Source organism: Acidovorax sp. LjRoot38 (assembly GCF_964252975.1).
In the GTDB taxonomy this organism is placed as follows: domain Bacteria; phylum Pseudomonadota; class Gammaproteobacteria; order Burkholderiales; family Burkholderiaceae_C; genus Acidovorax; species Acidovorax facilis.
The window spans coordinates 56,087-112,509 of the sequence record NZ_CAXUPT020000001.1 but is presented as its reverse complement, the minus strand read 5'-3'; the positions used below and the strand labels follow the sequence as shown (position 1 = coordinate 112,509).

Here is a 56,423-nt window from a genome sequence, read left to right as displayed (position 1 = left end):
TGCCCACGCCCGCCACGCGCACGATGCGGCCCTGCTCCACCAGCTCACGCAGCGCGCGGTTCACCGTCATGCGCGAGATGCCGAACTGGGTGACCAGCTCGTTCTCGGAAGGCAAGCGGTCGCCCGCGCGCCAGATGCCTTCCTGGATCTTACGCGAGATGTGGTCCTTGACCTGCTCGTACAGCGCCATGGCCTGCGCGGGTGCAGCCACGGCGACCACCGCCTTGGCGGGCGTGGCGCTGCGCGGTGCTGTGGCTGCAGTGCGGCGGGAAGGACGGGCGCTCATGTGTGGATGCGGGGCTGGTGCGGGTTCAGATCAGTGCAGGTCCGCCGCCATGGATTCGGCGCGGATCTCTTCGGTGAGGCGCGCCTTGAGGTCCATGAACTCGGGGCTGGTCTTGATCGTGTAATGGCGCGGGTGGGGCAGGTCCACCGCCAGCTCGGTCTTGATGCGGCCGGGCCGGGCGCTGAACACGGCCACGCGGTTGGCCATGAAGATGGCTTCGTCGATGTCGTGGGTGACGAAGAGCACCGTCTTGCGCTCGGCCTCCCAGATGCCCAGCAGCAGCTCTTGCATGAGCACGCGGGTCTGGTTGTCGAGCGCACCGAAGGGCTCGTCCATCAGCAAGATCTTGGGGTCGTTGGCCAGCGCGCGCGCAATGGCGGTGCGCTGCTGCATGCCACCCGACAGCTGCTTGGGAAAGTGCTGCTCGAAGCCACGCAGACCCACCTTGGCGATGAAGTACGCGGCGCGTTCCTTTTGCTGTGCCTCGGGCATGCCGCGTTCGCGCAGACCAAAGCGGATGTTCTGCTCGATGGTGAGCCAGGGGAACAGCGTGTAGCTCTGGAAGACCATGCCGCGCTCGGCGCCGGGGCCTTCGACCGGCGCGCCATCCAGCAGAACGCGGCCGCTGGTGGCATGGTCCAGCCCCGCGACGATCCGCAGCAACGTGGACTTGCCGCAGCCCGAGGGACCGAGGATGGTCACAAAGTCGTTGTCCCGCACTTCAAAGTCCACCGGTTGCAGCGCCTGCGTGCGCTGGCCCTTGGCAGTCTCGAAAACGCGCGAGACGGCTTGAATGGAAACAGAGCTCATCGCACGAAACTCCAGGCAAACAGCCGGTGGTTGAGGGCCTTGAAGGCGAAGTCGGACACCAGCCCGATAAGGCCGATGACGATGATGCCAAAGATGATCTGGCCGGTGTTGAGCAGCGACTGGCTGTCGGTGATCATGTGGCCGATGCCGCTCGACGATCCGATCAACTCGGCCACGATCACATACGTCCAGGCCCAGCCCAGTACCAGGCGCAGGGTTTCCGCAATGTCGGGGGCAGCACCGGGGATGAGCACCCGCGTGACGATGCCCTTGTGGCCCGCACCCAGGGTGTAGGCAGCCTCCACCAGGTCGCGCCGCGCGCCGCCTACGGTCACGGCCACCATCAGCGTGATCTGGAAGACCGAGCCGATGAAGATGACGAGGATCTTCTGCGCCTCGCCAATGCCCGCCCACAGGATCAGCAGCGGGATGAAGGCCGAGGCCGGCAGATAGCGGCAGAACGAAATGAAGGGCTCAAAGAACGCCTCGATGCCCTTGTAAGCACCCATGGCAATGCCCAGCGGCACGGCGATGACTGCGGCCAGGATGAAGCCGCCGAACACACGCCACACCGTCATGCCGATGTCCTTGTGAAAGCCGTACTCTGCAAACAGCAGCCAGCCCTCCTTGGCCATCGTGACGGGGCTGGCCAAAAACGTGGGCGACACGTAGCCGCCCAGCGTGAAAAACGCCCACACCAGCACAAACAACACAAAAAAACCAAAGCCCAGCAACCAACGGGCGCGGGCACTCACAGGCTCCAGTGGAGCCAGTGAACGCCGCCGCACAGGGGCTTTTGGCGCGGTAACGGACAGGGGTTGCACGGCAGACATGGCGCGTTCTTCTTCCAGTTTCTTACTTGATGAAGCTCGCGTCGAAGGTGACCGCCAGGTCTTCATTCGCCTTGCGAATGATGCCGGCCTCCAGCAGGATGGCCGTGGCGTCCTTCATAAAAGCCTGCAGTTCGCCCGCAAAGAACTTCTGGTTGGCAGCCTTGTCCTGCCAGCGCAGGAAGGACGACGACTTGGCGAACTGCTCGCCCGTCTGCTTGACCGCAGCGCCCATGATCTCGTTGGACTTGGTCGGGTCGGCCTTGATCATGTCGAGCGCCTGGAAGTACGAGTTGGCGAGCGCCTGCGCGGCCTTGCCGTTGGCCTTGAGCCAGGTGGGGTCGCAGCCCACGGTGTCCATCACCATGGGGTAGTCGAGCGTGGTGGCCAAAATCTTGCCCGAGGCGGGGTTGTCGCGCACGGTGGACAGGTAGGGCTCATACGTCATGGCGGCGTCGTTCTGGCCCGCCACGAAGGCCTGCGCGGCCGCCTGGGGCGACAGCGTGGTGGTCTTCACGTCCTTGAGGCTCATGCCGTTCTTGCTCAGCATCCAGGCCAGGCCGAAGTAAGGCGCGGTGCCGGGCGCATCCACGCCGATGGTCTTGCCTTTGAGATCTGCAAAGCTCTTGATATCGCCACGCACCGCAATGCCGTCGGCGCCGTAGGACTTGTCCATCTGGAAGATCTGCACGATGGGCACGCCGTTGGCGTTCCAGGCCACATGCGTCTCGACCGTAGTGGCAGCGCACTGGATGGACTTGGAGGCCAGGGCCAGGTGGCGGTCCTTCTGCGGGATCATCTTGATCTCCACATCAAGGCCGTTCTTCTTGAAGATGCCGGCCTTGTCGGCGAGGGTGAGCGGCGCAAAGCCCGTCCAGCCGGACATGCCCAGCACAATCTTGGTGTCCTGCGCCTGGGCCGGTGCGGCCAGTGCCATCACGCATGCCATTGCCGCTGCCAGCGACGTCCATTTCGCAACCGATCGAGTCATCATCTGCTCCTGTGTGAAGAAAGTTCGTTGGCCCACCCAGCCGGGACGCCTGCGTGCCGGTTGCCATGATGACAGCCGGAGCATACCTGTATATACAGGGTAAACGCTAGGCCCTCACCATGTGCGGAGGTAGTGCCAGGGTTTAGCAAGATCGGGGCCAGCTGATCTGGCTTGGCGGCTTGGGTCTCCATGGGCCTGGCAATTTCACTATTAAAATAATAGCTATTAGCGCTTACCCATAAAGCGCTAGCAGCCATTTCAGGCATTATTTTGACACCTACCGCAAAGCACAGGGCTGCCAGGGCGGGTTGGAGCAGCACCCGTTGCGCCATCTCGATGCAGGCCACAAGCGCACCACCCGTGTGCGCCAGATATCGGCGTGGACTGCGCCGCGCTCAGCCTGGCGCGCCAGCAGTTGCCTGTGCCGCACCGTCAGGACACGGCAAGCGCGCCGTGACTCTCAGGCCCGGTTCCGCATTGCGCACCAGCAGGGTGCCGCCGTGGGCCTGCGTGACCAGGCGGCACAGATACAGCCCCAGCCCTACCCCCCCTGTGGTGCGCTGGCGCGCCGTGTCGGGGCGGTAGAACGCCTGGGCCAGATGCGGCAGATGCGCAGGCGGCACGCCGGGGCCGTGGTCCCGCACTTCGATCTCCACCACGCCTTCGTTCATTCGCAGTTCGATCTGCGGCGGCTGGGCTGCGGGGTCGTTGTGGCGCAGGCTGTTGTCCAGCAGATTGCGCATCAGCAGGCGCACACGGGACCGGTCGAGCATGCAGGTGGGCAAAGTGCCGGGCACCAGCAGCGTGATCGCTGTTGCCCCAGGGTGGCGCACTTCCAGTTCCGCCACCACCTCACGCGCCAGCTCGGCCAGGTCAGTGGGCTCGCGGTGCAGGGCCGCATGACGCCCGGCCAGGCGCTCGCTTTCGAGCAAGTCGGTAATGAGCCGTGCCATTTCACCCAGGTCGCGCATCAGGGCTGCGCGCTGGGCAAGCACATCGGGCGATTCGGGCAACAGCTCGGTGTTCAAGCGCGCCCGTGTGAGGGGGCTGCGCAGCTCGTGGCTCATGGCCAGCAGCAGCGCCCGCTTGGCCTCCAGCATCTGGTGGATGTCTTCGCCCATGGTGTTGATGGTGCCCGCCAGCTGTCCCAGCTCATCGGGCCGGTGCGCGTGGCGCACCGGAATAGGTTCGCCAAAGTCGCCATTGCCAAAGCGCCGCGCACCATGCCGGATGTCGTCCAGGGGCCGCAACAGGTGGCGCACATACACAAAGGCCAGCGCTGTGAGCAACAGCAACACCGTGAGCGTGCCCCAGGCGATGCGCGGGCGCTTGTCCCACGACAGCGCGTTCAGCCCGAATTCGATGTGGTGGCCATCGGCCGTGGTGCGCTGCAGAAGGCGGTAGCCGGTGTCATCGCGGCTCCAGTGGTCCTGGCGCTGGACCTTGTCACTCATCCAGTCCGGGCGCGGCCGATCGGGGTGCGAATCCCAGTGGATCTGCGGCCCGTCGATGCGCAGCGTCACCGGAAGCCGGTCGGCAATGGCCTGTGCCCGCTCGATGCTGGGCGGGCTGCCAATCTCAGCCGTGAGGCGGTCCACATAGTCCATCAGCAGCGGACGTGCGGCCTCCTTCCAGCCCAGGGCGACCACCTTCTGCATGCCACCCATGAAGACCACGGCCACGGTCACGGCCAGTGCCATGAACACCAGCACCAGGCGGATGCGCAGCGAATACCCGACGGCATCGCGCGCACGTCGGTGCCATGGGCAGGCGGGATCGTGCCCGAGCTGTGAATCGGAGTGCTTCATGGCCAGGTCGATGCCGAAGAAGGGGCGCCAGGCGGAGCACTGGTCACCCTGCGCAGTGCCAGCGAATAGCCTGCGTTGCGCAGCGTCTTGATGCAGTCCAGCGGCTCCAGCTTCTTGCGCAGGCGGCTGACCACAATATCGACCGCGCGCGTGTACAGCTCGGCCTCATGCCCGCGCAGCTGGTTGAGGATGTCGTCGCGGCTGAACACCTTGCCAGGCTCCCGGGCCAACAGGTGCAGCAGGTCGAATTCGGTGCCCGTCAGCTCCAACGCCACCCCCTGGCGCAATACGCTGCGGCGGGCTGCATCAATGCTCAGGCCTTCAAACTCCAACGTGGCACCCGCCCCGTTCCCGGGCGCGCTGGCCCGGCGGCGGCGCAGCACGGTCTGCAGCCGAGCCACCAATTCACGCGGCTCAAAGGGCTTGGGCAGGTAGTCATCGGCTCCCAGCTCCAGCCCCACCACCCGGTCCATCACCTCGCCCCGGGCGGTCAGCATCACGATGGGCAGATCGCCCTGCTTGCGAATGGTGCGGCACAGCTCAAACCCGTCCATTTCGGGCAGCATTACATCCAGGATGGCGGCATCAAATCCGCCTGTCGCCAGCTGGGCGAGCCCGTCGCTCGGTTTGAGGGCATGGATCAACTCCAGCTCGAACCGTTGGAAGTAGGTGGCCAGTGGCGGGCCCAGCTGTGCGTCGTCGTCAATAAGCAGGATGCGGTGCATGCGCAATTCTCACACCGTCAGGCATCCGCTCCGTGGGCGGGCCCCCGAGCGCTGTCCACCACACGCAATGCGCGGTGTCGCACGATGAGTTTGCGCAGGCGGCCCTGGGCGCCGGAATGCAGCGTGTCAAAGTGGTCGGCGGCGGCCAGCAGCGCCGGCAGGGTCTGCGCTGCGGCTGCAGGCTGGCGAGCGACCAAGCCCAGCGCATGTTCGCGGTCAAAACGCGGCCCCCAGACCAGCGACATCAACTCGTCGTGGGGGTCGGGCATGCCCGCCAGCAGCGCAGGCCCATGTTTGCGCACGCCCTGTGCCAGGCGGTGGATGGGTTCCAGCGTAGGAGACATGTGAACGCCCCCCGCCATCAGCCGCGCGCCATCCAGCCCTTGCGCCTCTGCATCATCTCGCGCACTTTCTGCTGCTGGTCGGGGTTCAGGCTGTCGTAGAAATCGGCCAGTGCGCTGATGACTTCGGGGCTGTTGGCCTGGACCGCGCGGGTTTTCTCATCCAGCAAGGTCTGCGCCCGCGCGCGGTCAAACTTGGCGCCCGCCACAATGGCCTGCATTTCGGTGCGCGGGTCCGCAGTCTTGCCGATGAAAGCTGCCCGCTGGGCTTCCATCTTGTCGGCCAGCACATTGAGCTTGAGCTTTTGCGCCTCGTTCAGGTCCAGCTTGCTGCTGACGCGCTCCACCACTTTGCCACGCACCTCGGTCATCTTCTCGGGGCTCATCGGGCCGCGGTGATGGTGGCTGCTGGAGCAGGCCGTCAAGCCGCCCACGGCAATGGAGGCGCCGAAGATGCCCATCAGGGTTTTCTTGATCCAGGGTTTCATGGTGCAGTCCTTTCATGGACGGTGTTGAACATGACCCTGATGGTGCCGACAGACCCAGTCGATGGGGTCTCGACGCAGTTTCGGTTTATTTCATTTTGTTTCACCCCCGTGCTATGCCACCCACCAGCCTGCAACATAGCTGCGAGTGCCCTTAACGGACCACGGCGGAAAGCACAACAAGGCGATTTGCCAACTCGGCAGCCTCAGTCCGCATCCGGTCGAGTGGTATGGTGCCGACGCTCCAGCCGCCATACCAGATATGGAAGGAAATCACCCCCGCGAAGCCTTGGCCCAAGCCATACGCCTCTATCGCCTCCTTGATGCCGGGGTGCAAGGTCGGAACACCGACCAGAATTTTTCCGTCGAACACCCTTGCCAGATACTGCTGGGCACCTTCCGGGCGGATGTGCAGTGTCAGCACCGACATCGCTTTGCTCCGCAACCACCCATTTGCAGGCGAAAAGTCATCAGCCCATCGCCTGCGGCTCTTGACAGTCCAGATCTGCAAACTGCAACTCCCGCTCCAGGCCGTGACTATCGCTGCGGCACAGAGGCAGGTTGTCGGTTTGCTGGCGTTGCAAGAGCCTGTCTGCGGGCTGGCCCATCTGCAGAGAGGGAGCCTCTGGGCAAGCTTCCAGGTGGTGAGAAAGCGTGGGATCGTAGGACAACATACTTACTCCTCAGGCCGCTCCGATGAAGGCCGGTAAAAAGATTGGCACATGCCCATGCACGAGCGCATGTCAGAGCCCAGAGAACACGGATGTGGGACAGCGCATACACGTCAAGTGCGGAATACCAAGAGGCCGGCTTTGCAAGTGCCCTTGTCCGGAAGAGGACTACGCCGCCTTTTTCAGCAAAGGAGACTCCCCCATTCCGAGCGCATCGCCTTCACCGGCCAGCAGACCAATGCAGTCCAGTGCTGTCGGGGAATCACACGGCTGTGCATACACACGCAATGCGATGTCCTGCGCTGCCGGGGAAAAGTACAGCCAGAGGTTGTCGTTCGCCTTGTCGTAGCAAGAAAAAAGTGCCCTGCCAGAACCAGGAGGACACATCAAGAACTTCGACATGAACATCTGCTGGATTCGCAAGGCAGGCTCAAAGGCCTCATCGTCGTTGCCAAGCGCCAATTTGTACCAACTGCTCATATGCACCTTTCGTCTGGCCGTGCCAGCAATACAGATGCTTCATCGTATTTTTGGCCTGCGACTATGGCCCTTCTGGTGCAGCGCAACACTCTGTAGGACGATTTCTCCCGGTGCCCAGAGCTTTTCCAGGAATCCCCCCACCAGGGCCCTCAGTCGTAGGAAGACTCAAGATCGCAATGCGATTCCCGGTGGTGTGTCTTGACGCTGGCTCCACAGGCTCGCAGGGTCGCACAACCGAGGCCAGTGACATACAGCACCTGCGCTTTCTGATGGGGTGAATCGACGGGCGGAAGCTGCACCTCCACCATTCCAGCCGCTCGCAGGATGCGCAGCTTGTCGATGTTGACGACATCCGATTCAATCAGGGGAAGCGCGTCGCGCTCCAGCGCCCTCAAGTACTCCATTGGCATGGTGGCCTCCGGCGTGAACGAGCGTGCATTGTGCGGCGTGAGCCCCTGAGGCTCAAGAATTGATACACGAAGCTACAACCTCGCGATCTAATCAAGCTGCGTCGTCCAGTGACAACCTGCGCCGCTTGGCGATACGGTCCGTAGACCCAAAACCCATCTTCACAACGCTGCGATTGCGATGCATGGAACAAGGGGCACTGCAGCCAAGAGCGGCGAACAAAACCTAGCGCAGCGGCCCGGGCTAAGCGTTCCTTCGCAGGCAGTACAAGCCGTACAACAAGACGGGCGGCCGCCAGGGGAGTTTTGTTCGTCGCGCTAAAACCTTCAAACCCTGCTGACACGTCGGAGGCCCGTGTAAACCGGACATATTTCACGATTTACTGACCCGCCCATCGCACACCAATCGGAACCGGACTTAGGATGCACCTACCGTCAAATCTGGCGGTTCGCCCCTCCCCTGTGCGAGTGATGCAATGATTTAGCCCGCCTCGTGCGGGCTATTTTTTTCGAACCTCGCGGCTCTCGCCGCAGGCAAACAGCCCCTGCCGACCAATCTATCGCACTCAATTGCCAATATTTCCCAGGGCATCGACGGTCAGCACACCAACCCCTGGGAGGCAAACAAGGATCTTTCGGTGCAGCAGTTTCTGGAAAGAGTCTTGGAATGCATGGATGCAATAGCCCCCGAAGGAAACGCGGGAACAACTAGGCGCAGTCGGTGATTTTTCAGGTTTGTTCCCCCATCCGTTCCCCGGTTTAGCTGTGGCTACCAGCGAACTACGGCGCATGTCCATGCACCGTAAGTACCTGTTTTACCAATGAAAAAGGGCGTTCGCTGGAAATCAGCGAACGCCCTTGGACGTTATGGTGGTGGAGCTGGCGGGAATTGAACCCGCGTCCGCAAGCCTTCATCGGGCAGATCTACATGTTTAGCGATCTGATTTGAGTCTCGCCGCCTGTGTCGCGCAGTCGCACGCTACACAGGCCGCCAGCACCCTATTTTCTCGCTCCAACCCAAGGTACCCGGATCAGAGCCAGCCCATGTAATTATCCTTGCAGCCGGGAGGCACTGATTGCTCAGAACCCCCTTGCCCAGCCCATCGGCCAACTGTTGCAAGGCTCACTGGCAATTAAGCAGCGAGTGCGAAACGTTCGTCGTTTGCAGTTAGTTTTTTAAATCGAGATTTACGAGCGTGACTCAAGCTCGACATGCACCACACCGATTCCGAACCCACGTCGAAACCAGGACAGCCCCAGACCCTCTATTTTAGGTGCGTACAAGCAATTGCAAGAGCTCGACCGGAGATTTAATTGCAGCATGGGCGCCCCACTCCGCCGGATTGGTCTTGGCCCCCAGGTATCCGTAGGTTGCTGCGACAGTTCCCATGCCCGCAGCGAGGCCTGCAAGAATGTCGCGCTCATCGTCCCCCACATAGATGCACTGCCCCGGCTCCAGTTTCAAGCGCGACGCCGCTTCGAGCAAAGGGGCTGGATGGGGTTTTGCATGGGGAGTGGTATCTCCGCTGATCACCGCTCCTGCGGTCGCAAACAGTGGAATGGCACGGGTCAGAGGGTCCGTAAAGCGGGTCGCCTTGTTGGTCACCACGCCCCATGCCAAATTGCGGCGGAGGATCTGGGATACCAGCTCCGGCACCCCCTCAAAAATGCTGGTGCGTTCTGTCATGCACGACTCATAGTTCACGAAGAACTCCTCGCGCATGGTCAGAAAGTCGGGATGGTCAGGCGCCATGCCAAATGCCTCGCCCAACATGCCACGGGCGCCAGCACCGGCCATCGGACGATAGCGCTCCAGCGGCAGGGAGGGCAAACCACGGTCCGTGCGCATCTTGTCGGCAGCAGCGCCTAAGTCAGGGGCACTGTCAATCAGTGTTCCATCCAGGTCAAACAGCACCGCGCGGATATTCTGAAACATTGGCTGGGCCTCAGGCTGCGCGCCGCGTGGCAAACAGGTAGTTCACACTGGTGTCGCTGCTCAACCAGTAACGTTGCGTAAGGGGGTTGTACTCCAGGCCTCGGGTGGTCTGCACGTCAAGGCCCGCACTGCGGCAGCTGGCGGCCAGTTCGCTGGGTCGAATCATCTTGGCGTATTCATGCGTTCCACGGGGCAGCATGTTTAATACATATTCAGCGCCCACAATGGCCAGCATGAAAGCCTTGGCACTTCGGTGTATGGTCGAAAAGAACACCCATCCGCCCGGTTTCACGAGCTCAGAGCAGGCTCGCACAACCGATGCAGGATCAGGCACATGCTCAAGCATTTCCATGCAGGTCACCACGTCAAAGCTGGCGGGTTGCTCTTTGGCGAGCGCCTCCACACTGACTTCCCGATACTGGATGTTGGTGGTCTCGGCCTCCAGCGCGTGCAACTGGGCCACACGCAGCGCCTTGGAAGCCAGGTCAATACCCAACACGTCCGCGCCTCTCCGGGCCATGGAATCGGCCAAAATACCGCCGCCACAGCCAACATCCAGTACACGCTTGCCTGACAGGCTGCACTGCGCATTGATCCAGTCGAGCCGCAAAGGATTAATCTGGTGCAAGGGGCGAAATTCACTTTCGGGATCCCACCAGCGATGGGCCAATTCCGAAAACTTGGCCAGTTCGGCCGGATCTGCATTGACGATTTCACTCATGCACTGATTCTCCACGACGAAAGGCAATGGACAAAAAACCCCAGACGCAAAAAAGCCCCGATAACGGGGCTTTTTTGGGAAGCAATCCGAGGATTACTTGGAAGCGCGGGTACCGACCACTTCGATTTCCACGCGACGGTTCTTCGCACGGCCTTCGGCAGTCTTGTTGTCAGCCACGGGTTGCTTTTCGCCCTTGCCTTCGGTGTAGACGCGGTTCTTTTCGATGCCCTTGGACACCAAGTAAGCCTTCACGGCTTCGGAACGACGCACCGACAGCTTCTGGTTGTAAGCATCGGAGCCCACGGAGTCGGTATGACCCACGGCAATGATCACTTCCAGGTTGATGCCCTTGACCTTGGAGACCAGGTCATCCAGCTTGGCCTTGCCTTCTGGCTTCAGCACCGACTTGTCGAAGTCGAAGAATGCGTCAGCAGCGTAGGTCACCTTGGTGGCCACAGCAGGAGCTGGAGCGGCAGGAGCTGGAGCGGCGGCAGCAGGAGCTGGGGCAGCAGCAGGAGCGGCAGCAGCAGGAGCTGGAGCGGCGATAGCGCCATCGCAGCCAGGAGCAGCCGTTGCAGGCGTCCAGTTGGCATTGCGCCAGCAGTATTCATTGGTGCCGTTCTTCCAGACGATGCCAGAAGCGTTTCTCCAGTTGTCAACGGTTTGTGCGCCAGCGGCGGTTGCGAGCGCTGCAGAGGCAAACAACATCGCCACTTTGTTCAGTTTCTTCATGGTTCTCCTCTTGGGGAAAAAGCCGCAGCCGCGCTGCGAATCAGGACGCTTGGAGTGACCATCACCCAAAGCGTTCAAACGATTGTGCCATACGTAACAGGGCAAAAGCGGGGGCACCCGCCTGGGGCCCGTAGGACAAAACCGGAATTGCTTCGATATGTTGCGCGGTCGCTACACGGTCTTACCTCTAAAATGGTTCTCCTTCGCCGCCACCGCAGTCCCCAATGACCCAGTTTGCCAAAGAAACCCTGCCGATCAGCCTCGAAGAAGAGATGCGGCGCAGTTACCTTGATTACGCGATGAGCGTGATCGTGGGCCGGGCCCTGCCCGACGCGCGCGACGGCTTGAAGCCAGTGCACCGCCGCGTGCTTTTTGCGATGCACGAGCTCAACAACGATTGGAACAGGCCTTATAAAAAGTCGGCCCGTATCGTAGGCGACGTGATTGGTAAATACCACCCGCACGGTGATTCCGCTGTATACGACACCATCGTGCGGATGGCACAGGATTTTTCGCTGCGCCATATGCTGGTGGACGGCCAAGGAAATTTCGGATCGGTGGATGGCGATAACGCCGCAGCGATGCGGTATACCGAAATCCGCCTGGCCAAAATCGCGCATGAAATGCTGGGCGATATCGATAAGGAAACCGTCGATTTCGGCCCCAACTACGACGGCAGCGAAAAGGAACCGCTGGTATTGCCCAGCAAGCTCCCGAATCTGCTGGTCAACGGTTCGGCCGGTATTGCCGTGGGCATGGCCACCAATATCCCGCCCCACAACCTCAATGAAGTGGTCGATGGCTGCCTGCACATGCTGCGCAACCCCGATGCCACAGTTGATGAGCTGATGGAGATCATTCCCGCGCCCGACTTCCCCACGGCCGGCATCATCTATGGCATCAACGGCGTCAAAGACGGTTACCGCACGGGGCGCGGGCGTGTGATCATGCGCGCCAAGTGCCATTTTGAGGACATCGACCGGGGCCAGCGCCAGGCCATCATCGTCGATGAGCTGCCCTACCAGGTCAATAAAAAGACGCTGCAGGAGCGCATGGCCGAGCTGGTGCACGAGAAGAAGATCGAAGGCATCAGCCACATCCAGGACGAGTCTGACAAGTCGGGCATGCGCTTGGTGATTGAACTCAAGCGCGGCGAAGTGCCCGAGGTAGTGCTCAACAACCTGTACAAGCAGACGCAGCTGCAGGACACGTTCGGCATGAACATGGTGGCGTTGATCGACGGCCAGCCCCGCCTGTGCAACCTGCGCGACCTGATCAGCGTCTTTTTGCAGCACCGCCGTGAAGTGGTCACCCGCCGCACAGTGTTCGAGCTGCGCAAGGCGCGCGACCGTGGCCACGTGCTCGAAGGCCTGGCCGTGGCGCTGGCCAACATCGACGACTTCATCGCCATCATCCGCAACGCACCCACCCCGCCGGTGGCCAAGGCCGAGCTGATGGCCCGCCCCTGGGACAGCAAGCTGGTGCGCGAGATGCTCACCCGCACGCGTGCCGACGGTGGCGTGATCAATGCTGACGACTATCGCCCCGACGGCCTCGAAAAAGAATTCGGCATGGGCCAGGACGGCCTGTACCGCCTGTCGGAAACGCAGGCCCAGGAAATCCTGCAGATGCGCCTGCAGCGCTTGACCGGCCTGGAGCAAGACAAGATCGTGGCCGAGTACAAGGAGGTCATGGCGGTCATCGAAGACCTGCTGGACATCCTGGCCAAGCCCGAGCGCGTCTCCACCATCATTGGCGACGAACTCACCTCCATCAAGACCGAGTTCGGCCAGCACAAGCTGGGTGCTCGCCGCAGCATCGTCGAGTACAGCGCGCAGGACCTCTCCACCGAGGACCTGATCACCCCCACCGACATGGTGGTGACGCTCAGCCACACTGGCTACATCAAGAGCCAGCCCCTGTCCGAATACCGTGCCCAGAAGCGCGGCGGACGCGGCAAGCAGGCCACGGCGACCAAGGAAGACGACTGGATCGACCAGCTCTTCATCGCCAACACGCACGACTACATCCTGTGCTTCTCCAACCGAGGCCGCCTGTACTGGCTCAAGGTCTGGGAAGTGCCCGCCGGCTCGCGCGGATCGCGTGGCCGCCCCATCGTGAACATGTTCCCGCTGCAAGACGGCGAAAAAATCAACGTCGTGTTGCCACTGACCGGCGACATGCGCACTTTCCCGGCCGACCGCTATGTGTTCATGGGCACCAGCATGGGTACCGTGAAGAAAACGGCGCTGGATGAATTCAGCAACCCGCGCAAGGGCGGCATCATCGCCGTCAACCTGGATGATGGCGACTACCTGATCGGCGCCGCCCTCACCGATGGCAAACACGACGTGATGCTGTTCAGTGATGGCGGCAAGGCCGTGCGTTTCGACGAAAACGACGTGCGCCCACTGGGCCGTGCGGCACGTGGCGTACGCGGCATGATGCTGGAAGACGGCCAGAGCGTGATCGCCATGCTGGTCGCCGAGGACGAAACCCAGAGCGTGCTCACCGCCACCGAAAACGGCTATGGCAAGCGCACCAGCATCACCGAATACACCCGCCACGGCCGGGGCACCAAGGGCATGATCGCCATCCAGCAAAGCGAGCGCAATGGCAAGGTGGTGGCCGCCACGCTGGTGCATGCTGACGACGAGATCATGCTGATCACCGACAAGGGCGTGCTGGTGCGCACCCGCGTCTCCGAGATCCGCGAACTGGGCCGCGCCACGCAGGGTGTCACGCTGATCGCATTGGACGAAGGCTCCAAGCTCAGCGGGCTGCAACGTATTGTTGAAAACGATGCCAATGTGGCTGAGGGCGAAATCGAAGGCAACGCCAACGACGGAAACCCGCCAGCCGCCGAAACCCCGGAACCACCAGACGCTTGAGTCAGACCAGCGGGTGCTGCCCCGACGGCGCAGCACCCATTGCGCTATTAAAACTGAAGCTGCTAGCGCTTATTTGATAAGCGCCAGCAGCCTTTTTGACCAAAAAAATGAAACGCCCATATAACTTCTCGGCCGGCCCAGCCGCCATACCCACCGAAGTCCTGGAGCAGGCCGCCGCCGAGATGCTGGACTGGCATGGCAGCGGCATGGGCGTGATGGAAATGAGCCATCGGGGCAAAGAGTTCCTGTCCATCTACGAACAGGCGGAAGCCGATCTGCGCGAGCTTCTGGCCGTGCCCGCCAACTTCAAGATCCTGTTCATGCAAGGCGGTGGCCTGGCCGAGAACGCGATCGTCCCGCTCAATCTCTCACGGGCCGGTGTGGTTGATTTTGTGGTGACTGGCAGCTGGAGCCAAAAGTCGCAGAAGGAAGCGCGCAAATACGCATCCGAAGTGAACATCGTGGCCTCCTCCGAAGACACCGGCTTCACCACCGTGCCCGACCCGGCCTCCTGGACGGTGAGCCGGGGCGCGAGCTATTTGCACATCTGCAGCAACGAAACCATCAATGGCACCGAGTTCCACGAGTTGCCCGACCTGAAGGCGCTGGGCAGCGATGCACCGCTGATCATTGACTTCTCTTCCCATGTCGCATCGCGGCCGGTGGACTGGTCACGTGTCGGACTTGCCTTTGGCGGTGCGCAGAAGAACCTCGGGCCTGCGGGCCTCACGCTGGTGATCGTGCGCGAGGACCTGCTGGGCCACGCCCTGCCCGCCTGCCCCAGCGCGTTTGACTACCGCGTGGTGGCAGAAAACCAATCCATGTTCAACACCCCCCCCACCTGGGGCATCTACGTTGCAGGCCTGACCTTCCAGTGGCTCAAGCGCCAGACCGAAGGGGCCTTGAGCGGTGTGGCAGCCATGGAGCAGCGCAACATGGCCAAGGCGGATCTTCTCTACAAAGCCATCGACAGCTCGCAGTTGTATGTAAACAAGGTGGCTGCCAACTGCCGCTCGCGCATGAACATCCCGTTCTTCCTGCGCGACGAAAGCCGCAACGAAGCCTTCCTGGTCGGCGCCAAGGAGCGCGGACTGCTGCAGCTCAAGGGCCACAAGTCCGTGGGCGGCATGCGCGCCAGCATCTACAACGCCATGCCCCTGGCGGGCGTGCAGGCGCTGGTGGACTACATGCGAGAATTTGAACAAAAACACGCCTGAGCGGACTACGGCCCACCCACGTTTTCGCGACAGCGCACCGAAATTTTCCCATCCATGAACACTCCGCAAGCCTCACCCGACCTCGCCAGCCTGCGCGTGCAGATCGACAGCATCGACCAGCAACTGCTCACGCTGCTGAACCAACGGGCGCTCGTGGCCGAACAGGTGGGTGAAGTCAAGAAGCGCGAAGGCACGCCCTTTTTCCGACCCGACCGTGTAGCCCAGGTCATCGACAAGATCACCCATGCCAACCCTGGGCCGCTCAAGGGTGCGCACGTCGCTGCCATCTGGCGCGAGATCATGTCCGCCTGCCTTGCGCTCGAATCGCCCCAGCGTGTGGCCGTGCTCGGCCCCGAGGGCACGTTCTGCGAGCAGGCAGCGATCGAGTTCTTTGGCGGCGCGGCCGACCTGATGTACTGCGCCAACTTCGACGAAGTGTTCCACGCCACAGCCGCTGGCAGCGCGCAGTACGGCGTCGTGGGCGTGGAGAACTCTACCGAAGGCGTGGTCACCCGCTCGCTCGACCTCTTCCTGCACACCCCCACCCACGTGGTGGGCGAAGTCAGCCTGCTCGTGCGCCACAACCTGCTGCGCACCAGCAACTCACTGGATGGCATTGAGGTGGTACTGGCCCATCCGCAAGCGCTCGCACAATGCCAGGCATGGCTGTCCAAGCACCTGCCGCATGCCGAGCGCCGCCCGGTGTCCAGCAATGCCGAAGGCGCACGCCTGGCCACCACCAACCCTGCCTGGGCGGCACTCTCCAGCGAACGCGCAGCCACTCAGTTCGGCTTGCACATCGTCTCCCACGCCATTCAGGACGACGCCTACAACCGCACCCGCTTCGCCATCATCTGCCTGCCGCACACGCTGCAGACGCCACCGCCCTCGGGCAAGGACTGCACCAGCCTTGTGGTGTCGGTGCCCAACCGCCCTGGCGCCGTGCACGACCTGCTGGTGCCACTCAAGACGCACGGTGTGTCCATGACGCGATTCGAATCGCGCCCCGCCCGCACCGGCCAGTGGGAGTATTACTTCTACATCGATCTCGACGGCCATCCTGCCCAGCCCCATGTGGCCAGGGCGCTGGAAGAACTGCGCAGCCTGTGCGCGTTCTACAAGGTCCTGGGCACCTACCCTGTCTCGTCATAAGGAGCCGTCGCCATGTTCGAACAACTGGGACTGATCGGCTGCGGGCTCATGGGAGGCTCATTCGCCCTGGCCATGAAGAAGGCCGGCCTGGTCAAACGCGTGGTGGGTTACAGCAAATCACCTTCCACCACCGACCGCGCCCGTCAGCTGGGTGTGATCGATGTCGAGGCGCCGTCCGCCTTGCTGGCCGTTGCTGGCGCTGACATTGTGCTGGTGGCCGTGCCCGTGGCCGCCACCGAAGCCACGCTCAAGGCCATCAAGCACCTGGTCACCCCCCAGATGCTGATCATGGACGTGGGCTCGACCAAGGCCGATGTGGTGCAGGCCGCACGCCGCGCCTTGCGCGATCAGGTGGGCTCGTTTGTGCCCGCACATCCCATCACCGGGCGCGAAGTGTCGGGCGTGGAACACGCCGAGGCCGACCTCTACAGCGGGCGCCAGGTGATCCTGACGCCCACCGAACGCACCTTCACCGCGCAGCTGCAAAAAGCCCAGGACATCTGGACGGCCCTGGGCAGCCGTGTGACCAGCATGTCGCCCGAGTCGCACGATGCGGCGTTTGCAGCTGTCAGTCACCTGCCCCATGTGCTCGCCTTTGCGATGATGAACAGCATCACGGGCCAGGACACCGGAGACGACTTCCTATCGCTGGCGGGCCCGGGGTTCCGGGACTTCACGCGCATCGCGGCCAGTGATCCCAAGGTGTGGCGCGACATCCTGCTGTCCAACCGCGACGAGCTGATCGCCCAGTCCAAGCTGTTCCAGCAGGCACTGCACACCATCGAGCAGGCCATGCAAAAGGGCGATGCCCAGGCGCTGGAAGACATGCTGACGCTGGCCAGCGAGACCCGGGCGCATTGGCGCATGGGTGCGAAGAGAAAATAACCCCCTGAGTCGCCTGCGGCGCCTTCCCCCAAGGGGGACGCACCCAGTGGCCTGGCAAAGCCAGTTCCACGGGTGCACTGGGATGGGCCTGCGCCAGTAATGACGGGCGCTTGGACCAATGGACGAAAGATACCGATGTACAGCACCGCATTTATTGACCTGCCCCCCTTGCAAGCCGCTGCAGGTGAAGTCCACCTGCCGGGCTCCAAGAGCATCTCCAACCGGGTGCTGCTGCTGGCGGCGCTGAGCAATGGCACCACCACCGTGCACGACCTGCTGGCGTCCGACGACACCCGCGTCATGCTCGACGGGCTGCGCCAGATTGGCTGCACCGTGGACGAGGCGGGCAGCACCGTGCACATCACGGGCCTGGGCGGCCGCGCACCGCAGTCGCCGGCCAAGCTCTTCATGGGCAATGCTGGCACTGCCATGCGCCCGCTGACGGCCGCACTGGCCTTGCTGGGCGGTGAATTCGAGCTGTCGGGCGTCCCGCGCATGCACGAGCGCCCTATTGGCGACCTGGTGGATGCACTGCGCCAGCTGGGTTGCCAGATCGACTACCTGGGGAACGACGGCTACCCGCCGCTGCGCATCGCCCACGCCAATGGCGTCCCTGCGCTGGCACTGGCAGAGCCAATCCGCGTGCGCGGCGATGTGTCCAGCCAGTTCCTGACCGCTCTGCTCATGGCATTGCCACTGGCGGCTGGCACCCAGAACATCGTGATCGATGTGGTGGGGGAATTGATCTCCAAGCCCTACATCGCCATCACCCTCCAGCTTCTGGCGCGCTTCGGCATCGTGGTCGAGCACCAGAACTGGCAGCGGTTCACGATTGCGGCGGGCAGCCGCTACCAGTCGCCCGACACCATCCACGTCGAGGCCGACGCATCATCTGCTAGCTATTTCATAGCGCTTGGCGCAATCACATCAAGCGCTGGCGGCCAGAATGGCATCAAAATTCAAGGCGTGGGCCTCGATTCGATCCAGGGCGACATCCGCTTTGTCGATGCCGCCCGCGCCATGGGTGCCGTGGTCACCGGTGGCCCCAACTGGCTGCACATCCAGCGGGGTGAACCGGGCCAGGGCTGGCCGCTCAAGGCCATTGACCTGGACTGCAACCACATCCCCGATGCCGCCATGACGCTGGCCGTGATGGCGCTGTATGCCGAGGGCACCACCACGCTGCGCAACATCGCCAGCTGGCGCGTGAAGGAAACCGACCGCATCGCCGCCATGGCCAACGAACTGCGCAAGCTCGGCGCCACGGTGGAAGAAGGGGCGGACTTCATCCGCGTCACGCCACCTGCCCAAGCCCAAGACTGGAAAGCGGCCAGCATTCACACCTACGACGACCACCGCGTGGCGATGTGCTTCTCGCTGGCGGCGTTCAACCCAGCGGGCCTGCCCGTGCGCATTGAAGACCCCAAATGCGTGGCGAAGACCTTCCCGGATTACTTTGAAGCCCTGTTCTCGGTGGCAAGCACTGCCACTGGCCACATCCCGGTGATCTGCATCGACGGCCCCACCGCCTCGGGCAAGGGCACCGTGGCGGCTGCGGTCGCGCAGCGCCTGGGCTACCGGTTCCTGGACTCTGGGGCGATGTACCGCATCACGGCCCTCGCCGCCCTGCGCGCTGGCCTGGCCATCAGCCCCGAGCACGAGGCCCGCATTGCCGCCTTGGCGCAGACGCTGCCCGTGCGTTTCGAAGGGGGCCGGGTGTGGCTGGGCAGCGACGATGTAACGGAAGCCATCCGCACCGAAGAGGCCGGCATGAACGCATCCCGCGTCTCTGCCCTGCCCGCCGTGCGGGGGTCGCTCGTGGATCTGCAACACAGCTTCCAGCGTCTGCCGGGGCTGGTCGCCGACGGCCGGGACATGGGCACGGTGATCTTCCCCGAGGCCCCTTTGAAGGTCTATTTGACGGCCAGCGCTGCCTGCCGCGCCGAGCGCCGTTATAAACAGTTGATTTCAAAGGGTTTTTCGGCTAGTATCGCAGACCTCCGCGCAGATCTGGAAGCGCGCGACGCCCGGGACAGCACCCGCAGCGTTGCACCTCTCAAGCCCGCGCAGGACGCTCTGGTCCTGGACAACTCCGATTTGACGATTGAACAAGCCGTTGAAAAGGTGCTGGCCTGGTGGCAAGAGCGTCAACCTTTCGCAGGGTCTGCGCAGGGTTGAAACGTGTGGCGCCTTTTTTAGAACGGGCTCCACAGGCAATGCTGAAAGGCCTTGCCACAGGCCCACGCAACTCCTCTCGCGCGCCAGCGCACAGGTTGTGTGGATCGATAACCTAACCCGCGGTTCTACCGCAAAAAACCACCGCAAGCAGCTATAAAAACAGTAGCAATGGTGCTACTGGAATCCTGTTTGTGGCAAGGAAACACATGTCCGAATCTTTTGCCGCCCTTTTTGAAGAATCTCTGCAGCGCACGGAAATGCGCCCAGGCGAAGTCATCACCGCTGAAGTCGTGCGCGTTGAGCACAACTTCGTGGTCGTGAACGCTGGCCTCAAGTCCGAAGCCTACGTACCGCTGGAAGAGTTCAAGAACGACAAGGGCGAAGTCGAAGTCCAAGTGGGTGACTTCGTGTCGGTGGCCATTGGCTCCATCGAAAACGGCTACGGCGACACCATCCTGTCGCGCGACACCGCCAAGCGTCTCGCTTCGTGGATGAGCCTGGAAAAGGCCCTCGAATCCGGCGAATTCGTCACTGGCACGACCAGCGGCAAGGTCAAGGGCGGTCTGACCGTTCTGGTCAACGGCATCCGCGCATTCCTGCCCGGTTCGCTGATCGATACCCGTCCGATCAAGGATCTGACGCCGTACGAAAACAAGACCATGGAATTCAAGGTCATCAAGCTGGACCGCAAGCGCAACAACGTGGTGCTGAGCCGCCGCGCTGTGGTGGAAGCCTCCATGGGCGAAGAGCGCGCAAAGCTGATGGAAACCCTGAAGGAAGGCTCCATCGTTCAAGGCGTGGTCAAGAACATCACCGAATACGGTGCGTTCGTGGACCTGGGCGGCATCGACGGCCTGCTGCACATCACCGACATGGCATGGCGCCGCGTGCGTCACCCCTCCGAAGTGGTGACGGCTGGCCAGGAAATCACGGCCAAGATCCTGAAGTTCGACACCGAAAAGAACCGCGTGTCCCTGGGTCTGAAGCAAATGGGCGACGACCCATGGATGGGCGTGAACCGCCGCTACCCACAAGGTACCCGCCTGTTCGGCAAGATCACGAACATTGCCGACTACGGCGCGTTCGTCGAACTCGAACCCGGCATCGAAGGCCTGGTGCACGTGTCTGAAATGGACTGGACCAACAAGAACATCGCTCCCGCCAAGCTGGTTTCGCTGGGCGACGAAGTCGAAGTCATGGTCCTCGAAATCGACGAAGACAAGCGCCGTATCAGCCTGGGCATGAAGCAGTGCAAGGCCAACCCATGGCAAGAATTCGCACAGGACACGAAGCGCGGCGACCGCGTGAAGGGTCCTATCAAGTCGATCACCGACTTCGGCGTGTTCGTGGGCCTGGCTGCCGGCATCGACGGCCTGGTTCACCTGTCTGACCTGTCGTGGAACGAAGCTGGCGAAGCCGCAGTTCGTAACTACAAGAAGGGCCAGGAAGTGGAAGCCATCGTGCTGGCCGTGGACGTGGACCGCGAACGCATCTCGCTGGGCATCAAGCAGCTCGACGGCGACCCATTCACGACCTTCGTGACGGTGAACGACAAGGGCCAGACGGTGACCGGCAAGGTCAAGACCGTGGACGCCCGTGGCGCTGAAATCGACCTCGGCGAAGACATCGTGGGTTACCTGCGCGCTTCGGAAATCTCCCGCGACCGCGTGGAAGATGCCCGCAACGTGCTCAAGGAAGGCGACGAAGTCACGGCCGTGGTGGTCAACGTGGATCGCAAGACCCGCAACATTCAGCTGTCGATCAAGCAAAAGGACATGGCTGACGAACAAGGCGCCATGGCCAACCTGAGCCAACAGTCCAGCCGCGAAAGCGCCGGCACGACCAGCCTGGGCGCCCTGCTGCGCGCCAAGCTGGACAACTCGGAAAAGTAAAGCGCTGACCCGTTGAGGAGCCTCAGCGCACATTGCGCGGTAAGCTCCTTGTACGGTCAGACAGCGGGCGCCTCGGCGCCCGCTCTTTTTTCAGCAAAGACCTGCCCACCCGCAGCCTGCCCATGCCCCAAGATTCCATGACCCGCTCAGACCTCGTTGAAGAACTGGCCGCGCGCTTTGGTCAGCTCACCCATCGAGATGCCGAATACGCCGTCAAGACCATCCTGGACGCCGTGGGCGAGGCCCTGGTGCGTGGGCACCGCATCGAGATCCGGGGCTTTGGCAGCTTCTCGGTAAACCACCGCCCACCCCGCATGGGACGCAATCCGCGCAGCGGCGAGGCCGTGGCCATCCCTGAAAAACGGGTGCCCCATTTCAAGCCTGGCAAGGCCCTGCGTGAAGCCGTGGACAAGCGCACCGCCGAGATGGAAGAAAACTCGGGTGCCGCCAGCAGCACAACCGTTCAAAAATAATAGCTGCTCGCGCTTTACAGATAAGCGCTAGAGGCCTATTTGACTTGAATTCTTATCCTGCAAGGGCCATACGGCCCAGCAGGCACAAGCTCTTAGAATCGCCCCACCACTGGGGAGACCGATGAAATACCTCCTGTGGCTGCTCAAGGCAGCCATTTTTTTTACGCTGTTTGCCTTCGCGCTGAACAACCAGCAGGACGCCACCGTGCACTTCTTCTTTGGCACGCAATGGCGCGCGCCGTTGGTGCTGGTGGTGTTGACCGCATTTTCAGCGGGCCTGGCCGTGGGAGTGCTGGGCATGGTGCCGCGCTGGTGGAGGCACCGCACCGCAGCGCGACGCGCCCATGCAGCGGTGGCAGCGCCTACGCCCGTGGCATCCTCCGCAGCAGCGGGCTCCATGCCCCCTGCCCCGCCACCACCGCCCGACCTGCCTTCAGCCCATGGAATTTGACCTGACCTGGATCCTGCTGGGTCTGCCCGTGGCCTTTGTGCTGGGTTGGCTGGCTTCGCGTTTTGACCTGCGCCAACTGCGTGCAGAAAACCGCCGCGCGCCCAAGGCCTACTTCAAGGGCCTGAACTTCCTGCTCAACGAGCAGCAGGACCAGGCCATCGACGCCTTCATCGAGGCCGTGCAGAACGACCCCGACACCTCCGAACTGCACTTTGCGCTGGGCAACCTGTTCCGCCGCCGGGGCGAATACGACCGCGCCGTGCGCGTGCACGAGCACCTGCTCTCGCGCGGCGACCTTTCCCGCACCGACCGCGACCGTGCCCAGCACGCGCTGGCGCTCGACTTCCTCAAGGCCGGGCTGCTCGACCGCGCGGAAGACGCACTGCACCGCCTGGAAGGCACGCCCTTCGAGGCCCAGGCCCGCTTGGCCCTGCTGGCCATCTACGAGCGCTCGCGCGACTGGCCGCACGCCGCCACCATTGCCCGCAAGATGCACGACGCCGACCAGGGCGATTTCAGCACCCGGCAGGCACATTACCTGTGCGAACAGGCACTGGCCCTGATTGCGCAGGGCGACCTGCCCGCCGCCCAGGCGCTGCTGGAACAGGCGGTGGCCGCCGCCCCCGAGGCAGCGCGCGCGCGCATCGAACTGGCACGGCTGCAGCGCCTCATGGGCCAACCCGCCGCCGTGCTGGCCACGCTCAAGACGCTGGGTGAACGCAACCCTGCGGCCTTGCCTCTGGCCGCCCCACTGATGGTCGAAGCCGCCACAGCCAGCGGGCGCACCGCCGAGGTCCATGGCCTGCTGCAGGCCCACTATGAACAGGCACCCTCGCTCGACGTGCTGGAGAGCATCGTGGCCATGGAGGCCGCTGACGCCACCACCAGCGGTTCCGCCCGGCAGCGCTATGTGGAGCATCTGGACAAGGAACGCTCGCTGGTGGCCGCCGCCAAATGGCTGGCCACCGAAAAGCTGGAGCACGAGGAGTTCCACCCCCAGGTCCAGCGGGCGCTGGAGCATGCAGTGAAACCCCTCACACGCTACCGCTGCGCGGCCTGCGGCTTTGAGGCGCGCCAGCATTTCTGGCAATGCCCCGGCTGCCAGACCTGGGACAGCTACCCCGCGCGCCGCGTCGAAGAACTCTGACCCGCCATTCCAGCCCTCCACGCCAAGGACACCCGCCACCATGCTGAAGACACTGCTGACCCTGATCGCCACTTTGCTGCTGGCCACCACCGCCGCCTTCGCCGCCGTGGACGTGAACACCGCCACCGAAGCCGAACTCGACGGCATCAAGGGCATCGGGCCCGGCCTGTCGGGCCGCATCCTGGAAGAACGCAAGAGCGCCCCCTTCAAGGACTGGGCCGACTTCATTGGCCGCGTGGGTGGCGTGGGCAACAAAAGCGCCGTGAACTTCTCCAAGGAGGGCCTGACCGTCAACGGCAAGAAGTACAGCGCAGCGGCCGCCGCCAAGGCGGAAGCCAAGAGCAAACAGAAAGAGAAAGAAAAAACCGCCAGCCACGAGGGCACCGAACGCAAGGCCCGCAGCAGCGCAGACAAGACCGCCGCAGCACCAGCCACACCACCAACAGCGGCACCTGCAGCCCCCGCCCCTGCCGCTACCCCAGCAGCCAGCGCTAGCAAAAACTAAGCAGACTTCACAAGCAGCAAGCCCGCTCCAGCGGGCTTTTTTTTTGCACCCACCACAAGCTCGGCAGCAAGGGCTGGGCAGGGTTTTTAGGGGCTGCCCCTAAAATTGTTCGCGCATGCCCCTGATCACCCTTATCCTCCTCCCCTTCATCGGCAGCCTGCTGGCGGCAGTGTTGCCCGCCAATGCCCGCAACACCGAGTCCACGCTCGCCGGGCTCATTGCCTTGTTCTGCACCGTGCAGGCGGCGCTCTACTTCCCGCAGATTGCAGACGGCGGCGTGCTCCGGCAAGAGCTGGCTTGGCTGCCCGCCCTGGGACTGAACCTCGTCATCCGCATGGATGGCTTTGCCTGGATGTTCTGCATGCTGGTGCTGGGCGTGGGCAGCCTGGTGGTGCTGTATGCGCGCTACTACATGTCGGCCGCCGACCCGGTGCCACGCTTCTTCTCGTTTTTTCTGGCGTTCATGGGAGCGATGGCGGGTGTGGTGCTGTCGGGCAACATCATCCAGATTGCGTTCTTCTGGGAGCTGACCAGCCTGTTCTCCTTCCTGCTGATCGGCTACTGGCACCACCGCAAGGATGCGCGGCGCGGTGCGCGCATGGCGCTCACGGTGACCGGCACAGGGGGGCTGGCCATGCTGGCGGGCATGCTGGTGCTGGGCCACATCGTGGGCAGCTACGACCTGGACCATGTGCTCGCGGCCGGGCAGCTCATCCAGAACCATCCGCTGTACCTCACGGCCCTGGTGCTGATACTGCTGGGCGCGCTCACCAAAAGCGCACAGTTCCCGTTCCACTTCTGGCTGCCCCACGCCATGGCTGCGCCCACGCCCGTATCGGCCTACCTGCACTCGGCCACCATGGTGAAGGCCGGTGTGTTCCTGATGGCCCGGCTGTGGCCCGCACTGTCGGGCACGGAAGAGTGGTTCTGGCTGGTAGGCGGTGCGGGCCTGGCCACGCTGCTGGTGGGCGGTTACGCGGCCATGTTCCAGAACGACCTCAAGGGCCTGCTGGCCTACTCGACCATCTCGCACCTGGGCCTCATCACCCTGCTGCTGGGCCTGAACAGCCCGCTCGCTGCCGTGGCCGCCGTGTTCCACATCATGAACCACGCGACCTTCAAGGCCTCGCTGTTCATGGCCGTGGGCATTGTGGACCATGAAAGCGGCACGCGCGACATACGGCGCCTGTCGGGCCTGCGCAGGATGATGCCCATCACCGCCACCCTGGCCATGGTGGCCAGCGCGGCCATGGCGGGCGTGCCGCTGCTCAACGGCTTCCTGTCCAAGGAAATGTTCTTTGCCGAGACGGTGTACGTGAACACCACGCCGATGCTCGAATGGCTGCTGCCCGTCGCCGCCACAGTGGCCGGCATGTTCAGCGTGGCGTACTCGCTGCGCTTCACGGTGGATGTGTTCTTTGGCCCACCCGCTACCGACCTGCCGCGCCCGCCCCATGAGCCGCCGCACTGGATGCGCGTTCCTGTCGAACTGCTGGTGCTGGCCTGCCTGGTGGTGGGCACGCTGCCCGCCTGGTCGGTGGGTGCCTACCTGGCCGCCGCCGCACGGCCCGTGGTGGGCGGCGAGCTGCCCACGTACAGCCTAGCGGTGTGGCATGGCTTTAATACCCCGTTTGTAATGAGCCTGGTGGCATTGGGCGGTGGCATTGCGCTGTATGCGCTGCTGCGGCGCCAGCGCGCGCGCGGCATGCTGGATGCACCGCCCCTCATGCACCACCTGAGCGGCCAGCGCATGTTTGAGCACCTGCTGGCCGCCCTCACGCTGGCGGGCCGCAACGGCCGCCGCCTGCTGGGCACCAGCCGCCTGCAGTGGCAGATGCTGTGGCTGGCCGCAGCGGCCCTGGTGGCGGGTACCCTGCCCCTGTGGGCGCGGGGACTGCCAATTGGCGACCGCGTGCAGTTGCCACTGTCGCCCACGTTTGCGCTGCTGTGGCTGCTGGGCGCCGTGTGCGCCGTGGCGGCGGCCTGGCAGGCCAAGTACCACCGACTGGCCGCACTCACACTGCTGGGCGGCGCGGGCCTGTGCGTGTGCCTGACCTTTCTGTGGTTCTCGGCGCCCGACCTTGCGCTCACACAGATCGTGGTGGAGATCGTGACCACCATCCTCATCCTGCTGGGCCTGCGCTGGCTGCCCCGCCGCGACGAAAGCCTGCGTGTGCCCACCCTGGCCGAAGAGCGCCGGACCCAGCTGCGCCGCTACCGGGACTTGGCACTGGCGTTGAGCGCGGGCGCAGGCATGGCGCTGTTGTCGTTCGCGATGATGAGCCGCCCCTTCCCCGACAGCACCTCCACCTTCTTCCTGGAGCGCGCCCTTACCGACGGGGGCGGCACCAACGTGGTCAACGTCATGCTGGTGGACTTCCGGGGCTTTGACACCTTTGGCGAGATCGTGGTGCTGGGCATCGTGGCGCTCACGGTGTATGCGTTGTTGCGGCGCTTCCGCCCCGCGCGCGAAGTGATGGACCTGCCACCCCAGCAGCGCGCCCTGCCCGCCGATGTGGACACCGACCTGACCAACCCGCGCCAGACTGCCGACACCGCCGTGGGCTACCTCATGGTGCCCGCCGTGCTGGTGCGGCTGATGCTGCCCTTTGCCACGCTGGTCGCGGTCTACCTCTTCATGCGCGGGCACAACGAGCCCGGCGGCGGCTTTGTGGCGGGGCTGGTGTTCTCGGTGGCGCTGCTGCTGCAGTACATCGTCTCGGGCACGTCCTGGGTCGAGGCCCACCTGCCGCTGTACCCGCGCCGCTGGATCGGCGTGGGCCTGCTGGCGGCATTAGCCACGGGCCTGGGCGCCTGGGCCTGGGGCTACCCCTTCCTCACCAGCCATACAGCGCACTTTGCGCTGCCGGTGGTGGGCGAGATCCATGTAGCCAGCGCGCTGTTCTTCGACATCGGCGTGTTCACCCTGGTGGTGGGCTCCACCATGCTCATCCTCACCGGCATTGCCCACCAGTCGGTGCGCAGCCACCGCTACAACAATGCGCGCGCCGACGACGAGGCGGCAGAACAAGCCGCTGCTGCCACAGCGCCCACCACCCGGGGAGAAACTGCATGGAACTGATACTGGCCCTGGCCATCGGTGTGCTCACCGGCTCGGGTGTGTGGCTGCTGCTGCGCCCACGCACCTTCCAGGTCATCATGGGCCTGTCGCTGCTGTCGTACGCAGTCAACCTCTTCATCTTCAGCATGGGCCGCCTGGGCCTGGCGATTGACAAGGAGCCCGTACTGCAGCCCGGCCTGCCGCAGGACCTGGCCCACTATGCCGACCCCATGCCCCAGGCGCTCACACTCACGGCCATCGTGATCGGCTTTGCCATGACGGCGCTGTTCCTGGTGGTGCTGCTGGCATCGCGTGGCATGGCGGGCACTGACCATGTGGACGGCACCAAGGGTAAAGACGTGCAGGAAATGCCATGACGGGAGGCACCAGCATCACCGCATCGATCACCGCGTGGTTGATGCCGCACCTGATCCTCGCGCCCATCGCGCTGCCCCTGCTCACAGCCGGGCTCATGCTACTGCTGCGCGAAGAGCGCCAGCGCACCAAGGTCACGCTCAACATCACCTCGACCTTTCTGGGCCTGGTGGTGGCCGTGCTGCTGCTGGTCCAGGCAAAGGACCCCAGCCTGCCCGGCGGCCTGGGCGTGTACCTGCCCGGCAACTGGCCCGCGCCATTTGGCATCGTGCTCACCATCGACCGGCTCTCGGCCATGATGCTGGTGCTCTGCAGCACCGTGGCGCTGGCTACCGTGCTGTTCTCTGCGGCGCGCTGGCACCGCGCGGGCGTGCACTTTCACCCACTGTTCCAGTTCCAGCTCATGGGGCTGGCCGGTGCATTCCTCACCGCCGACCTGTTCAACCTGTTCGTTTTCTTTGAGATCATGCTGGCCGCCTCCTACGGGCTGCTGCTGCATGGCTCGGGGCGCCCACGCGTGTCTGCCGGGCTGCATTACATTGCCATCAACCTCGCAGCCTCCTCGCTGTTCCTGATTGGCGTGTCGATGCTGTATGGCATCACCGGTACGCTCAACATGGCCGACCTGGCGCAGAGCATTGCAGGCATTGCGCCTGCAGACCGGGGCCTGCTGCATGCAGCGGCGGCCATCCTGGCGGTGGCTTTTCTCATCAAGGCCGCTGTGTGGCCGCTCAACTTCTGGCTGGTACCCGCCTACAGCGCGGCCACGGCGCCCGTGGGCGCACTGTTTGCGCTGATGACCAAGGTGGGGGTGTACAGCGTGCTGCGGCTGTGGACGCTGTTGTTTGGCCCCGAGGCCGGTGAATCGGCCCAGTTTGGCAGCCAATGGCTGATTGGCGGGGGCCTGCTCACCATGGCCTTTGGCGCCATCGGCATGCTGGGCTCGCAGCGCCTGGGGCACCTGGCAGGCTTCAGCGCCGTCCTGTCGTCGGGCACGCTGCTGGCTGCCGTGGGCTTCGGCCAGAACCTGCTCACAGGCGGGCTGCTGTACTACCTGCTCAGCTCCACGCTGGCGGTGAGCGCTCTCTTCCTGCTGACCGACCTGATCGACCGCTGGCGCAACGACGGCTCCAACCTCGCACCCTACGAGCAGACCGACGACGCGCCGTTCCTGTCGGCCGATCTGGTGCCCACAGAAGGCATGAACCTCGACGACAAGGAGGAGGCGCTCATCGGCGAGGTGATCCCTGCGGCCGCTGCCTTCCTGGGTCTGGCCTTCATCGCCTGCACGCTGGTCATTGCGGGCCTGCCACCGCTGCCAGGGTTTGTGGGCAAGTTCGCCATGGTGCATGCGCTGCTCAACCCGCTGGGGCTGGGCGCATCCAGCGGGTTCCAGCTGGGCGCGGCGGGCTGGACGCTGGTGGCCCTGCTGGTGGCCTCGGGCCTGCTGGCGCTGGTGGCCTTGACCCGTGCAGGCATCCGCCATTTCTGGGCCGCACATGATCGGTCGGCCCCCAAGCTGCTGGTACTGGAAGGCTTGCCGATTGCCCTGCTGCTGGGTGCCTGCGCGGCGCTGGCCTGGCAGGCCGGCGCTGTGATGCGCTACACCCAGGCAACGGCCGACGCATTGCACGCGCCCGCTGGCTACATGCGCGCGGTGATGACCGCTGAGCCCGTGCCCAACCCGCCCCAGCCTGCCACCACACCAGGGGGCAACCTGCCATGAAGCCAGAGCCCCTTCCCACATCCACATCGCCCCGGCCCTTCAAGCGGCTGGTGCCCGCGCCCCTGCTGTCGCTGGCGCTGCTGGGCCTGTGGCTGCTGCTCAACCGCAGCCTGAGTGCCGGGCATTTTGTGCTGGGCAGCGTGCTGGCGCTGGCGATTCCGCTGCTCACGGCCGGGCTGCGCCCGCTGCCGGTGCGCGTGCGCAAACCGGGCGCCGTGCTGCGCCTGGCCTTCACGGTGGTGGCCGACACCACCCGTTCCAACCTGGCCGTGGCCCGCCTGCTGCTGGCGCCCGGCCGCAGGCGCCACCCTGCAGGGTTTGTGCACATCCCGCTCGATGTGCGCGACCCCAACGCGCTGGCCGTGCTGGCCATGATCGTCTGCATCACCCCCGGCACCGCCTGGGCCGAGCTGTCGCTGGACCGCAGCATGCTGCTGTTGCACGTGCTGGAGCTGGACGACCCCGCCACCGTGATCGCCGACGTGAAGCGGCGCTACGAGGCCCCTTTGATGGAGATTTTTGAATGACCCCGATACTGGATTGGGCCCTCCCCATCGCCCTGTTCATGCTGGCACTGGCCATGGGCTGCGCGCTGGTGCGCCTGCTCAAGGGCCCCTCCGCACAAGACCGCGTGCTGGCGCTCGACTGCATGTACCTGAGCGGCATGCTGGTGATGCTGGTGCTGGGCCTGCTGTATGGCAGCAAGAACTACTTCGAAGCTGCGCTGCTGCTGGCGCTGTTCAGCTTTGTGGGCAGCATGGCCATGGCCAAGTTTCTGCTGCGTGGCGAGGTGATCGAATGACTGAAGCCGCTACCACTGCCGCTGCCGTGCTGCCGCTTTGGCTTGAAATCATCGTGGCCTTGCTGGTGCTGGCGGGCGCCGGGCTGGCCCTGCTGGGCTCCACCGGCTTGCTGCGCCTGCCCACGTTTTTCGAGCGTGTGCATGCGCCCGCCATCATCGCCACGCTGGGCTGCTGGCTGATCATGCATGGCACCGTGCTGTACTTCTCGGTGGCCGACCGCAGCCTGGCGCTGCATGCGCTGCTGATCGCCGTGTTTGTGGCGATCACGGTGCCGATCATGTCGATCTTCTTGATGCGCGCGGCGCTGTTCCGCGCGCGGCAGATGGGGCTGGACGTGCCGCCCAGCCTCAGCCAGCCCAAGGCACCCGCAGAAGGCAAAGACTCCTGATTTGATAGCTGCTTGCGCTTGATGGACGCGCGCAAGCAGCCATTTTTACTCCTACTTTTGGTCTGAAGATCCAAAACCGCCGCCGCCCGGCGTGTGGATTTCAAACACATCGCCCGGCAGCATTTCGGCCTGGCCGATATGGTCCAGCAGCTCCACCCGGCCATCGCTGCGAACCACCTTGTTGATACCCACAGCGCCCGGCCGGCCGCCCGCCATGCCAAACGCGCCATGGTGGCGGCCGTTGGACAAAATGCTGGCCGTCATCGGCTCCAGAAAGCGCACGCGGCGGATGCCACCGTCGCCACCTTTCCACTGCCCGGCACCGCCCGATCCCTTGCGGATCTCGTAGCCCTCCAGCCGCACGGGGAAGCGGAACTCCAGCACCTCTGGGTCCGTCAGGCGCGAGTTGGTCATGTGGCATTGCACGACGCTGGTGCCTGCAAAACCGCCAGTGAGCTGCCCGTTGGCATCCCACACGCCGCCCGCGCCGCTGCCCCCCGAGATGGTCTCGTAGTACTGGTAGCGCGTGCTGCCAAAGGTGAAGTTGTTCATGGTGCACTGCCCCGCCCCCATCAGGCCCAAGGCGCCATACAGCGCGTTGGTGATGCAGGTGGAGGTCTCCACATTGCCCGCCACCACCGAGGCTGGGGGGTTGGGGTTGAGCATGCTGCCCGGCGGGATGATCACGTTGAGCGGCTTCAGGCACCCCGCGTTCAGCGGAATGTCGTCATCCACCAACGTGCGGAACACATACAGCACCGCCGCCATGCACACCGCCGTGGGCGCGTTGAAGTTGTTCGTCTGCTGCTCGCTGGTGCCGGTGAAATCGATGGTGGCGCTGCGGCTTTCTGCATCCACCTTCACGGCCACGCTGATCTGCGCGCCATTGTCCAGCGGCACCGTGAACGCGCCGTCCTTCAGCCGTGTGATGACGCGGCGCACAGATTCCTCAGCGTTGTCCTGCACATGGCGCATGTAGGCCAACACCACATCCAGGCCAAACTCGCCCACCATGCGGCGCAGCTCCTGCTGGCCCTTTTCGTTGGCGGCGATCTGCGCGCGCAGGTCGGCCATATTCTGTTGCGGGTTGCGGGATGGATATTCGCCGCTTTCCAGCAGCGCAATCATCTCCGCCTCGCGCAGCACACCGCGCTCCACCAGCTTCACATTGTTGATCTGCACGCCCTCTTCCTCGATGCGCGTGGAGAACGGCGGCATGGAGCCAGGCGTTGTGCCGCCCACATCGGCGTGGTGGCCCCGGCTGCCGACGTAGAACGTGGGCTCGGCCTCGTTGGCGATGTAGACCGGCGTGATGACCGTGATGTCCGGCAGGTGCGTGCCACCGTGGTACGGGTCGTTGAGCACGAACACATCGCCAGGCTGCATGCGGCCCGCGTTCTCGCGGATCACCGTCTTGATGCTCTCGCCCATGGAGCCCAGGTGCACGGGCATGTGCGGTGCGTTGGCAATCAGGTTGCCCGCCGTGTCGAACAGCGCACAGCTGAAGTCCAGCCGCTCCTTGATGTTCACCGAATACGCCGTGTTCTGCAGCTGCAGGCCCATCTGTTCGGCAATGTTCATGAACAGGTTGTTGAACACTTCGAGCAGCACCGGGTCCACCGTGGTGCCCACGGCGTGTTGCACGGCACGGGCCACGCGGCGGTTGAGCAGCAGGTGGTCCAGGTCGGTCAGCTCGGCCTCCCAGCCGGGCTCCACGATGGTGGTGGCGTTCTTCTCGGCAATGATGGCCGGGCCGGGAATCACATCGCCGGGGCGCAGATCCTCGCGCACCACCAGCGCGGCGTCGTGCCATGCCGCAACGCCATCGATGCCGCCGGTGTACATGCGCACAGTGCTGCGGCGCGGCACCTCGCGCGCAGGTTGCAGCGTGTGGCGCGGCTCCACGGGCGCATCGCCGGGCACCACGGCCTCGACGGAAACGGCCTCCACCACCAGGCCCTTGCCCTGCATGAGGAACGCAAAACGCTGGCGGTAGGCGTTCTCGAACGCGGCGGTGATTTCGGCCAGCGAGCCAAATGGCACGATGAGTGCGGAGTCGCTGCCCTCGTAGCGCACATGCACGCGGCGGTGCACCACGGCTGTGCCCGCGCCCACCTGCTGGCGCTCCAGCTCGGTGCGCGCGGTGGTGGCGAGTTGGTCCAGCGTGGCTTCGATGCCTGCGAGCGCTTCGGGCGCGAGCTTGGTTTCCACCGCCTGTTCACGGATCACGTTCTGGTCCGCCAGGCCCATGCCGTAAGCACTGAGCACGCCCGCCAGCGGGTGCACAAACACGCGCGTCATGCCCAACGCATCGGCCACCAAACAGGCGTGCTGACCGCCCGCGCCGCCAAAGCACTGCAGCGTGTAGCGCGTCACGTCGTAGCCGCGCGCCACGCTGATCTTCTTGATCGCATTGGCCATTTGCTGCACGGCAATCTGAATGAAGCCGTGGGCCACATCCTCGGCCTTGCGTCCGGTCTGTGTGGCGAGGCCTTCAAACTTCTGTGCCACCGCATCGCCATCCAGCGCCTCGTTCGCAGCGTGGCCAAACACCTTGGGGAAGTGCGCGGGCTGGATCTTGCCCACCATCACGTTCGCATCGGTCACGGCCAGCGGGCCGCCCCGGCGGTAGCTGGCGGGGCCGGGGTTGGCGCCCGCGCTTTCGGGGCCGACGCGGAAGCGTGCGCCATCAAAGCCGAGGATGGAGCCGCCACCGGCCGCCACGGTGTGGATACTCATCATCGGGGCGCGCATGCGCACGCCCGCCACCTGGGTCTCGAATTCGCGCTCGAACTCGCCCGCGTAATGGCTCACGTCGGTGCTGGTGCCCCCCATGTCAAAGCCGATGACCTTGTCGTGGCCTGCCAAACCGGCGGTGCGGGCCATGCCGACGATGCCGCCTGCGGGGCCCGACAGGATCGCGTCCTTGCCCTGGAACACCTGCGCGTCCGTCAGCCCGCCTGACGACTGCATGAAGAACAGCTTCACGCCCGGCATTTCGCTCGCCACCTGGTCCACATAGCGGCGCAGGATGGGCGACAGGTACGCATCCACCACCGTGGTGTCGCCCCGGCTCACCAGCTTCATCATGGGGCTGGTGGCGTGCGATGCACTCACCTGCGTGAAGCCCACCTCCCGCGCAATCCGGGCCGCAGCCTCTTCGTGGGCGGTGTAGCGGTAGCCGTGCATGAACACGATGGCCGCGCTGCGCAGGCCTGCGTCGTAGGCGGCCCACAGGCGTTCCTTGAGGTGGGCTTCGTCCAGCGGATCGATCACCTCGCCCCGTGCACCCACACGCTCCTGCGCCTCGATCACGCGCTCATACAGCAGCTCGGGCAGCACGATGTGGCGGTCGAACAGACGCGGGCGGTTCTGGTAGGCGATGCGCAGCGCATCCTTGAAACCCTTGGTGGTGATGAGCAGCGTGGGCTCGCCCTTGCGCTCCAAGAGCGCGTTGGTGGCCACGGTGGTGCCCATCTTCACGCACTCCACCAGCTCGGGCGTCACGGGTTCGCCGGGCTTCAAACCGAGCAGGTGGCGGATGCCTGCGACAGCCGCATCCTTGTACTGCTCGGGGTTCTCCGACAACAGCTTGTGCGTGACCAGCGTGCCGTCCGGCCGCTTGCCCACCACGTCGGTGAAGGTGCCGCCCCGGTCGATCCAGAACTGCCAGCGGGACATGGGTGAAACTTGGTGGGACATGAATAACTATCTTTTTGATAGCTACCAGCGCTTATCAGATAAGCGCTAGAGCATGGTTTTATTCAAAATTCTGCGCCAATCAAAGGGATGCCGCCGAGCGCGCCGCCTGGTCGTACATGCCTGAGAGCACACGCAGCAACCGGGCCAGCTCGCCGATGTCGCGGTTCAGCGCGTCGTCGGCTTTCAGGGCGTCGATAAGGCAGCTCTCGCGGATCTCGCGGTAGCGCTGCACGTAGGCACGGCCCACATCGGTGGCGGCGTAGGTGACTTCCTTGCCGTTCTTTTGCGAGGCCACGACGCCCAGGTTCTGCAGCTTTTTCAGTGCGTAGTTCACCAGGTGCGTGTCTTCCACATTCATGATGAAGCAGATGTCGGCCAGGCGTTTGTCGCGCGCGCGGTGCGTGACATGGTGCAGCACCACCACGTCGAGCGGCGTCAGGTCCTTGAGACCCGCCGCCGCCATGCAGTGCACCACCCAGCGGTGGAACGCGTTGCCCGCCACGATGAGGCCGAACTCGAACTCGCTCATCTCTGCGCTCTGTGCCGACACCAGGTGTGCCGATGACACGATGGGGCCGGAGTCGGTTTTGGCCTTGGGCTTGGCGTCAGATTTCATGGCGGATTCGGGCCTGCGGGTTCAGTCATTGGCACGGGATATGCATGGGGCATTGTAGGCAAGTCGATGGTAATTTGTTGGCAATTTGTCAGCGTTTAGGCAAAACACCTATCGCAATCGGATCGGCTTCCGATACAGTGATTTGTTACATCCAACCTTGTACATCCAACCCTGCGGAGCAATATCCATGAAGCGTCGAATCTTCCCCGTGACCGCACTCGCCCTGACCCTGGCGGCGGGCCTGTCTGCAACCTCGGCATTCGCTCAGACCAAGTGGGATCTGGCGGCCGCCTACCCAGCCACCAACTTCCACACCGAGAACATGGTGCAGCTGGCCGGCGATGTAGACAAGGCCACGGGGGGCAAGCTCAAGATCACGGTGCATGCCAACGCCGCACTGTTCAAGGCCCCCGAAATCAAGCGCGCGGTGCAAGGCGGCCAGGCGCAGATGGGTGAGATCCTGCTGGCCAACTTCCAGAACGAATGGCAACTGTTTGGCGTGGACGGCCTGCCGTTCCTGGCCGATAGCTACGACGCCTCCAAGAAGCTCTACGCCGCGCAAAAGCCGTTCCTGGAGAAGAAGCTGGCCGAACAAGGCATGGTGCTGCTGTATGCCGTGGCCTGGCCCCCACAAGGCATCTACACCAAGAAGCCGCTGGCCTCGGCTGCCGACCTCAAGGGCATCAAGTGGCGCGCCTACAGCCCCGCCACCGCCCGCATTGCCGAGCTGGTGGGCGCACAGCCTGTGACGGTGCAGGCCGCAGAGTTCTCGCAAGCCCTTGCCACGGGTGTGGTCGAATCGACGATGACCTCGGGCGCCACCGGCGTGGACAGCAAGCTGTACGAGCACCTCAAGTTCTACTACGACACCCAGGCCTGGCTGCCCAAGAACGCCGTGCTGGTGAACAAGAAGGCGTTTGACGCGCTGGACAAGCCCAGCCAGGATGCCCTGCTCAAGGCCGGTGCCGACGCCGAAGCACGTGGTTGGGCTGCCAGCGCCAAGGTCAACACCGACACCATCGCCAAGCTCAAGGCCAATGGCATGTCCGTGGAAGCGCCGCCCGCCGCACTCAAGGCCGACATGGCCAAGGTCGGCGACACCATGCTCAAGGAATGGCTGGACAAGGCCGGTCCTGAAGGCAAGGCGCTGATCGACGCCTACCGCAAGTAAGCCCGGGCACCTGCGCAATGCGTCGTCTGCTGGACTTTCTGTACGACAGCGCCGCCGCCCTGGCGGCGCTTTTCATGGTCGGCCTGCTGGGCATGGTGCTGCTGTCCATCGCCAGCCGGCAGTTCCACTTCCACGTGCCGGGCACCGATGCCTATGCGGGCTACCTGATGGCGGCTGCGGGTTTTCTGGCGCTGGCCCACACCTTGAAGCGCGGTGAGCACATCCGCGTCACGCTGCTGCTCAACTTTTTGAAGGGCGGCGCCAAGAAAGCCTTTGAGATCTGGGCCCTGGCCATTGCCACGCTGCTGGCCGTGCTGTTTGCGGTGTACAGCTGCAAGCTGGCTTGGCAATCGCACGAGTTCCACGACATCTCCACCGGCAGCGATGCCACCCCCCTGTGGATTCCCCAGATCGCCATGGCCGTGGGCACGGTGATTCTGGCCATCGCCTTCATCGACGAGCTGGTGCTGGAGGTGATGAACAAACGCGCCGAAGCCCATCCCGGCGAAGCCTTGCGCAATGAATAAGACAACCAGGTCCACCTACCATGAGTGATCTCGCCATTACCGGCCTGCTGGTCCTGTCGCTGTTCCTGATCCTGGGCAGCGGTGTGTGGATCGGCCTCACCCTCTCGGGCGTCGCCTGGATCGGCATGCAACTGTTCTCGTCGCGCCCAGCGGGCGATGCGATGGCGGTGACGATCTGGGGCAGCGCCTCCAGCTGGACCTTGACCGCCCTGCCCCTGTTCATCTGGATGGGGGAAATCCTGTTCCGCACCCGGCTGTCGCAAGACATGTTCAAGGGGCTGGCCCCCTGGGTGCAGGCGCTGCCGGGCCGCCTGCTGCACACCAACGTGGTGGGCTGCACGATTTTTGCCGCCGTGTCGGGGTCGAGTGCCGCCACCTGCGCCACCATTGGCAAGATGACACTGCCCGAACTGACACGCCGGGGCTACCCTGAGCACATGGTGGTGGGCACCCTGGCCGGTGCCAGCACGCTGGGCCTCTTGATCCCGCCGTCGATCATCATGATCGTCTACGGCGTATCGGCCGAAGTGTCCATCTCGCAGCTGTTCATTGCGGGCGTGCTGCCGGGCATTCTGCTGGCGGCCTTGTTCTCAGGCTACATCATGGTCTGGGCGCTGCGGCACCCCGACCAGATTCCCGCCGCCGACGTGCGCCTGACCTTTGCGCAAAAGCTGGCCGAGTCGCGCAGCCTGATCCCTGTGGTGCTGCTGATTGCAGCGGTGCTGGGCAGCATCTACACCGGCTTTGCCACGGCCACCGAAGCCGCAGCCGTGGGTGTGGTGGGCTCGCTGGTGCTCTCGGCCGTGCAGGGCTCGATGAGTTGGAACACATTCAAGGAATCGCTGATGGGCGCCACGCGCCTGTACTGCATGATTGCGCTGATCCTGGCCGGTGCCGCGTTTCTCACGCTGTCCATGGGCTATATCGGTCTGCCGCGCCACCTGGCTGAATGGATTGCGTCGCTGGGGCTCAACAAGGCCCAGCTCATTGCGGCGCTCGCAGTGTTCTTCATCATCCTGGGCTGCTTCCTGGACGGCATCTCCATGGTGGTGCTGACCATGGGTGTGCTCATGCCCACGGTACACGCGGCAGGCATCGACCCCATCTGGTTCGGCATCTTCATCGTGCTGGTGGTCGAGATGGCGCAGATCACACCGCCCGTGGGTTTCAACCTGTTCGTGCTGCAAGGCATGACCGGCCGCCAGCTGCCCTGGATCGCCAAGGTGGCCCTGCCCATGTTCCTGCTGATGTGCGCGGCCGTGGCGCTGCTCTACATCTTCCCCAGCATCGTCACCTGGCTGCCGCAGCAGATGGCGGCGCGCTGAGCCGCCAGCATGCGAAACGGGTGTGGTCCAGACCAGGGCCGCTCCGTTTTGCGCTTTGGGAGAAGGCGCGAAGCGACCCAGGGGGACTTCATTTGCTGTGACAATCCCCCCATGCTCAATGTTCTGGCCATCTGCATCGGCGCCTGTGTGGGCGCACTGGCGCGCTGGCGCCTGGGCCTGTGGCTCAGCCCGGGCGGCTTGATTCCCTGGGGAACCCTGGCAGCCAACCTGGTGGGCGGTTATCTCATCGGCGTGTGTGTGGCTGTTTTTCACGCCCTGCCCCAGATCGATCCTGTCTGGCGGCTGGCCTTGGTCACGGGTTTTCTGGGCGCACTCACCACGTTCTCCAGCTTCTCGGCCGAGGTGGTTGAAATGTTGATGGTCCAACGCTACGCCATGGCCCTGGGCACTACAGCACTGCACCTGTTCGGGTCGCTATGCCTGACGGCGCTTGGCATACAAAGTGCTTCATATTTCATAGCAGCTCGCGCATTGTAGACTTGCCCACGGGCCCATTTTCTCTACACCTCATCCTCCATTGCATTACGCTGCCCAAGCCGGTGGCCGCAGCATTCGCCCCACCCCTTTTCCCCCTACAGACCGACACGAAGAGTCTCTTATGGACGCCAATACCCAACTCAACGAACGCCGCCTGGCCGATGCCTGGGCGGAACTGCAGAACCACGCAGTCAACGGCAACCCCTTGCACGCAGACGCTTATCGCCTCGCGTTTGCCGACCCGGAATTCCTGTTCCGCCGCGAGACACGCGGCATCCGCTTTCAGCTGGAAATGCTCAAGCCCGACCTGGGCCAGGCCGAGCAAGGCATCGAGAACACCGTGGTGGTCTACGGCAGCGCCCGGTTTGTGGCACCCGACGAGGCCGCAGCCCAGTTGGCCGAGGCCGAGGCCAGTGGCGACGAGGTGCGCCTGCAGCGTGCCCAGCAGGCCGTGCGCAACGCCCGCTACTACGACCTCGCCCGCCAGTTCGCCAAGGTGGTGGCGGAATACAGCGAGCACCAGCGCCCCGCAGACCGCATCTACATCTGCACGGGCGGCGGCCCCGGCATCATGGAGGCCGCCAACCGGGGTGCCCACGAAGCCGGTGCACTGAACGTCGGCCTGAACATCGCCCTGCCCCACGAGCAAAGCGGCAATCGCTTCATCTCGCCCTCGCTCTCCTTCAAGTTCCACTACTTCGCGCTGCGCAAGATGCACTTCATGATGCGCGCCAAGGCATTGGTGGCCTTCCCGGGGGGTTTTGGCACGCTGGACGAACTGTTTGAGGTGCTCACGCTGGTGCAGACCAAGAAGGCCAAGCCCGTGCCCATCGTGCTGTTTGGCACCGACTACTGGAGGCGGCTGATCAACTTCGAAGTGCTGGTGGAAGAAGGCACGATCTCCGCCCAAGACCTCAAGCTCTTTCACTACACCGACGACCCGCAAGAGGCGTGGGAGCTGATCAAGTCGTTCTACCAGCTGTAGGCACTTCTTCTACAAGCGCCGGACGGCAAGCGGCACTCAGCCCGGCCCCTGCCCCGGCTGTTTTTTCTCGCCCCCGATGCGCCACGCCAGCCGGGCGCCGCCCAGGCCTGCGGCGCCCACCCCCCAGAACAGGCCGCTCACGCCAATCACCGCCCCGGCCGATCCGAACATCAACGGCATCAGCACGCTGGATGCGTTGATGGCCATGAGGCGCAGCCCCAGCGCTTCGCCCTGGCGATGTGAGGGCGTGATCTGGTGCAGCAGGCTCATCACCATGGGCTGCCCCGTGCCCAGCACGAGGCCCAGCAACACCGAGCACAACCCCATGGCCCAGGCGCTTTGCAGCATGGGGTACACCGCAAACAACACGGCCGTCACCAGCATGGCGCCGGCCATTACGCCCCGCTCGCGCAAGTGCTTGGCCACAAAGGGCATGAGCACGCGGATCACGGTGGCCGCAATCGCAAACGCCCCGAAGATGGTGCCGATGACCGCCGCCGACAAGCCGCGCTCATGCCCCAGCAGCGGCACCGCAAAGGCATGCACATCCCAGCACGACGAGATGAGCCAGTTCACGATGAGCAGGCGGCGAAACGGTGGGTCGTTCAGCAGATCCCACGCGCGCTGTGGCGGGCCATCTTTGGCGGAGGCTGCAGCCGCAGCGGGCAGATCCTGCGTGCTGCGCACACACCACCAACTGACCAGGGGCAGCAACGCCAGCAACGCAAAGGCCGCGCGGTAGCCTTCCAGGCTGCCCGGGGTGGTACCCGCATGGTCGATGGCCAGCCCCGCCGCAAATGGGCCGATGAAGTTGGACACCGCCGGGCCTATCGACAGCCAGCTGAACACCTGCTTGAGTTCGGTGGCGTCATGCACGGCGCGGCCCGCGTGGCGCTGCACGGCAATGGTGGCGCCCCCTGCGCCCGCCCCTGTCATCAAGGCCGCAACGCACAAGACCGCATAGGTCGGAAACACCACCGCCAGCCCTGCGCCCATGCACGCCACAGCCACCGAATAACCCATCGGGCGCTTGAGGCCGTGGCGGTCTGCAAACCGGCCCGCAGGAAGGGCCAGAAACACCTGGGTGAGCGCGAACAGCGCCACCAGAAACCCCACCGCCGCCACGCTGTAGCCCTCGCGCAGCGCGAGCAGGGGCGCGGCCAGCCGCATGCCAGCCATGCTGCCGTGCACACAGATCTGCGCGGCAATCAGCCGGGCCAGTGCCCAGTTCACAGCGGATCGTCCTCGGGGTCCAGCCCCGGCAACGGCACGGTGGTGGCCCCTGGCGCGGGAAGGTCCTGCACATCCCGCAGGCGCTTCTGGATGGCGCGGGTGCGCACGCCCACCTCGTCAAACTTCTTGGCGGCGGCGTCGATGGATTTTTTGGTGGCCTCGACCACGTCGCCAAACTTGGCGAACTCGGTCTTGACCATGCCCAGAAGGCTCCACACTTCTGACGAGCGTTTTTCAATCGCCAGCGTCTTGAAGCCCATCTGCAGGCTGTTGAGCATGGCGGCCAGATTGGCCGGGCCGGTGATCATCACGCGGCAGTCGTTCTGCACCGCTTCCACCAGGCCGGGACGGCGCATGACCTCGGCAAACAGGCCTTCGGTGGGCAGGTACAGCACGGCAAAGTCGGTGGTGTGCGGGGGCGAGACGTACTTGGCGAAGATCTTCTTGGCTTCGAGCTTGATCGAGGTCTCGAACGCATTGCCCGCAGACAAGATGGCCGCCTTGTCGGCCGCGTCCTGCGCATCCATCAGGCGCTGGTACTGCTCCACCGGGTACTTGGAGTCGATGGGCAGCCACACCGGGTGCTCGTCGCTCTTGCCCGGCAGGCGGATGGCAAACTCCACCAACTCATCGCTGCCTGGCACGGTCTTGACGTTGCGCGCGAACTGCTCGGGGGTAAGCACGTTGTCGATGATGGCGCCCAGCTGCATTTCGCCCCAGGTGCCGCGCGACTTCACGTTGGTCATCACACGCTTCAAGTCGCCCACGCTGCCGGCCAGGGTCTGCATCTCGCCCAGGCCCTTGTGCACTTGTTCGAGCCGGTCGCTCACCAGCTTGAAGGATTCGCCCAGGCGCTGCTCCAGCGTGGCGTGGAGCTTTTCGTCCACCGTGCGGCGCATTTCTTCGAGCTTGGTGGCGTTGTCGGCCTGGATGGCGGCCAGGCGCTCGTTGAGCGCGGTGCGCAGTTGTTCGGCATTGTGCTGGCTACCCTGCACCAGCCCGGTGAGCTGCTGCGACACCGCGTCTTGCAGCACCGCAAACTGGTTCTTGATCTGAAAGCTGTTGGCTTCGAGCTGGTCTTTGAGCGCTTGCGACATCACCCCCAGCTGCGACTGGGTGTCGCTCTTGAGCGAATCGAGCGTGAGGCGCGTGGCTGCGTCCAGGGCCGTGAGGCGCTGCTCCAGCCGCGCCTCGAACACGCCAAAGGCGGCCAACAGCTCGGCACGGCCGTTGCGCGATTCGGCCACCGCCTGCGTCAAACGCTCATCGACCGCGTGGCGCAGCCCCTCCAGCGTGGTCTGCGTGGTTTGGGTGAAGCCGCGCAGTTGCTGGCCCATGCCATCCAGCGCGCCATCGTTCTTGGCCACGGCCAGCTGGGTGGCCTGGGTGGTGCGCTCCAGTGCCTGCAGGCGGGCCAGCCATTCGGGCGGCAAATCCACGCGGGGGCGGCGCAGCGCCAGCAGCGTGAGCGCGATGAACACCAGGGCCAGTGCGGCCAGCAGAACGAGGGTATCGGTAGTCAAGGAAGGATTACTATGGTTTCGATAGCTGCCAGCGCTTATCTATCAAGCGCTAGCGGCCAATTTCTCTTAATAAATCCGGCGTTACTGCGCCCGCAGGCCAGGCACGGGCTGGTTCACCGGAGTGAGGGGGGCACGCCCGCCCAAAAAGGCGATCAGGTTGTCCGCCGCCAGGTTGGCCATGGCGCGGCGCGTGGGCACCGTGGCGCTGGCGATGTGGGGCGTGAGCACCACGTTGGGCACGGTGAGCAGATCGGGGTGCACGCTGGGCTCGCCTTCAAACACATCCAGACCCGCCGCGGCAATGCGGCCTTCGCGCAGCGCCACGGCCAGCGCCGCGTCGTCCACAATGCCGCCACGCGCAATGTTGATGAGGGTGGCCGTGGGCTTCATCAGCGCCAGTTCGGCCGCGCCAATGGTGTGGTGCGAGGCTGCGCTGTACGGCACCACCAGCACCACATGGTCGGCCGTGCGCAGCAAGTCTTCCTTGCCCACGTAGGTGGCCTTGCATTCGGCCTCCAACTCGGCCGACAGGCGTGAGCGGTTGTGATAGACCACCTTCATGCCAAAGCCGTGCGCGCCGCGCTTGGCAATGCCCTGCCCGATGCGGCCCATGCCGATGATGCCCAGCGTGCTGCCGTGGATGTCGCTGCCCGCGAACATGTCGTAGCTCCACTTCGTCCACTTGCCAGCGCGCAGGTAATGCTCGCTCTCGGTCATGCGGCGCGCCGTGGCCATCAAGAGCGCAAAGCCGAAGTCGGCCGTGGTCTCGGTCAGCACGTCGGGGGTATTGGTGCCCAACACGCCCGCCGCCGTCATCGCGTCCACATCAAAGTTGTTGTAGCCCACGGCCATGTTGGCGCAGATTTTGAGACGCGGCGCCGCAGCCAGTAACGCGGCATCCACGCGCTGGCTGCCGGTGGTCAGCACTCCGTCCTTGTCCGCCAAGCGCGCGGCCAACTCGGCTGGGGTCCAGATCACGTCTTCGGGGTTGTCCTCCACGTCGAAGTGCGCGCGCAGGCGGTCCACGATGTCGGGGAAGATCGCTCGCGCGACCAAGATGCGGGGTTTGCTCATGAATCTTCAGTCTCCAATGTATCGATAAGGCTGCCGTACCTTGCAACTTGCGCGGCCCGCACCAGCGGCCACCGTGCAAGGGCAGCCCCGCCGCACTGGTGGCGTCCCCCTTCCCATCGCGCAGCGATGAGAGAAGGGGGAAGCGACGCAGCCGCTCAGGGGGATGGTCACTACCTAAACCAGATGAAAGTCATGACGACAAACAGCGGCACCAGGATGCCCCCCGACCACAGCATGTAGCCAAAGAAGCTCGGCATCTTCACGCCCCGGTCTTCGGCGATGGCCTTGACCATGAGGTTGGGCGCGTTGCCGATGTAGGTGTTGGCGCCCATGAACACCGCGCCCGCCGAGATGGCAGCCAGCGTAGGCGCCAGGGTGGTCATCAGCACCGCAGGGTCGCCACCGGCAGTGTTGAAAAACACGAGGTAGGTGGGGGCGTTGTCGAGGAAGGAGCTGAGCGCGCCCGCGGCCCAGAAGTACATGGCCGGGTCGGGCGAACCATCTGCGCGGGTCACGGCCGACACAACGGCGCCAAACGGACCGTTGACGCCCGCCTTGAGCATGGCGATAACCGGGATGATGGTGAGAAAGATGCCCGCAAACAGCTTGGCCACCTCTTGCATCGGCCCCCAGCCGAACTGGTTGTCTTCATGCACCTTCTTGGGCGTGAGCCACAGGGATACAAAGGTGACGATGACCAAACCGACGTCGCGCACGATGCCAGGCAGGCCAACGTCGGTGCCCGCGATGTTGAACACCACCGACGACTTCCAGAAGCCGCTGACCAGCACCAGCGCCACCACCACGCCCAGCAGGGCAAAGTTGACCTTGCCATCAAAGCCGATGGCCCGGCTGTCGGGTGTGGGGTCGGCCGTGATCACTTCTTCGCTGCGGCGGTAGTACCAGGAATCGAGCACAAAGAAGATGGCCAGCAGCGCACCCACGAGGAAAAGCGTTTCCTGGAAGATGTGGCTCACCGTCCAGAAGAAATCCACGCCCTTCAGGAAGCCCAGGAACAGCGGCGGATCGCCCAGCGGCGTGAGCGAGCCCCCGGCGTTGGACACGATGAAGATGAAGAACACCACCACATGCGCCACATGCTTGCGGTTGTCGTTGGCGCGGATCAGGGGGCGGATCAGCAGCATGGACGCCCCGGTCGTGCCCATGAAGCTGGCCAGCACGGCGCCAATGGCCAGGATGGTGGTGTTGAGCCCCGGGCTGCCGTGCAGGTTGCCGCGAATGAAAATCCCGCCCGCAACCGTGAACAGCGCAGTCAGCAGGATCACAAACGGGATGTACTCCGCCACCAGCGCATGCACCAGACTCACGCCCGCCATGCCGGGGCCGAATGTGATGGCAAACGGCACCAGAAACGCCAGCCCCCAGGCTGCCGCCACCTTGCCAAAGTGGTGGTGCCAGAAGATCGGCGCCAGGAGCGGCATGAGGGCAATCGACAGCAGAATGCCCGCGAATGGAACGCCCCAGAGGACGGACAGCGTGCTGCCATCGATGTCGGCGGCCAGGGCCCAGCCGGGCAGTGCCGCCAAAAGACCGGCCACTGCCAGCCCGCGCGAGAGTTTCATGGGTTGTGTCTCCATCCAGTTATAAAAATCGGTGCGCCTCACGGCGGTTTGACGTACTTCACAGCACATCGTGGCACTTCACGGAACCTCTGGGCGCTTCCGAGCGCCAGCGCGGCTACGCTGTCGCAGGGATATCAAACACCTGCCGCAGGTAGGCGAGGTATTTCTCGTCATCACACATGCCTTTGCCCGGCGTGTCCGACAGCTTGGCCACAGGCTGGTCGTTGCAACGCGTCATCTTGATGACCACCTGCAGCGGCTCGTGCGCCGGCGGGCTGCCCAGGTCATTGGTGAGATTGGTGCCAATGCCAAACGCCAGCTGGCAGCGGCCCCGGAACTGCTGGTACAGCTCGATGGTGCGTGGCACGGTCAGCGCATCGCTGAAGATCAGCGTCTTGGTCAGCGGGTCCACGCGGTTCTTGCGGTAGTGGTCCAAAAGGCGCTCGCCCCAGGCAAACGGGTCGCCACTGTCATGCCGCGCGCCGTCAAACAGCTTGCAAAAGTAAAGGTCAAAGTCGCGCAGGAAAGCGCTCATGCCGTACACGTCCGACAGCGCAATGCCCAGGTCCCCCCGGTACTCCTTGGCCCACATCTCAAAGCCAAAGACCTGGCTGTCGCGCAGGCGCGGGCCCAGCGCCTGGCAGGCCTGCAAATATTCGTGCGCCATGGTGCCCAGGGGCGTCACGCCCAGCTTCATGGCGTAGAGCACGTTGCTGGTGCCCGCAAACTGGCCCGGGCCTGCCGGTGCGCCGGGGCGGCGGTCGCCCGTGCCCAGGCGGGCCACCAGCACGCGCAGCACTTCTTCGTGCCAGGCGCGGCTAAAACGCCGGCGCGTGCCGTAGTCGGCAATCTTGAGGTCCGACAGGCCGTCACCCTGCAGCAGCGCAATCTTGGCATCCAGGCGGCGTCGGCCTTCCAGGAAGTCGGGCACTTTCTGCGTGTTGCGAAAGTAGACCTCATTGACGATGGCCAGCACCGGGATCTCGAACAGGATGGTGTGCAGCCACGGCCCCCGGATGGAGATTTCGATCTCGCCGTTGTGCTGGGGCGTGACGGTGATGTATTTCTCGTTGAGCTTGAACAGCCCGAGAAAATCCACGAAGTCGCTCTTGATGAACCGCAGGGATCGCAGGTAGGCCAGTTCGGCATCCTGGAACTGCAGGCAACACAGCGACCGGATCTCGTCGCGGATTTCGTTGGCAAACGGCGCCAGCTGCACGCCGGGGTTGCGGCACTTGAATTTGTATTCGACCTGCGCCCCCGGAAACTGGTGCAGCACGACCTGCATCATGGTGAACTTGTACAGGTCGGTGTCGAGCAGGCTGGTGATGATCATGGACAGGGCAAGCCTCAGAAATCGCGAACACGTTCCCAAGGCCTCAGACCGGGCAACGAAGCCACAAAGTGTAGGCCATAGGGAGCCCAGGCACCGCGCAAGGCCAGCGGCGTCAGCCAGGTTTCAGCCGCCGCACAGCGCCTGGCCTGGTTGAGTGCCCTGTGGTGCACCAGCGCCTATCTGTGTTGCGTTACGCGCTATCAAAACCATATCAGGCAATTTGCACGCGGTCAGCCGGGCACCACCAGAGCCTGCAGCACGGTGCGCAGCGCCTCGGGCACGGGCACCGGCCGGCGGGTTTCGCGGTCCACATACACATGGATGAAATGGCCAGCGGCAGCGGTCAGCGGCTCGCCTTGGGCAAACAGGCCCACCTCATACCTGACGCTGGAGCCGCCCAGCCGTGCCACGCGGATGCCCGCCTCCACCGTCTGCGGAAACGCCAGCGGGGCAAAGTAATTGCACTGGGTTTCGATCACCAGGCCAATGGTGCCGCCCGCATGGATATCGAGCACGCCCTGGTCGATCAGGTGGGCATTGACCGCTGTGTCAAACCAGCTGTAGTAAACGACGTTGTTCACATGGCCATACACGTCGTTGTCGGCCCAGCGTGTGGTGATGGAGCGAAAGGCCTGGTAGGCGCTGCGCGGCTGCGGGGACGGGCGGTCGGCCGGTGCGGACGCAGCGGCAGGGGTGGTGCTGGCGGCAGAAGTCATGGCCGCACATTCTGCCAGCGCTGGTGGTACTGCCAGGCCACGCGCCAGGTGTTGAGCTGGGCCAACACCGTGTCGTCCAGGTTGCGGCCGTAACCTCCGGCCATGGCAAAAACCAGGGGGATGCGCCGCTGCCACGCCCAGTCGAACACACGCCGGTCGCGCGCCTCCAGCCCGTCGTGCGTCACCGCCAGCCGCCCCAGGCGGTCACCCTCATGGGGGTCGGCACCTGCCAGATAGAAGATGAGCTGGGGCGCAAACCGCTGCTCCAGGGTATCGAGTGCCTGCTCCAGGGCCTGTAGATAGTCAGGGTCCGTGCAGCCATCGGGCAGCTCGACATCGAGGTCGCTGGGCTCCTTGCGGAACGGAAAGTTGCGAGCCCCGTGCAGCGACAGCGTGAACACGCTGTGGTCTCCCCGGAAGATGTGCGCCGTGCCGTTGCCCTGGTGCACATCCAGGTCAATCACCGCCACCTGGAGCGGCCGGGCGGTGCGCCCGCCGCCTCCCCGCGCCCATTCCACCTGCATCAACCGGGCGGCCACCGCCACGTCGTTGAACACACAAAACCCGCTGCCCTTGTCGGCATAGGCGTGATGGGTGCCCCCCGCGAGGTTGCCCGCCACCCCTTCGTGCAGCGCCACGCGGCTTGCGGCCACGGTAGCGCCCACAGAGCGCCGCGCGCGCTCGGCCATGGCCTCGCTCCAGGGAAACCCAATCTCGCGCTGGGCCAGGGGCGGCAGCGTGCCGTCGGCAATCGCATCGATGTAGTCGGGCGCATGGGCCAGCGCCAATTCGCGGTCGGATGCGGGCAAGGCCACCTGGAGCGACACACCCGGCAGGTGTTGGGCAATCCGGTCGCGCAGCAGTCTGTACTTGGCCATGGGAAACCGATGGCCTTCGGGCAAGGGCAGCACAAAATGGTCTGCGTAATAGGCGTGCATGACGCGATTGTGGCGAAGGGCGGATTTCTGGGTGGCCGTCCCTAATTTGCTGCACCGCAACAAAAAACCCTTGCAATCGCGAACGAAGCCCCTAAAATTCAACCCATGCTGCACTGCAACATGACTTACCGAGTCAGGGCCAGCGCAGATGTCTGTGAACCACCTGGCCTTCAAGGCCCTCATTTTTAGGAGATATGACATGACGCTGACCGCTGAACAAATCCTGGCCTCGCACAAAGCCAACATCGAAACCCTGTTTGGTCTGACCACCAAGGCCTTCGAAGGCGTGGAAAAGCTGGTTGAACTGAACGTGACCGCTTCGCGCGCTGCCCTGTCGGAAGCCGCTACCCACACCCAGGCTGTCCTGGGCGTGAAGGACGCTCAAGAACTGCTGGCCCTGCAAGCCGGCCTGTTCCAGCCCCTGGCTGAAAAGACCGCCGCCTACAGCCGTCACCTGTATGACATCGCTTCGGGCACCGGCGCAGAATTCGGCAAGGCTTTTGAATCGCAAGCTGCTGATGCTCAGAAGAGCTTCACCAACCTGGTCGACAGCGCCGCCAAGAACGCACCTGCCGGCTCCGAAACCGCTGTGGCCGTGATGAAGAGCGCCGTCTCTGCCGCCAACAACGCTTTTGAATCCGTTCAAAAGGCCGTCAAGCAAGCGTCTGACGTGGCCGAAGCCAACTTCAACGCCGTGGCCAACACCGCTGCCAACGCCGCCAAGACTGCAGCTCCCCGCAAGCGCTAAGTCCAGTACCTGCGGTCTGGAGTGCAACCTCTAGGCCGCATTCAGGGAATACCCTGATAATTCAACCACGCGCTGCGGACACCCTCCGCAGTGCACCAGTTGTCTCCTTGGATCCTCTCGAAACCCCCGTTTCAGGGATCCTTTTAAAGCCCGGTTCATGACCGGGCTTTTTTTTGCCTGGACCTTCGCGCAGCGTACTGGAACTGGCTCTGCGCGGCTTCAGCGGCCGGTTCGGCGGGCGACGGGCCCTCGTTGTGGCGGGCCTTGTCGGAAATTCCCGCCCCGTCCTTCCCGACGTGCAGACTCGCCTTTGCGCTGCATCAGACGCTTGCACCAAATCCCGCTCTCTCTCGGGCGTTTATTAAGAATAATTCGTGTTTGCTTTATCATTGGCGGAGTTACAACCCCGAAAGATGCATCCATGTCGAAGACTGTGAAAGCCTTGCTGAGTGCTTGTGCCCTGGCCGCCGCTGCAGGCGTTGTCCATGCTCAGGAACAAGTCGTCAACCTCTACTCGGCCCGCCACTACTCCACCGACGAAGCGCTGTACAGCGGCTTCACCAAGGCCACTGGCATCAAGATCAACCGCGTGGATGCCGATGACGCCGGCATCCTGGCGCGCCTGAAGGCCGAGGGCGCTGCCTCGCCAGCGGACGTGATCCTGCTGGTGGACGCCGCACGTCTTTACAAGGGCGAAGTGGACGGTCTCTTCCAGCCCATCCAGTCCAAGGTGCTGAACGACGCCATCCCCGCCAACCTGCGCAGCAAGCCAGCCGCTGACGGCGGCATCGCCTGGTTCGGTCTTTCCACCCGCGCCCGCGTGATCGTCTACAACAAGGTCAAGATGCAAAAGGCGGACGTCGATACGTACGAAGAGCTGGGCGACCCCAAAAACAAGGGCAAGCTGTGCATCCGCTCCGGCTCGCACCCCTACAACCTGAGCCTTTTTGGCGCCGTGACAGAGCACATGGGCGAGCAGAAGGCCGAGGCCTGGCTCAAGGGCCTGGTGGCCAACCTGGCGCGCCCTCCCAAAGGTGGGGACACGGACCAGATCAAGGCAGTGGCTGCTGGCGAATGCGATATCGCCGTGACCAACAGCTACTACCTGGCCCGCATGATGCGTTCTACCAAGCCTGAAGATGTGGCTGTGGTGAACAAGGTGGGCGTGGTGTTCCCCAACCAGGAATCCTGGGGCACCCACCTGAACATCGCGGGCGGCGCTGTGGCCAAGCACTCCAAGAACCAGGCCAACGCGGTCAAGTTTCTGGAATACCTGGCCAGCCCGGAAGCACAGAACTACTTTGCCAATGGCAACAACGAGTGGCCTGCCGCAAAGGGTGTGACCCTGGACAACCCTGCCCTCAAGGCCATGACGGGTGGACAGCCTTTCAAGAGCGAGACCATTCCTATCAGCGCAGTGGGTGCCAACACCACGAAGGTGCAGCAGATGCTGGACCGCGTCGGCTTCCAGTAAGCCCGCCCGGCTCCTGACAAGCCCGGCCTGGCCGGGCTTTTTTTCGCCTGCAGAAAGTCGGCCTCGATGCGCCATAATTGACGTTTACGTTAACGTCACTTACAGGAGACAGCACATGGACATCAAGGGCAAGGTATTCATCGTCACCGGCGGCGCATCGGGCCTGGGTGAAGGTACGGCACGCATGCTGGCGGCCCAGGGCGGCACCGTGGTCATTGCCGACATGCAGGCCGAAAAAGGCGAAGCCGTGGCCAAGGAGATCGGCGGCGCCTTTGTAAAATGTGATGTGAGCAACGAGGCCGATGGCCAGGCGGTAGTGGCCAAGGCGGTTTCGCTGGGCAAGCTCATGGGCCTGGTCAACTGCGCTGGCATTGCCCCCGCAGAAAAAACAGTGGGCAAGAACGGCGCCCATGCCCTCGCGCTGTTCAGCAAGACCATCACGGTCAACCTGATCGGCAGCTTCAATATGATCCGCCTGGCCGCCGAAGCCATGAGCAAGAACGAACCCGAATCCACCGGGGAGCGCGGTGCGCTGATCTCGACGGCCAGCGTCGCGGCGTATGACGGCCAAATTGGCCAGGCAGCCTATGCCGCATCCAAGGGCGGCGTGGTCGGCATGACCCTGCCGATCGCCCGCGACTTGGCGCGCAACGGCATCCGCAATATGACGATTGCCCCCGGCATCTTCGGCACACCGATGCTGTTTGGCATGCCGCAAGAAGTGCAGGACGCGCTGGCCGCTGGTGTGCCCTTCCCTAGCCGCCTGGGCACGCCGCAGGACTATGCCAAGCTGGTGCAGCACATCTTTGAGAACGACATGCTCAATGGCGAAGTGATTCGCCTCGACGGTGCCATCCGCTTGGCACCACGCTGAAACAATGGCCTGTGGCGCTGACAGCGTCACACCTTATTTGCTATTAAATATATAGCATACAAGGCTTTCATATAAAGCGCTACGGGCCATTTTCTTCAAACTTCTACCTTTCGCACCTCCTGAGAAGGAGGTTGTCATTGCCAGGAAGTTAGACGGCTGTCATCAGCAGCCTGTTCACGGTTTCGCATGGTCATAAGCAGGCTCTCAGACCAGGGTGACGCGACGCTCTGTCATCCAGGCATCCAGTTGCGCCGCCGGAACCGGCCGACTGAAGTAATACCCCTGGCCGGTATTGCAACCCAAAGATAGCAAAGCTTCACACTGCGTGGCCGTCTCGACCCCTTCGGCGATGGACTCCAGGTCGAGGCTCTGCGCCAAGCCGATGATGGCGCGCACGATGTGTTGGGCGCTGCCATCCTCGCCAAGATGGCGCACGAAGGACTGGTCAATCTTGAGCTTGTGAACCCGCAGGCGCTGGATGTAGCTGAACGACGAGTAGCCTGTGCCAAAGTCGTCAATGGACAGCTGCACCCCCAGGTCGAACAGCTGCTGGACAATGGCGATCACCTTTTCGGGGGCGTCCATGGCAATGCTCTCGGTCAGCTCCAGCTCCAGCATCTGAGGCGACACCCCGCTGTCAGCCAGTGCCTGCTGCACCATCTCGACCAAACCGGGATGGCGAAACTGAACCATCGACAGATTGACCGCCACCGTGAACCCGGTATGGCCCGCTTCGCACCACGCGCGTGCCTGTGCCAATGCCGTGCGCAATACCCATTCCCCAATGCCCAGAATCTGCCCACTGCTTTCCGCCACGGGGATGAACTCTGCGGGGCTGATCAAGCCGAGCTCCGGATGGGTCCAGCGCAGCAATGCCTCAACCCCGGTGAGCCTGCGGTCGCGCAAACGGATCTGGGGCTGGTAGTGCAACGCCAACTGGTTTTGCACCACCGCACTGCGCAACGCATTTTCTATCTGCAACACCCGCAATGAATGGGCTTGCATATCGGCAGAGAAAAACCGGTAGGTGTCACGCCCCGTCTCCTTGGCACGGAACATCGCCGCATCAGCACGCTGTGCCAGGGTTTCAAACTCACGGCCATCCTCTGGATACAAAGCAATGCCGATGGACGACGTCACCACCAGCTCATGGTGGCCCAACCTGCAGACCCGGCGCACCTCGGACTGCAGGCTCTCGGCCACATGGGCGGCATGCTGCGCATCCGCCAATGGCAGCACGATGATGAACTCGTCTCCCCCAGGGCGCGACACGGTATCCTCCTCGCGCAGCACCAACTGCAGCCGGTGTGCGATCTCCACCAGCAACTCATCGCCCACCTGGTGACCCAGGGAGTCATTGACATTCTTGAAATGATCCAGATCCAGGTACAGCAATGCAAGATGCTGTCCGCTGCGCTGGGTCAGCGCAAGCGCCTGGCTGAACCGCGACGCAAACATCGTACGGTTGGGCAAGCCCGTCAGCGCATCAAAGTTGACCAGCTTGCGGATACGCTCTTCATCGCGCTTGCGTTCGGTCACATCTTCTTGCACGGCCAGGTAGTGCGTGATCCGCCCTTGCTCATCGTGCAGCGGCGAAATGATGGCCGACTCATAGTACTCACGACCGTCCTTGCGGCGGTTGAGAAACTCGCCGCGCCAGGCACGCCCCGATGACAGATGCGCCCAAAGGTCGGCATAAACAGACAGCGGGGTTCCCCCCGCGCTGAGCAGACGCGGGTTGCGCCCGACAACTTCGGCAAGGCTGTATCCGGTGGTGACGGAAAAAGCCGGATTCACATATTCAATGTTGCCGTCGGCTCCAGCGATGAAGATCGAATTGGGAGCCTGCTCTACGGCATGGCGCAGTTTGCGCAAAGTATCGAGCGTCTGCACCCGCTGCGTGATGTCACGGGACAACACCACAAAATGCGCCTCTGACGCCTCATCCATCACTTTGCGGGCCACGGAGAGTTCGAACCAGTGCTTGCCATCTGGCAGATCGAGTGTGTACTGGAAATCACGGGCAACCCCGTGCTCGGCAGCCGCGTCAATGGCACGCTGTGCCACCGCAGCAGCCTGCGGTGGAAGAATGTCGTGAATGGTGCGACCCAGAACCTGTTCGTCCGGCAACAGCAGCAACTCGGGCTGGCGCGTATGGATCTCGACATAACGACCACCGCGCGTCACCTCGAACATGAGATCGGGAACCGCGTCCAGCACCGCACGCAAGGCCTTGTCGGACTGCTTCAATGCGCGGTATGGCGCCTCAATAGTGCCCACAAAAATGGCCCGGTACAGATAGTAGTAACCCACCACCTTGTAGACATGGCCCAGCAGGTTGAAAGGATCAGTGGCGGTAACGTAGAAAGTGAAAAAGAACTCGCTCAGGGCCATCACCCAGACCGCAGCGAAAAGGCGAGCCACATCAAACGATGTACGCTCTCTCGCCAGACGCAACAAGAGAGCCAGCGACGCGGCATACAAGGCAATCACGCCATATTCAGCCGCAATCTTGAACGGGGTAAGGCCTGTTGATCCGTAGGTTTCGGGATACCAGTGCGGGTACCAGAAAACCAGCACGTGAACCGCTGCGACAACGCCCAGGACCAGCGCCAGCACGGCAAATCGCCCCTGCCCCGCAGATGCCGAATCCCCAGGCGCATGCCAGTGCAGCCCCAGCGCCCACAGCAGGCTTACAGCCACCAGGTAACGCGCAGGCAGCCAGAAATTGATGCCCTTGGCCACCGAATTGGCCGTGACGTAATCGGGCATGCCAGCATACGACAGCATGTGCGAAAAATCTAGCAGGGCCACACCCAAAAACCCGCAGGCGAGGATGAACACGTTCCGCTGAGGATTGATGCTGTGCGCCTTCCAGCCCACCGCAAAGACCAGTGCCGACACCACAATAGAGAGCGTTTCCAGCCCCTGGTGAAGTACCAGGAAATGCCGCACTCGTTCGGAAGTCGCCATCGAGAAATATGCCCAAGCGGCAACTGCAGCCCCGGTCAGCAGCCACAACACAGGAGCCACACTTCTGAAGCTGGCGGTATGTTGGGAATGGATCTGCTACCGAGAGGGAGTCATGGGCGCCTTGTCTCTTTGATGTGCCCCACCCTCAGTGCGGCCATGCCGTTACACATTCTTGCACACCCCGTCTTCAGCCACAAACCAGGAACGCAGGCGCAAAAAAAACCGCTGCAGCCTTGCGACTGCAGCGGTTGATGACTGGCGGAGTGGACGGGACTCGAACCCGCGACCCCCGGCGTGACAGGCCGGTATTCTAACCAACTGAACTACCACTCCTGGCAGGCAGCTTTTGCTTGCATCTTTTCAACACAAGCCAAGCGCTACAACTTGGCGACCCTACGGGGATTCGAACCCCGGTACTCACCGTGAAAGGGTGATGTCCTAGGCCTCTAGACGATAGGGTCAAAACCTTGGAACTAACCGTTAACAAACTTTGGTGGAGGTAAACGGGATCGAACCGATGACCTCTTGCATGCCATGCAAGCGCTCTCCCAGCTGAGCTATACCCCCACTTAATGACTCGAAACACACCGTGTTTGTTGTCATCATCTGAGCCTTGAATTATAGACAGATTTTTAGCGGTTTCGCAAACGCGCTACAACTTTTTCACGACCGACCAATTCCAGCACGGCATCCACCGAGGGCGTGTGGGCCGTACCCACGGTCAGCACCCGTGCGGGCATGGCCAGCTGGGGCATCTTCAGGCCCTGGCTAGCCAGCACCTGCTTAAACGCAGCGCTGATGGAAGCCTTGTCCCATGCACAGGCCGACAGCGCATCGGCCAAAGCATCCAGCGCGGGTGCAATGGCTTCGGTAACGTGCTGGCTGCGCTCCGCATCCACGGGCGTTACTTCACCGTAGAAGACATGCGCCCAATCGGCGAGCGCCACTGTGGTGTCGCAGCGATCCTTGAACAAGGCGCAAATCCGCGCAAGCCGTCCATCTGCCAGCGCTTCGGCAGATACACCCCGCTGCTGCAGCTGAGGCGCCACCAGCGCGGCCAGTGCATCGTCGGCCATGGCTTTGAGGTGCTGGGCGTTCACCCACCGCAGCTTGGCTTCGTCGAACTGGGCCGCACTGCGGCCCAGGTGGTCGAGGTTGAACCACTGCAGGAATTGCTCGCGGCTGAAGATCTCATCGTCGCCGTGGCTCCAGCCCAAGCGCGCCAGGTAGTTCACCATGGCATCTGGCAGATAGCCCTCATCGCGGTACTGCGTGACGGGCTTGGCACCGTTGCGCTTGCTCATCTTCTCGCCTTGCTCGTTGAGCACGGTGGGCAGGTGGGCATACACCGGCGGCTCCTTGCCCAGAGCGCGGAAGATATTGATCTGGCGCGGCGTGTTGTTCACGTGGTCGTCACCCCGGATCACGTGGGTGATGGCCATGTCGATATCGTCCACCACCACACAGAAGTTGTAGGTGGGTGTTCCGTCTGGGCGCGCAATCACAAGATCGTCGAGCTCGTCATTGCTGATCTCGATGCGGCCTTTGACCTTGTCGTCCCACGCCACCACACCGCCTTGCGGGTTCTTGAAACGCAGCACGGGCAATACCCCCTCGGGCACGGGCGGCAGGGTTTTTCCAGCCTCGGGGCGCCAGGTGCCGTCATAGCGGGGCTTTTCCTTGGCGGCCATCTGCTTCTCTCGCAAGGCATCCAGTTCGGCCACGCTCATGTAGCAGGGATACACATGGCCTGCGGCCTGCAGCTCTGCCAACACAGTCTTGTAGCGGTCCATGCGCTGCATTTGGTAGAACGGGCCTTCGTCGTGGTCCAGCCCGAGCCATGCCATGCCTTCGATGATCACGTCTACCGCCGCCTGGCTGGAACGCTCCAGGTCCGTGTCTTCAATGCGCAGGATGAAATCGCCGCCCGTAGCACGGGCAAACGCCCAGGGGTACAGCGCAGAGCGGATGTTGCCCAGGTGGATAAATCCCGTGGGAGACGGGGCAAAACGGGTGCGCACGCGGCCCGCGCCGGAAGCAGTGGTATCAGTCATGTCAATAAGTTCTGGCCCTCGCGGGGCCAGTTTCAAGATTCAATCAATCCAGAGAGCGGGGGCAAAGCTTGCTGCCAGGTCGCCATCCAGGACAAGGCGACCTGCAACGATCCTATGCCTAAACCTCTTGGGCATTCGGCAGCGCCAGGCGGGAGGTGTCTTCCTCTCCCTCCTCCACCCCCACCCGCCCCTCGTTCAGGCTGGCGATGCCCTCGGCGGTAATGTCTCCGGTCACATAAACACCATCAAAGCAGGACGCATCAAACCCTACGATGGCGCTATTGAGGGCGCCCACCGCCTTTTTCATGCCGTCCACATCCTGATAAATCAGTGCGTCGCAGCCAATCGCCTGGCGAATCTCTTCCACGGTGCGGCCATGGGCCACCAGTTCGCTGCTGGTGGGCATGTCAATACCGTACACGTTGGGGTAACGCACCGGCGGTGCAGCGCTGGCAAGGTACACCTTGCGCGCGCCGGCGTCACGTGCCATCTGCACGATCTCGCGGCTGGTGGTGCCACGCACGATGGAATCGTCCACCAACAACACGTTGCGACCCTTGAACTCGCTGCCGATCACATTGAGCTTCTGGCGCACCGACTTCTTGCGCACACCCTGCCCCGGCATGATGAAGGTCCGGCCCACATAGCGGTTCTTGACGAAGCCTTCGCGGTAGGGGATGCCCAGCAGGTGGGCCAGTTGCGTGGC

The 56,423-nt window shown here is 63.5% G+C and carries 51 protein-coding genes, 3 tRNA genes and 1 other RNA gene (2 of these 55 running past the window's edge); 24 read left to right on the top strand and 31 right to left on the bottom strand.

All coding sequences use genetic code 11. From position 1 onward, the window contains the following. From hutC to ompA, 16 genes are all read right to left on the bottom strand, one after another. Positions 1–286, bottom strand: the 5' portion of a protein-coding gene (gene hutC / locus ACSQ22_RS00545; protein ID WP_436129084.1) for a histidine utilization repressor. It extends 527 nt beyond the left edge of the window; the window shows 286 of its 813 coding nt (coding positions 1–286); it begins with the start codon at positions 284–286; the stop codon falls past the left edge of the window. Positions 287–316: 30 nt separating this feature from the next. Further along, a complete protein-coding gene (locus tag ACSQ22_RS00540) occupies positions 317–1,096 on the bottom strand; it encodes an ABC transporter ATP-binding protein (protein WP_063460541.1) in 780 nt (259 codons plus the stop codon). Then, positions 1,093–1,929, bottom strand: a complete 837-nt coding sequence (locus tag ACSQ22_RS00535; protein ID WP_121506125.1) for an ABC transporter permease — start codon at positions 1,927–1,929, stop codon at positions 1,093–1,095. The genes ACSQ22_RS00540 and ACSQ22_RS00535 overlap by 4 nt, the downstream gene beginning before the upstream one ends. 22 nt (positions 1,930–1,951) lie before the next feature. Then, positions 1,952–2,917, bottom strand: coding sequence for an ABC transporter substrate-binding protein (locus ACSQ22_RS00530; RefSeq protein ID WP_436129083.1), 966 nt, complete (start codon positions 2,915–2,917; stop codon positions 1,952–1,954). A 395-nt stretch (positions 2,918–3,312) separates the two neighbouring features. After that, the gene (locus ACSQ22_RS00525) at positions 3,313–4,725 is read right to left on the bottom strand and encodes a HAMP domain-containing sensor histidine kinase (RefSeq protein WP_436129082.1); all 1,413 of its coding nucleotides are present in this window, start codon (positions 4,723–4,725) and stop codon (positions 3,313–3,315) included. Beyond that, positions 4,722–5,450: a response regulator transcription factor gene (locus tag ACSQ22_RS00520; RefSeq protein ID WP_436129081.1), complete on the bottom strand. Its 729-nt coding sequence runs from the start codon at positions 5,448–5,450 to the stop codon at positions 4,722–4,724. The genes ACSQ22_RS00525 and ACSQ22_RS00520 overlap by 4 nt, the downstream gene beginning before the upstream one ends. Before the next feature lie 17 nt (positions 5,451–5,467). After that, a complete protein-coding gene (locus ACSQ22_RS00515; protein WP_055394234.1) occupies positions 5,468–5,794 on the bottom strand; it encodes a hypothetical protein in 327 nt (108 codons plus the stop codon). Between the two features lie 17 nt (positions 5,795–5,811). After that, complete coding sequence (locus ACSQ22_RS00510) at positions 5,812–6,279, bottom strand: Spy/CpxP family protein refolding chaperone (RefSeq protein ID WP_055394104.1); 468 nt, start codon at positions 6,277–6,279, stop codon at positions 5,812–5,814. A 151-nt stretch (positions 6,280–6,430) separates the two neighbouring features. After that, positions 6,431–6,706: a hypothetical protein gene (locus tag ACSQ22_RS00505; protein ID WP_436129080.1), complete on the bottom strand. Its 276-nt coding sequence runs from the start codon at positions 6,704–6,706 to the stop codon at positions 6,431–6,433. 40 nt (positions 6,707–6,746) lie between these two features. Continuing rightward, positions 6,747–6,950 carry a hypothetical protein gene (locus tag ACSQ22_RS00500; protein WP_436129079.1) on the bottom strand — a complete coding sequence of 68 codons (204 nt, stop codon included), beginning with the start codon at positions 6,948–6,950 and terminating at the stop codon, positions 6,747–6,749. A gap of 165 nt (positions 6,951–7,115) precedes the next feature. Beyond that, complete coding sequence (locus tag ACSQ22_RS00495) at positions 7,116–7,427, bottom strand: hypothetical protein (RefSeq protein WP_055394110.1); 312 nt, start codon at positions 7,425–7,427, stop codon at positions 7,116–7,118. A gap of 149 nt (positions 7,428–7,576) precedes the next feature. Beyond that, entirely contained in the window at positions 7,577–7,837 is a 261-nt protein-coding gene (locus ACSQ22_RS00490) for a hypothetical protein (RefSeq protein ID WP_121506122.1), read from the bottom strand. A gap of 868 nt (positions 7,838–8,705) precedes the next feature. Beyond that, positions 8,706–9,092: a transfer-messenger RNA gene (gene ssrA / locus ACSQ22_RS00485) on the bottom strand. A 12-nt stretch (positions 9,093–9,104) separates the two neighbouring features. After that, entirely contained in the window at positions 9,105–9,770 is a 666-nt protein-coding gene (locus ACSQ22_RS00480) for an HAD-IA family hydrolase (protein WP_176886246.1), read from the bottom strand. A gap of 10 nt (positions 9,771–9,780) precedes the next feature. After that, positions 9,781–10,491 (bottom strand): bifunctional 2-polyprenyl-6-hydroxyphenol methylase/3-demethylubiquinol 3-O-methyltransferase UbiG, encoded by a 711-nt coding sequence (gene ubiG, locus ACSQ22_RS00475; protein WP_436129078.1) that lies wholly within the window; start codon positions 10,489–10,491, stop codon positions 9,781–9,783. A 93-nt stretch (positions 10,492–10,584) separates the two neighbouring features. Beyond that, positions 10,585–11,223, bottom strand: coding sequence for an outer membrane protein OmpA (ompA, locus tag ACSQ22_RS00470; RefSeq protein ID WP_121506111.1), 639 nt, complete (start codon positions 11,221–11,223; stop codon positions 10,585–10,587). A gap of 224 nt (positions 11,224–11,447) precedes the next feature. On the opposite strand from ompA, the gene gyrA reads away from it, so the two are divergent. The 16 genes from gyrA to mnhG all read left to right on the top strand — a co-directional run bounded on the left by gyrA (position 11,448) and on the right by mnhG (position 30,367). Beyond that, complete coding sequence (gene gyrA / locus ACSQ22_RS00465) at positions 11,448–14,114, top strand: DNA gyrase subunit A (protein ID WP_121420409.1); 2,667 nt, start codon at positions 11,448–11,450, stop codon at positions 14,112–14,114. 107 nt (positions 14,115–14,221) lie between these two features. Then, positions 14,222–15,331, top strand: coding sequence for a 3-phosphoserine/phosphohydroxythreonine transaminase (gene serC / locus ACSQ22_RS00460; RefSeq protein WP_121506109.1), 1,110 nt, complete (start codon positions 14,222–14,224; stop codon positions 15,329–15,331). Between the two features lie 54 nt (positions 15,332–15,385). After that, a complete protein-coding gene (pheA, locus tag ACSQ22_RS00455; RefSeq protein ID WP_218300002.1) occupies positions 15,386–16,483 on the top strand; it encodes a prephenate dehydratase in 1,098 nt (365 codons plus the stop codon). A gap of 12 nt (positions 16,484–16,495) precedes the next feature. Next, a complete protein-coding gene (locus ACSQ22_RS00450; protein WP_055402512.1) occupies positions 16,496–17,368 on the top strand; it encodes a prephenate dehydrogenase in 873 nt (290 codons plus the stop codon). A 135-nt stretch (positions 17,369–17,503) separates the two neighbouring features. After that, positions 17,504–19,546, top strand: coding sequence for a bifunctional 3-phosphoshikimate 1-carboxyvinyltransferase/cytidylate kinase (locus ACSQ22_RS00445; protein WP_436129077.1), 2,043 nt, complete (start codon positions 17,504–17,506; stop codon positions 19,544–19,546). A gap of 191 nt (positions 19,547–19,737) precedes the next feature. After that, positions 19,738–21,438 (top strand): 30S ribosomal protein S1, encoded by a 1,701-nt coding sequence (gene rpsA / locus ACSQ22_RS00440; RefSeq protein WP_304439398.1) that lies wholly within the window; start codon positions 19,738–19,740, stop codon positions 21,436–21,438. Between the two features lie 122 nt (positions 21,439–21,560). Continuing rightward, the gene (locus tag ACSQ22_RS00435; RefSeq protein ID WP_228898028.1) at positions 21,561–21,911 is read left to right on the top strand and encodes an integration host factor subunit beta; all 351 of its coding nucleotides are present in this window, start codon (positions 21,561–21,563) and stop codon (positions 21,909–21,911) included. A gap of 121 nt (positions 21,912–22,032) precedes the next feature. Next, positions 22,033–22,362: a LapA family protein gene (locus ACSQ22_RS00430; protein WP_055402518.1), complete on the top strand. Its 330-nt coding sequence runs from the start codon at positions 22,033–22,035 to the stop codon at positions 22,360–22,362. Then, positions 22,352–23,509 carry a lipopolysaccharide assembly protein LapB gene (lapB, locus tag ACSQ22_RS00425; RefSeq protein WP_436129076.1) on the top strand — a complete coding sequence of 386 codons (1,158 nt, stop codon included), beginning with the start codon at positions 22,352–22,354 and terminating at the stop codon, positions 23,507–23,509. Before ACSQ22_RS00430 ends, lapB begins: the two co-directional genes overlap by 11 nt. Before the next feature lie 40 nt (positions 23,510–23,549). Then, positions 23,550–24,014, top strand: coding sequence for a ComEA family DNA-binding protein (locus ACSQ22_RS00420; protein ID WP_436129075.1), 465 nt, complete (start codon positions 23,550–23,552; stop codon positions 24,012–24,014). A 115-nt stretch (positions 24,015–24,129) separates the two neighbouring features. Then, positions 24,130–27,096, top strand: a complete 2,967-nt coding sequence (locus ACSQ22_RS00415) for a monovalent cation/H+ antiporter subunit A (protein WP_436129074.1) — start codon at positions 24,130–24,132, stop codon at positions 27,094–27,096. Further along, a complete protein-coding gene (locus tag ACSQ22_RS00410) occupies positions 27,087–27,452 on the top strand; it encodes a Na+/H+ antiporter subunit C (RefSeq protein WP_063460563.1) in 366 nt (121 codons plus the stop codon). The genes ACSQ22_RS00415 and ACSQ22_RS00410 overlap by 10 nt, the downstream gene beginning before the upstream one ends. Then, on the top strand, positions 27,449–29,176 hold the full coding sequence (locus ACSQ22_RS00405) for a monovalent cation/H+ antiporter subunit D (protein WP_436129073.1): 1,728 nt from the start codon (positions 27,449–27,451) through the stop codon (positions 29,174–29,176). Before ACSQ22_RS00410 ends, ACSQ22_RS00405 begins: the two co-directional genes overlap by 4 nt. Beyond that, a complete protein-coding gene (locus tag ACSQ22_RS00400) occupies positions 29,173–29,703 on the top strand; it encodes a Na+/H+ antiporter subunit E (RefSeq protein WP_436129072.1) in 531 nt (176 codons plus the stop codon). The genes ACSQ22_RS00405 and ACSQ22_RS00400 overlap by 4 nt, the downstream gene beginning before the upstream one ends. Continuing rightward, positions 29,700–29,978: a K+/H+ antiporter subunit F gene (locus tag ACSQ22_RS00395; RefSeq protein WP_094290927.1), complete on the top strand. Its 279-nt coding sequence runs from the start codon at positions 29,700–29,702 to the stop codon at positions 29,976–29,978. Before ACSQ22_RS00400 ends, ACSQ22_RS00395 begins: the two co-directional genes overlap by 4 nt. Next, positions 29,975–30,367, top strand: a complete 393-nt coding sequence (gene mnhG, locus ACSQ22_RS00390; protein WP_436129071.1) for a monovalent cation/H(+) antiporter subunit G — start codon at positions 29,975–29,977, stop codon at positions 30,365–30,367. Before ACSQ22_RS00395 ends, mnhG begins: the two co-directional genes overlap by 4 nt. 51 nt (positions 30,368–30,418) lie before the next feature. Here mnhG and ACSQ22_RS00385 read toward each other — a convergent pair whose 3' ends face one another. Next, complete coding sequence (locus ACSQ22_RS00385; protein ID WP_436129070.1) at positions 30,419–34,069, bottom strand: hydantoinase B/oxoprolinase family protein; 3,651 nt, start codon at positions 34,067–34,069, stop codon at positions 30,419–30,421. A gap of 79 nt (positions 34,070–34,148) precedes the next feature. After that, the gene (locus tag ACSQ22_RS00380) at positions 34,149–34,685 is read right to left on the bottom strand and encodes a winged helix DNA-binding protein (RefSeq protein ID WP_055402539.1); all 537 of its coding nucleotides are present in this window, start codon (positions 34,683–34,685) and stop codon (positions 34,149–34,151) included. A gap of 187 nt (positions 34,686–34,872) precedes the next feature. Between ACSQ22_RS00380 and ACSQ22_RS00375 the strand changes: the two genes are divergently transcribed. The 5 genes from ACSQ22_RS00375 (at position 34,873) to ACSQ22_RS00355 (ending at position 39,191) form a co-directional block, all read left to right on the top strand. Beyond that, positions 34,873–35,856, top strand: coding sequence for a TRAP transporter substrate-binding protein (locus ACSQ22_RS00375; RefSeq protein ID WP_121506099.1), 984 nt, complete (start codon positions 34,873–34,875; stop codon positions 35,854–35,856). 17 nt (positions 35,857–35,873) lie between these two features. Then, on the top strand, positions 35,874–36,383 hold the full coding sequence (locus ACSQ22_RS00370) for a TRAP transporter small permease (RefSeq protein ID WP_055402543.1): 510 nt from the start codon (positions 35,874–35,876) through the stop codon (positions 36,381–36,383). A gap of 20 nt (positions 36,384–36,403) precedes the next feature. After that, entirely contained in the window at positions 36,404–37,708 is a 1,305-nt protein-coding gene (locus ACSQ22_RS00365) for a TRAP transporter large permease (RefSeq protein ID WP_436129069.1), read from the top strand. Between the two features lie 111 nt (positions 37,709–37,819). Continuing rightward, positions 37,820–38,206, top strand: a complete 387-nt coding sequence (crcB, locus tag ACSQ22_RS00360) for a fluoride efflux transporter CrcB (RefSeq protein ID WP_055402547.1) — start codon at positions 37,820–37,822, stop codon at positions 38,204–38,206. Between the two features lie 121 nt (positions 38,207–38,327). Next, complete coding sequence (locus ACSQ22_RS00355; protein ID WP_055402549.1) at positions 38,328–39,191, top strand: TIGR00730 family Rossman fold protein; 864 nt, start codon at positions 38,328–38,330, stop codon at positions 39,189–39,191. 36 nt (positions 39,192–39,227) lie between these two features. On the opposite strand, the gene ACSQ22_RS00350 is transcribed toward ACSQ22_RS00355, so the two are convergent. The 7 genes from ACSQ22_RS00350 to ACSQ22_RS00320 form a co-directional block, all read right to left on the bottom strand. Beyond that, the gene (locus ACSQ22_RS00350) at positions 39,228–40,424 is read right to left on the bottom strand and encodes an MFS transporter (RefSeq protein ID WP_218300011.1); all 1,197 of its coding nucleotides are present in this window, start codon (positions 40,422–40,424) and stop codon (positions 39,228–39,230) included. Continuing rightward, positions 40,421–41,947: a DNA recombination protein RmuC gene (gene rmuC / locus ACSQ22_RS00345; RefSeq protein ID WP_436129068.1), complete on the bottom strand. Its 1,527-nt coding sequence runs from the start codon at positions 41,945–41,947 to the stop codon at positions 40,421–40,423. Before rmuC ends, ACSQ22_RS00350 begins: the two co-directional genes overlap by 4 nt. Before the next feature lie 81 nt (positions 41,948–42,028). Further along, positions 42,029–43,021, bottom strand: a complete 993-nt coding sequence (locus tag ACSQ22_RS00340) for a 2-hydroxyacid dehydrogenase (RefSeq protein ID WP_436129067.1) — start codon at positions 43,019–43,021, stop codon at positions 42,029–42,031. Between the two features lie 170 nt (positions 43,022–43,191). Next, a complete protein-coding gene (locus ACSQ22_RS00335) occupies positions 43,192–44,604 on the bottom strand; it encodes a sodium:proton antiporter (RefSeq protein ID WP_436129066.1) in 1,413 nt (470 codons plus the stop codon). Positions 44,605–44,719: 115 nt separating this feature from the next. After that, positions 44,720–45,940: a nicotinate phosphoribosyltransferase gene (gene pncB, locus ACSQ22_RS00330; protein WP_176886269.1), complete on the bottom strand. Its 1,221-nt coding sequence runs from the start codon at positions 45,938–45,940 to the stop codon at positions 44,720–44,722. Between the two features lie 230 nt (positions 45,941–46,170). After that, positions 46,171–46,656 (bottom strand): acyl-CoA thioesterase, encoded by a 486-nt coding sequence (locus ACSQ22_RS00325; protein WP_436129065.1) that lies wholly within the window; start codon positions 46,654–46,656, stop codon positions 46,171–46,173. After that, positions 46,653–47,594 (bottom strand): histone deacetylase family protein, encoded by a 942-nt coding sequence (locus ACSQ22_RS00320; protein WP_121420426.1) that lies wholly within the window; start codon positions 47,592–47,594, stop codon positions 46,653–46,655. Before ACSQ22_RS00320 ends, ACSQ22_RS00325 begins: the two co-directional genes overlap by 4 nt. Before the next feature lie 199 nt (positions 47,595–47,793). Here ACSQ22_RS00320 and ACSQ22_RS00315 point away from each other — a divergent pair, with 199 nt between their 5' ends. From ACSQ22_RS00315 to ACSQ22_RS00305, 3 genes are all read left to right on the top strand, one after another. Next, entirely contained in the window at positions 47,794–48,342 is a 549-nt protein-coding gene (locus ACSQ22_RS00315) for a phasin family protein (protein WP_055402564.1), read from the top strand. Positions 48,343–48,763: 421 nt separating this feature from the next. Continuing rightward, entirely contained in the window at positions 48,764–49,816 is a 1,053-nt protein-coding gene (locus ACSQ22_RS00310; protein WP_121506091.1) for an extracellular solute-binding protein, read from the top strand. A gap of 115 nt (positions 49,817–49,931) precedes the next feature. Beyond that, positions 49,932–50,690: a 3-hydroxyacyl-CoA dehydrogenase gene (locus ACSQ22_RS00305; RefSeq protein ID WP_055402569.1), complete on the top strand. Its 759-nt coding sequence runs from the start codon at positions 49,932–49,934 to the stop codon at positions 50,688–50,690. Positions 50,691–50,894: 204 nt separating this feature from the next. Here ACSQ22_RS00305 and ACSQ22_RS00300 read toward each other — a convergent pair whose 3' ends face one another. From ACSQ22_RS00300 to purF, 6 genes are all read right to left on the bottom strand, one after another. After that, positions 50,895–53,663: a bifunctional diguanylate cyclase/phosphodiesterase gene (locus ACSQ22_RS00300; protein WP_436129064.1), complete on the bottom strand. Its 2,769-nt coding sequence runs from the start codon at positions 53,661–53,663 to the stop codon at positions 50,895–50,897. 256 nt (positions 53,664–53,919) lie between these two features. Next, positions 53,920–53,996, bottom strand: a tRNA-Asp gene (locus tag ACSQ22_RS00295). A gap of 52 nt (positions 53,997–54,048) precedes the next feature. Beyond that, positions 54,049–54,124, bottom strand: a tRNA-Glu gene (locus ACSQ22_RS00290). A gap of 30 nt (positions 54,125–54,154) precedes the next feature. After that, positions 54,155–54,230 (bottom strand) — tRNA-Ala (locus tag ACSQ22_RS00285). A gap of 65 nt (positions 54,231–54,295) precedes the next feature. Beyond that, complete coding sequence (gene gltX, locus ACSQ22_RS00280; RefSeq protein ID WP_121420429.1) at positions 54,296–55,717, bottom strand: glutamate--tRNA ligase; 1,422 nt, start codon at positions 55,715–55,717, stop codon at positions 54,296–54,298. A gap of 118 nt (positions 55,718–55,835) precedes the next feature. Continuing rightward, positions 55,836–56,423: the end of an amidophosphoribosyltransferase gene (purF, locus tag ACSQ22_RS00275; protein ID WP_055402574.1), read on the bottom strand. Its footprint extends 918 nt past the window's final position; only the last 588 of its 1,506 coding nucleotides appear in the window; the start codon falls outside the window, past its right edge; the stop codon is at positions 55,836–55,838.

What these genes read in the sequence shown, in the direction of transcription:
- ACSQ22_RS00540 (WP_063460541.1), bottom strand. Translation starts at nt 1,096, where the DNA reads ATGAGCTCTGTTTCCATTCAAGCCGTCTCGCGCGTTTTCGAGACTGCC.
- ACSQ22_RS00535 (WP_121506125.1), bottom strand. Translation starts at nt 1,929, where the DNA reads ATGTCTGCCGTGCAACCCCTGTCCGTTACCGCGCCAAAAGCCCCTGTG.
- ACSQ22_RS00530 (WP_436129083.1), bottom strand. Translation starts at nt 2,917, where the DNA reads ATGACTCGATCGGTTGCGAAATGGACGTCGCTGGCAGCGGCAATGGCA.
- ACSQ22_RS00525 (WP_436129082.1), bottom strand. Translation starts at nt 4,725, where the DNA reads ATGAAGCACTCCGATTCACAGCTCGGGCACGATCCCGCCTGCCCATGG.
- ACSQ22_RS00520 (WP_436129081.1), bottom strand. Translation starts at nt 5,450, where the DNA reads ATGCACCGCATCCTGCTTATTGACGACGACGCACAGCTGGGCCCGCCA.
- ACSQ22_RS00515 (WP_055394234.1), bottom strand. Translation starts at nt 5,794, where the DNA reads ATGTCTCCTACGCTGGAACCCATCCACCGCCTGGCACAGGGCGTGCGC.
- ACSQ22_RS00510 (WP_055394104.1), bottom strand. Translation starts at nt 6,279, where the DNA reads ATGAAACCCTGGATCAAGAAAACCCTGATGGGCATCTTCGGCGCCTCC.
- ACSQ22_RS00505 (WP_436129080.1), bottom strand. Translation starts at nt 6,706, where the DNA reads ATGTCGGTGCTGACACTGCACATCCGCCCGGAAGGTGCCCAGCAGTAT.
- ACSQ22_RS00500 (WP_436129079.1), bottom strand. Translation starts at nt 6,950, where the DNA reads ATGTTGTCCTACGATCCCACGCTTTCTCACCACCTGGAAGCTTGCCCA.
- ACSQ22_RS00495 (WP_055394110.1), bottom strand. Translation starts at nt 7,427, where the DNA reads ATGAGCAGTTGGTACAAATTGGCGCTTGGCAACGACGATGAGGCCTTT.
- ACSQ22_RS00490 (WP_121506122.1), bottom strand. Translation starts at nt 7,837, where the DNA reads ATGCCAATGGAGTACTTGAGGGCGCTGGAGCGCGACGCGCTTCCCCTG.
- ACSQ22_RS00480 (WP_176886246.1), bottom strand. Translation starts at nt 9,770, where the DNA reads ATGTTTCAGAATATCCGCGCGGTGCTGTTTGACCTGGATGGAACACTG.
- ubiG (WP_436129078.1), bottom strand. Translation starts at nt 10,491, where the DNA reads ATGAGTGAAATCGTCAATGCAGATCCGGCCGAACTGGCCAAGTTTTCG.
- ompA (WP_121506111.1), bottom strand. Translation starts at nt 11,223, where the DNA reads ATGAAGAAACTGAACAAAGTGGCGATGTTGTTTGCCTCTGCAGCGCTC.
- gyrA (WP_121420409.1), top strand. Translation starts at nt 11,448, where the DNA reads ATGACCCAGTTTGCCAAAGAAACCCTGCCGATCAGCCTCGAAGAAGAG.
- serC (WP_121506109.1), top strand. Translation starts at nt 14,222, where the DNA reads ATGAAACGCCCATATAACTTCTCGGCCGGCCCAGCCGCCATACCCACC.
- pheA (WP_218300002.1), top strand. Translation starts at nt 15,386, where the DNA reads ATGAACACTCCGCAAGCCTCACCCGACCTCGCCAGCCTGCGCGTGCAG.
- ACSQ22_RS00450 (WP_055402512.1), top strand. Translation starts at nt 16,496, where the DNA reads ATGTTCGAACAACTGGGACTGATCGGCTGCGGGCTCATGGGAGGCTCA.
- ACSQ22_RS00445 (WP_436129077.1), top strand. Translation starts at nt 17,504, where the DNA reads ATGTACAGCACCGCATTTATTGACCTGCCCCCCTTGCAAGCCGCTGCA.
- ACSQ22_RS00435 (WP_228898028.1), top strand. Translation starts at nt 21,561, where the DNA reads ATGCCCCAAGATTCCATGACCCGCTCAGACCTCGTTGAAGAACTGGCC.
- ACSQ22_RS00430 (WP_055402518.1), top strand. Translation starts at nt 22,033, where the DNA reads ATGAAATACCTCCTGTGGCTGCTCAAGGCAGCCATTTTTTTTACGCTG.
- lapB (WP_436129076.1), top strand. Translation starts at nt 22,352, where the DNA reads ATGGAATTTGACCTGACCTGGATCCTGCTGGGTCTGCCCGTGGCCTTT.
- ACSQ22_RS00420 (WP_436129075.1), top strand. Translation starts at nt 23,550, where the DNA reads ATGCTGAAGACACTGCTGACCCTGATCGCCACTTTGCTGCTGGCCACC.
- ACSQ22_RS00415 (WP_436129074.1), top strand. Translation starts at nt 24,130, where the DNA reads ATGCCCCTGATCACCCTTATCCTCCTCCCCTTCATCGGCAGCCTGCTG.
- ACSQ22_RS00410 (WP_063460563.1), top strand. Translation starts at nt 27,087, where the DNA reads ATGGAACTGATACTGGCCCTGGCCATCGGTGTGCTCACCGGCTCGGGT.
- ACSQ22_RS00405 (WP_436129073.1), top strand. Translation starts at nt 27,449, where the DNA reads ATGACGGGAGGCACCAGCATCACCGCATCGATCACCGCGTGGTTGATG.
- ACSQ22_RS00400 (WP_436129072.1), top strand. Translation starts at nt 29,173, where the DNA reads ATGAAGCCAGAGCCCCTTCCCACATCCACATCGCCCCGGCCCTTCAAG.
- ACSQ22_RS00395 (WP_094290927.1), top strand. Translation starts at nt 29,700, where the DNA reads ATGACCCCGATACTGGATTGGGCCCTCCCCATCGCCCTGTTCATGCTG.
- mnhG (WP_436129071.1), top strand. Translation starts at nt 29,975, where the DNA reads ATGACTGAAGCCGCTACCACTGCCGCTGCCGTGCTGCCGCTTTGGCTT.
- ACSQ22_RS00385 (WP_436129070.1), bottom strand. Translation starts at nt 34,069, where the DNA reads ATGTCCCACCAAGTTTCACCCATGTCCCGCTGGCAGTTCTGGATCGAC.
- ACSQ22_RS00380 (WP_055402539.1), bottom strand. Translation starts at nt 34,685, where the DNA reads ATGAAATCTGACGCCAAGCCCAAGGCCAAAACCGACTCCGGCCCCATC.
- ACSQ22_RS00375 (WP_121506099.1), top strand. Translation starts at nt 34,873, where the DNA reads ATGAAGCGTCGAATCTTCCCCGTGACCGCACTCGCCCTGACCCTGGCG.
- ACSQ22_RS00370 (WP_055402543.1), top strand. Translation starts at nt 35,874, where the DNA reads ATGCGTCGTCTGCTGGACTTTCTGTACGACAGCGCCGCCGCCCTGGCG.
- ACSQ22_RS00365 (WP_436129069.1), top strand. Translation starts at nt 36,404, where the DNA reads ATGAGTGATCTCGCCATTACCGGCCTGCTGGTCCTGTCGCTGTTCCTG.
- crcB (WP_055402547.1), top strand. Translation starts at nt 37,820, where the DNA reads ATGCTCAATGTTCTGGCCATCTGCATCGGCGCCTGTGTGGGCGCACTG.
- ACSQ22_RS00355 (WP_055402549.1), top strand. Translation starts at nt 38,328, where the DNA reads ATGGACGCCAATACCCAACTCAACGAACGCCGCCTGGCCGATGCCTGG.
- ACSQ22_RS00340 (WP_436129067.1), bottom strand. Translation starts at nt 43,021, where the DNA reads ATGAGCAAACCCCGCATCTTGGTCGCGCGAGCGATCTTCCCCGACATC.
- ACSQ22_RS00335 (WP_436129066.1), bottom strand. Translation starts at nt 44,604, where the DNA reads ATGAAACTCTCGCGCGGGCTGGCAGTGGCCGGTCTTTTGGCGGCACTG.
- pncB (WP_176886269.1), bottom strand. Translation starts at nt 45,940, where the DNA reads ATGATCATCACCAGCCTGCTCGACACCGACCTGTACAAGTTCACCATG.
- ACSQ22_RS00325 (WP_436129065.1), bottom strand. Translation starts at nt 46,656, where the DNA reads ATGACTTCTGCCGCCAGCACCACCCCTGCCGCTGCGTCCGCACCGGCC.
- ACSQ22_RS00320 (WP_121420426.1), bottom strand. Translation starts at nt 47,594, where the DNA reads ATGCACGCCTATTACGCAGACCATTTTGTGCTGCCCTTGCCCGAAGGC.
- ACSQ22_RS00315 (WP_055402564.1), top strand. Translation starts at nt 47,794, where the DNA reads ATGACGCTGACCGCTGAACAAATCCTGGCCTCGCACAAAGCCAACATC.
- ACSQ22_RS00310 (WP_121506091.1), top strand. Translation starts at nt 48,764, where the DNA reads ATGTCGAAGACTGTGAAAGCCTTGCTGAGTGCTTGTGCCCTGGCCGCC.
- ACSQ22_RS00305 (WP_055402569.1), top strand. Translation starts at nt 49,932, where the DNA reads ATGGACATCAAGGGCAAGGTATTCATCGTCACCGGCGGCGCATCGGGC.
- ACSQ22_RS00300 (WP_436129064.1), bottom strand. Translation starts at nt 53,663, where the DNA reads ATGGCGACTTCCGAACGAGTGCGGCATTTCCTGGTACTTCACCAGGGG.
- gltX (WP_121420429.1), bottom strand. Translation starts at nt 55,717, where the DNA reads ATGACTGATACCACTGCTTCCGGCGCGGGCCGCGTGCGCACCCGTTTT.